This window comes from Mesorhizobium sp. Root554 (genome assembly GCF_001427025.1).
GTDB lineage: Bacteria > Pseudomonadota > Alphaproteobacteria > Rhizobiales > Rhizobiaceae > Mesorhizobium.
Window position 1 is genome coordinate 2773519 of the sequence record NZ_LMGA01000001.1, and the last position, 54196, is coordinate 2827714.

At 64.0% G+C, this 54196-nt stretch carries 60 protein-coding genes (2 of these 60 running past the window's edge); 26 read left to right on the plus strand and 34 right to left on the minus strand.

Features of this window, described 5'->3' with window-relative positions:
- Positions 1-15, plus strand: partial view of a ubiquinone biosynthesis hydroxylase gene (locus ASD44_RS13535; RefSeq protein WP_056112870.1) — the 3' end only. 1236 nt of this gene lie to the left of the window's left edge; the window shows 15 of its 1251 coding nt (coding positions 1237-1251); its start codon lies off the left edge, out of view; its stop codon occupies positions 13-15.
- 26 nt (positions 16-41) lie between these two features.
- Here ASD44_RS13535 and ASD44_RS13540 read toward each other — a convergent pair whose 3' ends face one another.
- A complete protein-coding gene (locus ASD44_RS13540) occupies positions 42-395 on the minus strand; it encodes a YciI family protein (RefSeq protein ID WP_056112873.1) in 354 nt (117 codons plus the stop codon).
- Positions 392-586, minus strand: a complete 195-nt coding sequence (locus ASD44_RS13545; RefSeq protein WP_056206823.1) for a hypothetical protein — start codon at positions 584-586, stop codon at positions 392-394. Before ASD44_RS13545 ends, ASD44_RS13540 begins: the two co-directional genes overlap by 4 nt.
- A gap of 218 nt (positions 587-804) precedes the next feature.
- Between ASD44_RS13545 and ASD44_RS13550 the strand changes: the two genes are divergently transcribed.
- Positions 805-1230: an OsmC family protein gene (locus ASD44_RS13550; protein ID WP_056112879.1), complete on the plus strand. Its 426-nt coding sequence runs from the start codon at positions 805-807 to the stop codon at positions 1228-1230.
- 91 nt (positions 1231-1321) lie between these two features.
- Here the strand turns inward: ASD44_RS13550 and ASD44_RS13555 are convergent, their stop codons facing one another.
- Together ASD44_RS13555 and ASD44_RS13560 are read right to left on the minus strand one after the other, a co-directional pair.
- A complete protein-coding gene (locus tag ASD44_RS13555) occupies positions 1322-1927 on the minus strand; it encodes a DUF1236 domain-containing protein (protein WP_056112882.1) in 606 nt (201 codons plus the stop codon).
- Positions 1928-2023: 96 nt separating this feature from the next.
- Positions 2024-3100: a putative zinc-binding metallopeptidase gene (locus ASD44_RS13560; protein WP_056112885.1), complete on the minus strand. Its 1077-nt coding sequence runs from the start codon at positions 3098-3100 to the stop codon at positions 2024-2026.
- Between the two features lie 261 nt (positions 3101-3361).
- Between ASD44_RS13560 and ASD44_RS13565 the strand changes: the two genes are divergently transcribed.
- Positions 3362-4159, plus strand: coding sequence for a lytic transglycosylase domain-containing protein (locus ASD44_RS13565; protein ID WP_056112887.1), 798 nt, complete (start codon positions 3362-3364; stop codon positions 4157-4159).
- Between the two features lie 50 nt (positions 4160-4209).
- On the opposite strand, the gene ASD44_RS13570 is transcribed toward ASD44_RS13565, so the two are convergent.
- Both ASD44_RS13570 and ASD44_RS13575 read right to left on the minus strand, forming a co-directional pair.
- The gene (locus tag ASD44_RS13570) at positions 4210-4740 is read right to left on the minus strand and encodes a hypothetical protein (RefSeq protein ID WP_244480486.1); all 531 of its coding nucleotides are present in this window, start codon (positions 4738-4740) and stop codon (positions 4210-4212) included.
- A gap of 1 nt (position 4741) precedes the next feature.
- Positions 4742-5965 carry an argininosuccinate synthase gene (locus ASD44_RS13575; RefSeq protein ID WP_056112891.1) on the minus strand — a complete coding sequence of 408 codons (1224 nt, stop codon included), beginning with the start codon at positions 5963-5965 and terminating at the stop codon, positions 4742-4744.
- A gap of 166 nt (positions 5966-6131) precedes the next feature.
- On the opposite strand from ASD44_RS13575, the gene ASD44_RS13580 reads away from it, so the two are divergent.
- Complete coding sequence (locus tag ASD44_RS13580; RefSeq protein WP_200946420.1) at positions 6132-6779, plus strand: LysE family translocator; 648 nt, start codon at positions 6132-6134, stop codon at positions 6777-6779.
- On the opposite strand, the gene ASD44_RS13585 is transcribed toward ASD44_RS13580, so the two are convergent.
- The 5 genes from ASD44_RS13585 to ASD44_RS13605 form a co-directional block, all read right to left on the minus strand.
- On the minus strand, positions 6751-7239 hold the full coding sequence (locus ASD44_RS13585) for a hypothetical protein (protein ID WP_056116183.1): 489 nt from the start codon (positions 7237-7239) through the stop codon (positions 6751-6753). The genes ASD44_RS13580 and ASD44_RS13585 overlap by 29 nt on opposite strands.
- Before the next feature lie 79 nt (positions 7240-7318).
- Positions 7319-8551 (minus strand): 23S rRNA (adenine(2503)-C(2))-methyltransferase RlmN, encoded by a 1233-nt coding sequence (gene rlmN, locus ASD44_RS13590; RefSeq protein ID WP_056116186.1) that lies wholly within the window; start codon positions 8549-8551, stop codon positions 7319-7321.
- A gap of 148 nt (positions 8552-8699) precedes the next feature.
- Positions 8700-9203, minus strand: coding sequence for an invasion associated locus B family protein (locus ASD44_RS13595; RefSeq protein WP_056112894.1), 504 nt, complete (start codon positions 9201-9203; stop codon positions 8700-8702).
- A gap of 268 nt (positions 9204-9471) precedes the next feature.
- On the minus strand, positions 9472-9849 hold the full coding sequence (locus tag ASD44_RS13600; RefSeq protein WP_056112897.1) for a YkvA family protein: 378 nt from the start codon (positions 9847-9849) through the stop codon (positions 9472-9474).
- 85 nt (positions 9850-9934) lie between these two features.
- Positions 9935-10231, minus strand: a complete 297-nt coding sequence (locus ASD44_RS13605) for a 4a-hydroxytetrahydrobiopterin dehydratase (RefSeq protein ID WP_056112900.1) — start codon at positions 10229-10231, stop codon at positions 9935-9937.
- A gap of 50 nt (positions 10232-10281) precedes the next feature.
- Between ASD44_RS13605 and ASD44_RS13610 the strand changes: the two genes are divergently transcribed.
- Positions 10282-10818 carry a low molecular weight protein-tyrosine-phosphatase gene (locus ASD44_RS13610; protein WP_056112903.1) on the plus strand — a complete coding sequence of 179 codons (537 nt, stop codon included), beginning with the start codon at positions 10282-10284 and terminating at the stop codon, positions 10816-10818.
- Here the strand turns inward: ASD44_RS13610 and thpR are convergent.
- Both thpR and ASD44_RS13620 read right to left on the minus strand, forming a co-directional pair.
- Complete coding sequence (gene thpR / locus ASD44_RS13615) at positions 10722-11318, minus strand: RNA 2',3'-cyclic phosphodiesterase (protein ID WP_056112908.1); 597 nt, start codon at positions 11316-11318, stop codon at positions 10722-10724. The genes ASD44_RS13610 and thpR overlap by 97 nt on opposite strands.
- Before the next feature lie 121 nt (positions 11319-11439).
- Positions 11440-12093, minus strand: a complete 654-nt coding sequence (locus ASD44_RS13620) for an arylesterase (protein ID WP_056112911.1) — start codon at positions 12091-12093, stop codon at positions 11440-11442.
- 66 nt (positions 12094-12159) lie between these two features.
- Between ASD44_RS13620 and ASD44_RS13625 the strand changes: the two genes are divergently transcribed.
- The 4 genes from ASD44_RS13625 to ASD44_RS13640 all read left to right on the plus strand — a co-directional run bounded on the left by ASD44_RS13625 (position 12160) and on the right by ASD44_RS13640 (position 17148).
- Positions 12160-12858 carry an ABC transporter ATP-binding protein gene (locus ASD44_RS13625; RefSeq protein WP_056112914.1) on the plus strand — a complete coding sequence of 233 codons (699 nt, stop codon included), beginning with the start codon at positions 12160-12162 and terminating at the stop codon, positions 12856-12858.
- 16 nt (positions 12859-12874) lie between these two features.
- Positions 12875-15415: an ABC transporter permease gene (locus ASD44_RS13630; protein WP_056112917.1), complete on the plus strand. Its 2541-nt coding sequence runs from the start codon at positions 12875-12877 to the stop codon at positions 15413-15415.
- 236 nt (positions 15416-15651) lie between these two features.
- Entirely contained in the window at positions 15652-16431 is a 780-nt protein-coding gene (locus ASD44_RS13635; protein WP_056112920.1) for a Bax inhibitor-1/YccA family protein, read from the plus strand.
- Between the two features lie 144 nt (positions 16432-16575).
- Positions 16576-17148: a GNAT family N-acetyltransferase gene (locus ASD44_RS13640; RefSeq protein ID WP_056112923.1), complete on the plus strand. Its 573-nt coding sequence runs from the start codon at positions 16576-16578 to the stop codon at positions 17146-17148.
- 105 nt (positions 17149-17253) lie between these two features.
- On the opposite strand, the gene ASD44_RS13645 is transcribed toward ASD44_RS13640, so the two are convergent.
- Together ASD44_RS13645 and ASD44_RS13650 are read right to left on the minus strand one after the other, a co-directional pair.
- The gene (locus ASD44_RS13645; protein WP_056112925.1) at positions 17254-17637 is read right to left on the minus strand and encodes a DUF2794 domain-containing protein; all 384 of its coding nucleotides are present in this window, start codon (positions 17635-17637) and stop codon (positions 17254-17256) included.
- A gap of 391 nt (positions 17638-18028) precedes the next feature.
- On the minus strand, positions 18029-18832 hold the full coding sequence (locus tag ASD44_RS13650; RefSeq protein WP_056112929.1) for a thioredoxin family protein: 804 nt from the start codon (positions 18830-18832) through the stop codon (positions 18029-18031).
- Positions 18833-19004: 172 nt separating this feature from the next.
- On the opposite strand from ASD44_RS13650, the gene ASD44_RS13655 reads away from it, so the two are divergent.
- Positions 19005-19676: a ceramidase domain-containing protein gene (locus ASD44_RS13655; RefSeq protein ID WP_056112932.1), complete on the plus strand. Its 672-nt coding sequence runs from the start codon at positions 19005-19007 to the stop codon at positions 19674-19676.
- Positions 19677-19842: 166 nt separating this feature from the next.
- On the opposite strand, the gene acnA is transcribed toward ASD44_RS13655, so the two are convergent.
- A complete protein-coding gene (acnA, locus tag ASD44_RS13660; protein ID WP_056112935.1) occupies positions 19843-22533 on the minus strand; it encodes an aconitate hydratase AcnA in 2691 nt (896 codons plus the stop codon).
- Between the two features lie 278 nt (positions 22534-22811).
- On the opposite strand from acnA, the gene ccmA reads away from it, so the two are divergent.
- From ccmA to ASD44_RS13685, 5 genes are all read left to right on the plus strand, one after another.
- Complete coding sequence (gene ccmA / locus ASD44_RS13665) at positions 22812-23468, plus strand: heme ABC exporter ATP-binding protein CcmA (protein WP_056112938.1); 657 nt, start codon at positions 22812-22814, stop codon at positions 23466-23468.
- A complete protein-coding gene (gene ccmB, locus ASD44_RS13670) occupies positions 23468-24133 on the plus strand; it encodes a heme exporter protein CcmB (protein ID WP_056112941.1) in 666 nt (221 codons plus the stop codon). The genes ccmA and ccmB overlap by 1 nt, the downstream gene beginning before the upstream one ends.
- A 103-nt stretch (positions 24134-24236) precedes the next feature.
- Positions 24237-24416, plus strand: a complete 180-nt coding sequence (ccmD, locus tag ASD44_RS13675; RefSeq protein WP_056112943.1) for a heme exporter protein CcmD — start codon at positions 24237-24239, stop codon at positions 24414-24416.
- Positions 24417-24454: 38 nt separating this feature from the next.
- Entirely contained in the window at positions 24455-25024 is a 570-nt protein-coding gene (locus ASD44_RS13680; protein WP_056116189.1) for a DsbE family thiol:disulfide interchange protein, read from the plus strand.
- Positions 25021-26079, plus strand: coding sequence for a DUF2332 family protein (locus ASD44_RS13685; RefSeq protein ID WP_056112946.1), 1059 nt, complete (start codon positions 25021-25023; stop codon positions 26077-26079). Before ASD44_RS13680 ends, ASD44_RS13685 begins: the two co-directional genes overlap by 4 nt.
- Positions 26080-26085: 6 nt before the next feature.
- Here the strand turns inward: ASD44_RS13685 and ASD44_RS18605 are convergent, their stop codons facing one another.
- The 7 genes from ASD44_RS18605 to ASD44_RS13715 all read right to left on the minus strand — a co-directional run bounded on the left by ASD44_RS18605 (position 26086) and on the right by ASD44_RS13715 (position 31961).
- A complete protein-coding gene (locus ASD44_RS18605; protein ID WP_156459851.1) occupies positions 26086-26250 on the minus strand; it encodes a DUF1127 domain-containing protein in 165 nt (54 codons plus the stop codon).
- Positions 26251-26381: 131 nt separating this feature from the next.
- The gene (locus ASD44_RS13690; RefSeq protein ID WP_056112949.1) at positions 26382-26912 is read right to left on the minus strand and encodes an NADPH-dependent FMN reductase; all 531 of its coding nucleotides are present in this window, start codon (positions 26910-26912) and stop codon (positions 26382-26384) included.
- 67 nt (positions 26913-26979) lie between these two features.
- The gene (locus tag ASD44_RS13695; protein WP_056112953.1) at positions 26980-27636 is read right to left on the minus strand and encodes a septation protein A; all 657 of its coding nucleotides are present in this window, start codon (positions 27634-27636) and stop codon (positions 26980-26982) included.
- Positions 27637-27694: 58 nt separating this feature from the next.
- Positions 27695-29515 carry a signal recognition particle-docking protein FtsY gene (ftsY, locus tag ASD44_RS13700; protein WP_056112957.1) on the minus strand — a complete coding sequence of 607 codons (1821 nt, stop codon included), beginning with the start codon at positions 29513-29515 and terminating at the stop codon, positions 27695-27697.
- A 13-nt stretch (positions 29516-29528) separates the two neighbouring features.
- Entirely contained in the window at positions 29529-30827 is a 1299-nt protein-coding gene (gene mtaB / locus ASD44_RS13705; protein WP_056112959.1) for a tRNA (N(6)-L-threonylcarbamoyladenosine(37)-C(2))-methylthiotransferase MtaB, read from the minus strand.
- Positions 30827-31708, minus strand: coding sequence for a diaminopimelate epimerase (gene dapF, locus ASD44_RS13710; RefSeq protein WP_056112962.1), 882 nt, complete (start codon positions 31706-31708; stop codon positions 30827-30829). The genes mtaB and dapF overlap by 1 nt, the downstream gene beginning before the upstream one ends.
- Before the next feature lie 91 nt (positions 31709-31799).
- Positions 31800-31961 (minus strand): DUF1328 family protein, encoded by a 162-nt coding sequence (locus ASD44_RS13715; RefSeq protein WP_082542571.1) that lies wholly within the window; start codon positions 31959-31961, stop codon positions 31800-31802.
- 274 nt (positions 31962-32235) lie between these two features.
- Here ASD44_RS13715 and ASD44_RS13720 point away from each other — a divergent pair, with 274 nt between their 5' ends.
- Both ASD44_RS13720 and zapE read left to right on the plus strand, forming a co-directional pair.
- Positions 32236-32769: a protease inhibitor Inh/omp19 family protein gene (locus ASD44_RS13720; RefSeq protein WP_056112968.1), complete on the plus strand. Its 534-nt coding sequence runs from the start codon at positions 32236-32238 to the stop codon at positions 32767-32769.
- A 30-nt stretch (positions 32770-32799) separates the two neighbouring features.
- Positions 32800-34017, plus strand: coding sequence for a cell division protein ZapE (gene zapE, locus ASD44_RS13725; RefSeq protein ID WP_056112971.1), 1218 nt, complete (start codon positions 32800-32802; stop codon positions 34015-34017).
- Between the two features lie 88 nt (positions 34018-34105).
- Here zapE and rpsP read toward each other — a convergent pair whose 3' ends face one another.
- The 5 genes from rpsP to ASD44_RS13750 all read right to left on the minus strand — a co-directional run bounded on the left by rpsP (position 34106) and on the right by ASD44_RS13750 (position 39475).
- Entirely contained in the window at positions 34106-34519 is a 414-nt protein-coding gene (rpsP, locus tag ASD44_RS13730; RefSeq protein WP_056112975.1) for a 30S ribosomal protein S16, read from the minus strand.
- Positions 34520-34565: 46 nt separating this feature from the next.
- Positions 34566-34922, minus strand: coding sequence for a chorismate mutase (locus tag ASD44_RS13735; protein ID WP_056116192.1), 357 nt, complete (start codon positions 34920-34922; stop codon positions 34566-34568).
- 5 nt (positions 34923-34927) lie between these two features.
- A complete protein-coding gene (gene ffh, locus ASD44_RS13740; protein WP_056112977.1) occupies positions 34928-36514 on the minus strand; it encodes a signal recognition particle protein in 1587 nt (528 codons plus the stop codon).
- 868 nt (positions 36515-37382) lie between these two features.
- Entirely contained in the window at positions 37383-38450 is a 1068-nt protein-coding gene (locus ASD44_RS13745) for a TraB/GumN family protein (RefSeq protein WP_056112982.1), read from the minus strand.
- 86 nt (positions 38451-38536) lie between these two features.
- The gene (locus ASD44_RS13750; RefSeq protein ID WP_056116195.1) at positions 38537-39475 is read right to left on the minus strand and encodes a tyrosine recombinase XerC; all 939 of its coding nucleotides are present in this window, start codon (positions 39473-39475) and stop codon (positions 38537-38539) included.
- 117 nt (positions 39476-39592) lie between these two features.
- Here ASD44_RS13750 and rimM point away from each other — a divergent pair, with 117 nt between their 5' ends.
- Together rimM and trmD are read left to right on the plus strand one after the other, a co-directional pair.
- Positions 39593-40204: a ribosome maturation factor RimM gene (gene rimM, locus ASD44_RS13755; protein WP_056112984.1), complete on the plus strand. Its 612-nt coding sequence runs from the start codon at positions 39593-39595 to the stop codon at positions 40202-40204.
- Complete coding sequence (gene trmD / locus ASD44_RS13760; RefSeq protein ID WP_056112987.1) at positions 40201-40893, plus strand: tRNA (guanosine(37)-N1)-methyltransferase TrmD; 693 nt, start codon at positions 40201-40203, stop codon at positions 40891-40893. Before rimM ends, trmD begins: the two co-directional genes overlap by 4 nt.
- Here trmD and ASD44_RS13765 read toward each other — a convergent pair.
- Positions 40883-41635 carry a sulfite exporter TauE/SafE family protein gene (locus ASD44_RS13765; RefSeq protein WP_056112991.1) on the minus strand — a complete coding sequence of 251 codons (753 nt, stop codon included), beginning with the start codon at positions 41633-41635 and terminating at the stop codon, positions 40883-40885. The genes trmD and ASD44_RS13765 overlap by 11 nt on opposite strands.
- A 365-nt stretch (positions 41636-42000) precedes the next feature.
- Here ASD44_RS13765 and rplS point away from each other — a divergent pair, with 365 nt between their 5' ends.
- The 6 genes from rplS (at position 42001) to leuC (ending at position 48461) form a co-directional block, all read left to right on the plus strand.
- Positions 42001-42561: a 50S ribosomal protein L19 gene (rplS, locus tag ASD44_RS13770; RefSeq protein ID WP_056112992.1), complete on the plus strand. Its 561-nt coding sequence runs from the start codon at positions 42001-42003 to the stop codon at positions 42559-42561.
- A gap of 282 nt (positions 42562-42843) precedes the next feature.
- The gene (locus tag ASD44_RS13775) at positions 42844-44220 is read left to right on the plus strand and encodes a dicarboxylate/amino acid:cation symporter (RefSeq protein WP_056112996.1); all 1377 of its coding nucleotides are present in this window, start codon (positions 42844-42846) and stop codon (positions 44218-44220) included.
- A gap of 178 nt (positions 44221-44398) precedes the next feature.
- Positions 44399-45163: a basic amino acid ABC transporter substrate-binding protein gene (locus ASD44_RS13780; protein ID WP_162246444.1), complete on the plus strand. Its 765-nt coding sequence runs from the start codon at positions 44399-44401 to the stop codon at positions 45161-45163.
- A 169-nt stretch (positions 45164-45332) separates the two neighbouring features.
- Positions 45333-46154 (plus strand): amino acid ABC transporter permease, encoded by an 822-nt coding sequence (locus tag ASD44_RS13785; RefSeq protein WP_056112999.1) that lies wholly within the window; start codon positions 45333-45335, stop codon positions 46152-46154.
- A gap of 73 nt (positions 46155-46227) precedes the next feature.
- Positions 46228-46809: an MgtC/SapB family protein gene (locus ASD44_RS13790; protein ID WP_056113002.1), complete on the plus strand. Its 582-nt coding sequence runs from the start codon at positions 46228-46230 to the stop codon at positions 46807-46809.
- A 239-nt stretch (positions 46810-47048) separates the two neighbouring features.
- Positions 47049-48461, plus strand: a complete 1413-nt coding sequence (gene leuC / locus ASD44_RS13795) for a 3-isopropylmalate dehydratase large subunit (RefSeq protein ID WP_056113004.1) — start codon at positions 47049-47051, stop codon at positions 48459-48461.
- Between the two features lie 69 nt (positions 48462-48530).
- Here leuC and ASD44_RS13800 read toward each other — a convergent pair whose 3' ends face one another.
- From ASD44_RS13800 to ASD44_RS13820, 5 genes are all read right to left on the minus strand, one after another.
- Positions 48531-49268, minus strand: a complete 738-nt coding sequence (locus tag ASD44_RS13800) for an amino acid ABC transporter ATP-binding protein (RefSeq protein WP_056113007.1) — start codon at positions 49266-49268, stop codon at positions 48531-48533.
- Positions 49246-49905: an amino acid ABC transporter permease gene (locus ASD44_RS13805; RefSeq protein WP_056113010.1), complete on the minus strand. Its 660-nt coding sequence runs from the start codon at positions 49903-49905 to the stop codon at positions 49246-49248. The genes ASD44_RS13800 and ASD44_RS13805 overlap by 23 nt, the downstream gene beginning before the upstream one ends.
- Entirely contained in the window at positions 49902-50573 is a 672-nt protein-coding gene (locus ASD44_RS13810) for an amino acid ABC transporter permease (protein ID WP_056113013.1), read from the minus strand. Before ASD44_RS13810 ends, ASD44_RS13805 begins: the two co-directional genes overlap by 4 nt.
- A gap of 72 nt (positions 50574-50645) precedes the next feature.
- Positions 50646-51437 carry a transporter substrate-binding domain-containing protein gene (locus ASD44_RS13815; RefSeq protein ID WP_056113016.1) on the minus strand — a complete coding sequence of 264 codons (792 nt, stop codon included), beginning with the start codon at positions 51435-51437 and terminating at the stop codon, positions 50646-50648.
- Between the two features lie 624 nt (positions 51438-52061).
- Positions 52062-52364 carry a DUF982 domain-containing protein gene (locus ASD44_RS13820; RefSeq protein ID WP_056113019.1) on the minus strand — a complete coding sequence of 101 codons (303 nt, stop codon included), beginning with the start codon at positions 52362-52364 and terminating at the stop codon, positions 52062-52064.
- A 305-nt stretch (positions 52365-52669) separates the two neighbouring features.
- On the opposite strand from ASD44_RS13820, the gene ASD44_RS13825 reads away from it, so the two are divergent.
- Positions 52670-54196 carry the 5' portion of a TonB-dependent receptor gene (locus tag ASD44_RS13825; RefSeq protein WP_056116200.1) on the plus strand. The gene runs 723 nt beyond the window's last position, so 1527 of the gene's 2250 nt are visible here — the first part of the coding sequence; its start codon is at positions 52670-52672; the stop codon falls past the right edge of the window.

The window sequence follows — 54196 nt, forward strand, 5'->3', positions numbered from 1 at the left end:
GGCGAGGCTATCTAGAGCGTTTCAGTCCAACCACGAACGCTCTAGGCGAACGGATCGAAGGCAGGCCGCACCTCGACCGTGCCGGTCTTCGCCAGCGGAATCTCCTTGGCGAGCTGCATGGCTTCGTCCGCGTCCTGCGCCTCGATCAGGATGAAGCCGATGAGCTGCTCCTTGCTTTCGGCGAAGGGGCCGTCGGTGATCATGGTTTTCTTCCCACGCATCCTGACGGTCCGCGCTGTGCGTGCTGGCCGCAGCGCATGGGCGAAGATCATGTGGCCAGCCTGTTCCAGCGTCCGGTCATAAGCTTCCGAATCGTGATCCAGCACCTTCATCTGCGCCGCCGTGAACGCGGCCAGCTCGGCTTCGTCATGATAGATCAGGCAGAGGAATTTCATTGGATGATCCTTCCATTGGTGCTGGCGCGTTGGATAGTGGAATGGGCCCGGTCAGCGGAATGATCTAGCAGAACGACCATAGCGGCAATCAGCATCAAAGCCGCGATCACCTTTTTCAATCTGGCCGGCCCGCTGACGTATACGGGCTGCCTTTGCCGCGCATCCAGGGCGGCGACACTTCTGTAATCCATGAAGAGTTTCCTTCCGATATTGCACATACCGGTCGAAGGACGCGCGCACCGGCCGACAGCCGACATTTTTTGCAGCGAAAATTTAACAGCACTTCGGATGGTCAGATCGCGCCGACCCGGCCATGCCGATTTCCCGCCCCTGCCCATGGCGCGCCTGCTGCGCCGCGCTATATTCGCTCCACCGCAGCTTAACCCACCCAACCACGGAGAAACACCTCATGGATCGTACTGCAACCGCCGTCTGGAAAGGCAATCTGAAGGAAGGCACCGGCATACTTGATAGCCAGAGCGGTGCCCTGAAGGCCGCGCCCTATTCGTTCAAGATGCGATTCGAGGACGAGAGCGGAAAATCCGGCACCAACCCGGAGGAACTGATCGCCGCCGCCCATGCCGGCTGTTACGCCATGCAGCTTTCGCACTTCCTGGCAGAGAACGGCACACCGGCTGAAAAGCTCGAGGCCAAGGCTGCCGTCAAGCTCATCCCCGGCACCGGCATCACCGAAAGCAATCTGACGCTGGTGGGCACCGTCCCCGGCATCGACGCCGCGAAGTTCAAGGAACTGGCGGAAAAGGCAAAGGCCGAATGCCCGGTTTCCAAGGCGCTCGGCGCCATCAAGGTCTCCCTCGACGCACGGCTCGCCTGAGGATTACGAGCGCCACGAATGAAAAAGGCCGCCGGAGTGACCGGCGGCCTTGTCATTTGATGCCTGGGCCGAACCCAGCTTATTTGTGTGGCTACTGCCTCACCACATAGACGACGCGGCGGGTTTCCGGATCGATGAGAGCCGGCTGGCCGTTTACATAAACGTAGCGGTAATTGTAGTCCGGGATTTCCCGCAGCTCGACGCTTTCGGGCAGAACCGCGCCCGATACGACCTCGCCGTCCAGATAAACAGGCTCCGGCTGGTTCGACCTGATATAGGTACGCACTTCAGTGGAAGGCTGCTCGAAGCCGGTTACCGGTTCGCCAGGAAGAAGCTCGCCGCTCGAGGCGCCTGAAAAATTGCCGACATCGGCCGGCGGATCGACGACAGCGATGCCGGCATCAACCGGACGTTGCGTCAGAACGACCCTGTTGCCGCTGAAATCGGCCATCACATAGTCGGAATAGACCCAGCCCTGGTCGCCGGCTTCATCGATGGCGCACCATTTGGAGTTCGGCAGGCAGCCTTTCAGCATGGCCTGCTCGCCAGTGTTGAGAACGCCGACGACAGGAAATTGTGGCCCCGGGCCAGCGCGGACGTTAAGATCGGTTACAGCCGAGATCGAGGTGTCTGCAAAGGCTGCGCCGGACAGAGCGACAAATGCTCCCGTCACGACGGGCAACAAAAATTTTCTCATCGTACTCTCCGTTTTCGTGGCCCCCAATTAAGTGGCCTCCCGACGCCGAAAACGGGTTTCGGGCTGTTGCGTTCCGCTTTGCCGGCCCGGCAGCGGTCACGATTTATTCCAGGCCTGTCGCTGTTCGCACAGCAGATCATGCACGAAGGCGAGCTTTTCGGCCGCTGTTTCGGAGATGACGAAGGGATAGAGATCGGGCAGGCCCATACATCGGTTTATCGAATTCGAGGCTTCCGAGAGCACCAGCCAGCGGGCCAGCACCTTGCCGAACGGCTCGGCTCGCGGAGCAAAGTCAATAGGCGCCGGCTGCAGGTCGCCACCGGTGTCGCCCTGCTTCAGCGCGTTGTCTTCCACCGTCGCCAGCCGGCCGAGCGAAAAATTCAGCGCATGCACCATCTCCAGCGTGTCGGTGATGTGCAGATGGTGCGCGAACGTCTCGGCCCAGTCCTCCCAGGGATGGCTGGCGGCATAGGCCGAAATATGCCCCTGCTGCCAGCCGGGCGGCGCTCCACTGACGTAATAGGTAGCGAGCGCCTGCTCGTAGTCCGGCCTCTCGTCGCCGAAAAGCGCGCGGAATGCGTCCAGCCTGTGCGGGTCGTCGCGGATCAGCCGGTCCCAGTAATAATGGCCAAGCTCGTGGCGGAAATGACCGAGCAGCGTGCGATAATTCTCGCCCATCTCAACACGACGACGTTCCCGCTCGGCTGAATCGGCTTCCGCGACGTTGAGCGTGATCAACCCGTTGTCGTGCCCGGTCAAGATATGCTCGCCCCCTGGTCCGGCGCCGATCGGGTCCGCCAGGAAATCGAAGGCGAGGCCGATCCCGTCGCCGGGGGCTTGCTTCGGCGCCATCGGCAGGCCGAAGCCCAACAGCGAATAGATCGCGCGTTTCTTCGCCGCCTCCACCCTGATCCAGCGCTCGCGGTTTCCGTCGATGGCAAGGTCGGGAATCGTCTTGTTCAGCCCACACGCGCGGCAAAAGGCCTGGCCGGGTTCCGCCACCCAGTTGCAGGTGCATTCCGTCCCGTTCAGGCACTGGAATACGCCCTCGGCCTCAGCCTTGACGAAATCAGCCTGCTGGGGATCGTAAAGCACGCGTCCGGAACAGTTCAGGCACTGGACGTTCTCGAAATAGAGGCGGTGGCGGCAATGCGGGCAATCGAAGAGTTTCATAATCAACCGTAGCGATCTTGAATATATCCGGGAAATGCGATGCCAACGCCCCCGTCAAAGGGCAGTTCCGTTCCGTATCGTGCAATTTTTGGCTGAACCAGGCCGTTTTCCCGGGCAGTGAGCTTCTTGGCCGCGTCTTTGCCATAATAAAACGGCATTCGGCGTCGGGACGACGCAGGATCTGTCAGGTACGGTGACAAACCCCCGTTTCGCTGGCAAGTTCAATGTCCGGGACAGGAATCAGGCAACCAGGAGAGAAGCATGGCAGTTTTTGCCAAGGGAAAGATTTTCGCGGCGGCGGCCCTAGCGGCGCTCGGTCTGCTGACAGGCGCCGCGCAGGCGGCGTCTTGCGGCAAGACCGCTGCCGGGTTCGAGGAGTGGAAGGCGGACTTCGCCAACGAGGCAAAGGCCGCCGGCGTCAAGAGCGCGGGCCTTTCAGCACTGGCCGGCGCGACTTACGCGACGGGGACCATCAGGGTCGACCGCGCCGTCAAAAAGGCCTTCAGCGGCTCGGTGGACTCCTTCATGAAGCGCCGTGGCGCCGCCACGATCATTTCCAGGGGCCGCTCGCTGAAGAAGTCGAACGCTGCGCTGTTCAACAAGATCGAAAGCAACTACGGCGTTTCGCCCGGCGTCTTGCTGGCCATCTGGGGCATGGAAACCGGCTTTGGCGCAGCCATGGGCAAGCAGAACACCGTCTCCGCCATCGTCACGCTCGCCTATGATTGCCGCCGTCCGGAGTTCTTCACGCCCCATGCCATCGCGGCGCTCAAGCTTGTCGATCGTGGCGCGCTCAGCGCCAGTTCGGTCGGCGCCGCGCATGGCGAGATTGGCCACACCCAGTTCCTACCGGGAAATGTCCTGAAATATGGCGTCGGGGGCGGAAACCTGCGCGACAAGAACACCGCTCTCATGTCCACCGCCAACTACCTGAAGGGCCATGGCTGGCGCGCAGGCGTCGGCGCCGAAGGCAATATGGGCGCGATCGCCGGCTGGAATTCCGCCAGCGTCTATCAGCAGGCCATCGCCCGCATCGCAACAGCGATCGACGGCGGCTGAACGACAATTCCATCTCTCAAAAAGAAAAAGCCCGGCCATGAGCCGGGCTTTTATTTCACCTCGATGGCGTAGGAGCAGCCCGCCAGCACCTTGCCCGGATGCGAATCGACGGTGGATACGTTGAGACTGATACGGGTCGCGTAGGTGATGCCGTCGACGATCTCGCTGTCATCGACCAACACCTTCTCGCCCAGGAATTTATCCCGGGTGGCGATCAGTGGCACGATGCCGCGCTCTGTCGCCAGTTCCGGCGCGGACACGCCGTCAAGGACCGCCATCAGTCCCGTTGAGGTGAAGGCAACCGTCTCCGTCGTGTGACCGAAGACATTTACCGGAGCGGACATCTCATACTGCTGGAGAAGAAAGTTCCCGGCATCGACCGGCCGCCAGCCGAGCTTGTCGGCCGCGTCCGGCTCACCGGAAAACCACAGGGCGAAGCCATTATAGGCCGGTGCGTTTGCGCGGCACTCGATCAGCGTAGCAAGATCGAGCGCGGTCGGATCGAAGTCCTGAGCGGCAGCGGGCGCAGCCATTGCGACCGCCAGGGCCGGCAGCACGCGCCATGCGCCGCCGTATGTCACGTCAGCCTCTGCGGTTGCGCGCCGCCAGCGTACGCAGCCGCAACGCATTCAGCCGGATGAAGCCTTCGGCGTCCTTCTGGTCGTAGGCGCCGCGGTCGTCCTCGAAGGTCACCAGCGCGTCCGAATAGAGCGTCTTCTTCGACTTGCGGCCGGTGACGATGACATTGCCCTTGTAGAGCTTGAGCCGCACCGTGCCTTCCACGTCCTCCTGGCTCTTGTCGATCATCGCCTGCAACATGATGCGCTCCGGCGAGAACCAGAAACCGTTGTAGATCAGCTCGGCATAGCGCGGCATGAACTCGTCCTTGAGATGCGCAGCACCCCGGTCGAGCGTGATCGATTCGATGGCGCGGTGCGCCGCCAGCAGGATGGTACCGCCCGGCGTCTCATAGACGCCCCGGCTTTTCATGCCGACGAAGCGGTTCTCGACCAGGTCGAGCCGACCTATGCCGTTATCACGGCCCAGATCGTTCAGCGCCGCCAGCAGCGTCGCCGGCGACAATGTCTTGCCGTCGAGCGCGATCGGATCGCCCTTCAGGAACTCGATCTCGATTTCGGTCACCTCGTCGGGCGCATCCATCGGCGAAACGCTGCGCTGGTGCACGAATTCCGGCGGCTCGCTCCACGGATCCTCCAGCACCTTGCCCTCCGAGGACGAGTGCAGGAGATTGGCGTCAACCGAGAATGGCGCCTCGCCCTGCTTGTCCTTCGGCACCGGGATCTGGTGGTCGCGGGCGAAATTCAAAAGGTCCGTGCGCGACTTGAACGACCAGTCGCGCCACGGCGCGATGACCTTGATGTCGGGGTTCAGCGCATAGGCGGACAGCTCGAAACGAACCTGGTCGTTGCCCTTGCCGGTGGCGCCATGGGCAATCGCGTCGGCTCCGGTCTCTTTGGCGATCTCGACGAGATGCTTGGAGATGAGCGGCCGGGCGATCGAGGTGCCGAGCAGATAGACGCCTTCATACTGCGCGTTGGCGCGGAACATCGGAAAAACGAAGTCGGAGACAAACTCCTCGCGCACATCCATGACGCGGATATCCTTGATCCCCATCAGCTCGGCTTTCTGCCGCGCCGGCTCCAGCTCGCCGCCCTGCCCGAGATCGGCGGTGAAGGTCACCACTTCGGCGCCGAGTTCTGTCTGTAGCCATTTGAGGATGATGGAGGTGTCGAGACCGCCCGAATAGGCCAGCACGACTTTCTTGACGTCTTTTATATTGGACATATCAACGATCCCGGTTTCGCGGGCGAGGTATCACGCCGCTTCCGCAAAGCGCAAGACCGGGCGGCAAGAACCCCCACGCCGGGCCGGGCGCTGGCATCAGCGATCCGCTTTGCTGTGGCTAGCGCGGATTGGCGGCATTCGCTAAGGAAAGCGATCTTCGCGGGAAATGCCCATGCCCTTCATTCCGGACGCCAGCACCCTACTCCAGTTCGCCATCGCCACCTTCATCATCGCCATCACTCCGGGGCCGGACATGACATTGTTCGTCGGCAGGGCGCTGTCGGAGGGCCGCACCGCCGGTTTCGCCTGCATGGCCGGCGCCATGAGCGGCATTGTCGTCCACACCACGCTGGTCGCCGTCGGCCTGTCGGCGTTGATCGTCGCCTCGCCGCAGGCGTTCCTGGCGCTCAAGATTGGCGGCGCCGGCTATCTCGTCTGGCTGGCCTGGCAGGCGATCTGGAAGGGATCCGCCTTTTCGCCCGACACGACCAAGCGCGCGCCGCGTTCGCTGTTCAAGAACTGGGCGACCGGGCTCGGCATCAATCTGATGAACCCTAAGATTATCCTGTTCTTCATGACCTTCCTGCCGCAGTTCGTCTCCGCCCACGACCCGAACGCGCCCGGCAAGCTGTTCTTCCTCGGCCTGTCCTTTATCGTTTTGTCGCTGCCGGTCACCGCACCGATGGTCATCGCCGCCGACAAGTTCGCCGGCCTCTTGCGCAAAAGCCCACGCATCACGCGGATCGTGGACTACGTGTTTGCCGGGGTTTTCTCGGCTTTCGCGGTCAAGATCCTGACGGCCCAGGCGCGCTAGGCGCCCCTGCCGGGCGTCGCCGCTTCCAGCTGCCGGCCCATTGCCCGGCGGCGAGCCAGTAGAAAATGCCGCCGATCATGCCCGCCCCGACAAGGGACAACATCATATTCGTATCGGTGATCGCGAAATCCGGATCGACCTCGCGATAGAGATAGCCGATGAAGACCGCTGCGACGGCGCCGCCGGCAAGCGCGTAATAGAGCCAGTCGCGCCGGCTGAGCAGCTCAGCCAGCAGGATCGCCAGCGCCGATGGCATGAAGCCGAAATACGCGACGAACAGCGCCACGAACGGAACCGAGAACACGAACGAGCCAGTGGCTACCCACGGAGCATCCTGCGGCTGTACGCCGGCCCAGGCGAAGAAGATGACGTGGATGAAGGCGCTGGCCGCAAGCGAACCGACGGCATAGCCGAAAAAGATCACCGCGAAACGGACGAAATAGGCGACGAACCGGTTCATCGGACCGGTCGCCATGCGCGGCAATGACCTAAGTCCGGGCCGGATCGGGCCGGCTTGGTTTTCAACCGGGCTGGAAAGGTCACGCTTCGCCGTGCCCCGCGATCATCATCGCCTCCAGCGCCAGCCGGTCCACCCGGCGCATACGCTCCGAGTCCGACTTGAGCTGGCCGCAGGCCGCCAATATATCGCGGCCGCGCGGCGTGCGGATCGGCGACGCGTAGCCGGCATTGTTGATGAAATCGGCGAATTTCTCGATCGTGTCCCAATCCGAGCACTGGTAGTTGGTGCCCGGCCAGGGGTTGAACGGGATCAGGTTGATCTTGGCCGGTACGCCCTTCAAGAGCTTGATCAGCCCCTTGGCGTCCTCGATCGAATCGTTGACGTCCTTCAGCATCACATACTCAAAGGTGATCCGTTTGGCGTTGGAAAGCCCAGGATAGGCGCGGCACGCTTCGATCAGATCCTTCAGCGGATACTTCTTGTTGATCGGCACCAGCAGGTCGCGCAGATCGTCGTTGGTGGCGTGCAGCGAGATCGCCAGCATGACGCCAATCTCTTCGCCGGTGCGATAGATTTCCGGCACCACGCCCGATGTCGATAGCGTGATCCGGCGTTTCGACAGCGCCAGCCCGTCGCCGTCCGAGGCGATAAGCAACGCCGTTTTCACCGCTTCGAAATTGTAGAGCGGCTCGCCCATGCCCATCATGACGATGTTGGAGATCTTGCGGCCTTCGGCGGGCACGATGGCGCCGGCCGGCGTGTCGCGGTCGGGGAAATCACCCAGCCGGTCGCGCGCCGTCAGAAGCTGGGCAAGGATTTCCTCTGCCGTCAGATTGCGCACCAGCTTCTGCGTGCCGGTGTGGCAGAATGAGCAGGTTAGCGTGCAGCCGACCTGGCTGGAGATACACAGCGTGCCGCGGCCTTCCTCGGGAATATAGACTGTTTCAATCTCGACGGGACGCCCTGCTCCGCGCGGCGGAAACCGGAACAGCCATTTGCGCGTGCCGTCGGTGGAGATCTGCTCTTCGACGATCTCGGGGCGTGCAATCGCGAAATGCTCAGCCAGCGCCGCCCTCAGATCCTTCGAGATGTTGAACATCTGGCTGAATTCGGAAACGCCGCGCACATAGAGCCAGTGCCACAGCTGCTGCACGCGCATCTTCGCCTGCCGCTCGGGCACGACGCCGGCGGCGATCAGCGCCTCGGCCATCTCGGCACGCGACAGACCGATCAGCGAAGGCTTTTCCTCCGCGGCAAGGCTGTGCGGCATGGCGCGCGCGCCGTTGGCAGTGAGATCGAGCGATAAGGTCATGACCGGCACAATATAGAGGGGTTTGAGGCCGATTTCAGCCTCTGCCTTCACAAGACAGGCGCAATAACACAGCTTCCTGCGCGAGTCATGTCCTTGCCTGCAGGCGAGGCTGCCCGGCAGGACCTGTCAGCCGGCTATCCAACCGCGCTTACTTGCAGTTGGCGATGGACGACAGCGCCGCCGAAATGCCCTTCAGCGAAAAGACGTAGCTGGTGTCGTTGCCGCGGCCGGACTTGGCCTTCACCTTCATCTCGGTGCCGCCTTTCATGGCGGCGATCAGCACCGGTTCTTCCGCCGCGTTCTCCACCCAGGCCGACCGGCCCCGCGTGAACAGCGAGAAGCTCTTGGAATCGACCGTGACGGTGACCTTGGAATTCGCCTGGAAATCGTATCCGGAGATGAACTGCGGTTCATAGGAAACCTGCTGGCCCGGGCGCTGACTGACGAAGAAGAACATGTCGCCATGGTCGAGGGTTGGCGGCTGCTTGTCCGTCGGCACCGTCAGCACGTAGCACACCTTGCCGTTCGCCGCCTGGTAGCTGTAGGTGCCCCAGGCGTTGTGCTGGCCGATCTTGGTCGCCTGCTGGGCGAGCGCCGGACCCGCCACGGCAACCAGAGCCAGGCTCGAAACAAGTGCTATCAATCCGCGCATCGCTTTTCCCGTATTCCCAAATGGTGCGGAGGCAGGCCGGCTCGCGTCCTGCCTGTTCGCTTCATTTTGATTTAATCTGGGTTACCAAAGGGTGAACCTCCGCGAGAAAAGAAGCGCACCAAGGGAACCCGCCGCCATTTCGCGCCGCAACCCTGAGCAGGCAGCACCGCGATGTCCCTTGGCGGCGACTTGGAAAGCAGGAAAAAGGCGAGAATTTGACTGCGGCCTGAACTCGGTGGTCAGGACGCCCGGTCGGCGCTTGCGGACGTCAGGCGTCGTCGGCCATCGCTTCCCGGGCCGCCAGCCGGTGCGCGGGTCTTATATGCGCACGGACGGTCGTGATCGCCGCGGTCAGCACCGCGATGTCGTCGGTGAAGCCGAGGCCAAGGATGATGTCGGGAATGGCGTCCGTCGGCAACACGAAGTAGCCGAGGGCGCCGAGCAGGATGGCCTTGGCCTTCAGCGGCGTCTTCTTGTCGAGCGCGCAGTAATATGCGGCCACGACATCTTCCATAAAGGGAACCTGCCGCGCGGCCTTCTTGGCCGTGCGCCAGAACTTCGCCCGCACTTCCTTCTCGTCGCCCGGCTTGCCCTGAAAATCCTTGCCGCCGAAGCCGAAGAAGTCGAACCCGGTCTTGTCAGCCATGCTGTTCCTCCTGGGACGACGCCTCATGGCGCCAGCCTCGATCAAAATGTGGTGAAAGCAACACCCCGCTGCAAGATGGGCGCCGTCAGCTTTTGGAAAAACGGTCCATCTTGCCCGCCAGTTCGAAATCGAGCCCGGTCAGGCCACCCGCGTCATGCGTGTTCAGTGTCACGTTGACGGTCTTGTAGACGTTCGACCAGTCTGGATGATGGTCCATTGTCTCCGCCGCCAGCGCCACCCGCGTCATGAAAGCGAAAGCCTCGGAAAAATCCTTGAAGATGAAGGTCCGGGAAATCGACCCGTTGTCGGCGGCAAGGCGCCAACCCTCGAGTTTGGCAAGCGCCTCGCGGATCGCTGCGTCATCCAGTTTTTCTCGCGCCATGTGCCGGCTCCATGCTATTCAACCACTGAAAGCAACATAGCGCGGTATCGATGGACGCGAAGCCCATAGGATCGATCCTTTTCGTCTGCCTCGGCAATATCTGCCGGTCGCCGCTGGCCGAAGGCGTGTTCCGCGACGTGCTGACCGAACGGGGTCTGGCCCACCGTTTTCTGGTCGATTCCGCCGGCACCGGCGGTTGGCACTCGGGATCGGCGCCCGACCCGCGCTCGGTCGCCATCGCCGCCAGCCATGGCGTCGATATTTCCGACCGTCAGGCGCGCAAGGTGGTGCCGAATGATTTCGCCCGCTTCGACCTTATCCTCGGCATGGACCGCTCCAACGTCGAGTCGCTGCGTGCCGTTGCTCCGGAAGACGCACACGACAGGATACGGCTGTTCACCGATTTCGCCGCCCCGGACGAAACGGTCCGGTTGCCCGCAAACGACGTTCCCGATCCGTATTATGGAGGCGCGGACGGCTTTGCCGTCGTCTACCGCATGATTCGCGAAGCGTCGGAGAGGCTGGTGGAGAAACTCGCCGCACGGGCATCGTTGCCCGAAAGCGGCCAGGTCTCCTCGACGATGTAGGGTCCGCCGCCCACAGAATCGCGCGACGACATCAGCACGAAACGGCCGACCCGGAACGGCGGGACAGCGAAATTACCACGCGCCGAAAGATACGCCGCGACATCGAGCGGGCTCGAACTGCGCAGCCGCGCCAGCGTCACATGCGGCGTGAAGCGGCGCGGATCGGCCGCGATGCCCAACCGCTGGCAGATGCGTTCGATCTCGGCCTGCAGCGCGTTGAGGTCCGGTGAAGGCGAAACCCCGGCCCAGACAGCATGCGGTTTCTTCTGGCCGAAGGCGCCAACCCCTGAAAGCGTCAGCGCAAACGAGGATCGCCGCACCCGGTCCAGCGCGTTGGCGATCTCGTCGGCGACATGGCCTTCGACGTCGCCGATGAAGCGGAGGGTGATGTGATAATTTTCGACGTCGATCCAGCGGGCTCCCGGCAATCCGCCCCGAAGCAGGGACAACGACATTGCGGCATCACGCGGAATTTCGAGGGCGGTGAAAAGACGCGGCATGCAGAAGCCTCCTGTCCTCGAATCGAACTCACATTTGCAGCGAATCACCGATGCCTGTGCTGGGCAAGGGATTTATTCGCCCCATATGACAATTAGGCTGCGGTTTAAAAACGCCACCTTCCTATGGTTTCTCCTGCCTTGGCGGCAGCTTCGCGATCGTGTCCTGCACCGTCGGCAAAATTCGCTCGACGATGCGGTCGATGCCGCCGGCGCTGGGATGCATGCCATCTTCCAGCAGCAACGCCTTGTCGGCCGCTACCCCGTCTAGGAAGAACGGATAGAGCGTCGCGCCGTATTTCTCCGCCAGCTTGGGATAGATCGAGCCGAACGCCTCGCCATAGGCATGGCCGAGATTGGGCGCTGCGAGCATGCCGGCAAGCAGTACCGGGATGTTGCGTGCCTTCAGCCGCGCCAGCATCTTGTCGAGATTTTGCTCGACCAGTTCCGGGTCGATGCCGCGCAGCATGTCGTTGGCGCCGATCTCAAGGATGACCAACTGAGTGCCGTCGGGGACTGACCAGTCGAGGCGCGACAGCGCGCCGCTCGACGTGTCGCCGGAAACCCCGGCGTTCGCGATCACCACATCGTGACCTTTCGCCCGTAGCGCCGCCTGCAGTTTTTCGGGAAAAGCTTCGCCGGGGTTCAGCCCGTAGCCGGCCATCAGGCTGTCGCCGAAGCCGACGATTTGCAGGGACTCGGCCCGGGCGCCGATAGCCGGCGCAAACGCAAGGGCGGCAAAGACAAGAGCGGCGGCGGCGAAACGTTTGAAAGCCATGCGGCAGGCCCCATATGAGCGGGGCCAGTCCCCGCCAGTTCCCATTGCATATAGGATTCCCACCCCGTGACGGAAACCGTGATCGAGCTGAAAGACGTTTCGCTGACGCTCGGCGAAGGCCCGTCATCCGTGCATGTGCTGAAGGGCGTCGACCTCAAGGTCGCTTCCGGCGAGGCGACCGGCATCGTCGGCCCTTCCGGCTCCGGCAAGTCGACGCTGCTGATGGTGCTGGCCGGCCTCGAACGGGTGGATGGCGGCACAGTCCGCATCGCAGGCGAACTTCTCAACGGCAAAAGTGAAGACCGCATTGCCTCATTTCGGGGCCGGAACGTTGGCATCGTCTTCCAGTCCTTCCATCTGATCCCCAATATGACGGCGCTGGAAAACGTCGCCGTGCCGCTGGAGCTCGCCGGCCACCCGGACCCCTTCGGGGTCGCCGAACGCGAGCTCGTAGCGGTCGGTCTTGGCGATCGCCTTACCCATCATCCGGGCGAACTTTCGGGCGGCGAACAGCAGCGCGTCGCCATCGCCCGCGCCCTGGCGCCGTCGCCACGCATCCTCATCGCCGACGAACCGACCGGCAATCTCGACCAGGCGACCGGCCGGCAGGTCGCCGACCTTCTGTTTTCCAAGGCCGCCGAACGCGGCATGACCTTGGTGCTGGTGACGCATGATCCGGCGCTCGCCGCCCGCTGCGACCGCCAGGTTTCGATGCGCTCGGGCCGCATCGAAACGGCGCCTGCCGCAGTGAAAGCATCGGCATGAGCGGTCGGGCACGGCCATGATCCGTATGCTTTCCCTCGCTTTGCGGTTCTCGTTGCGCGAAATGCGCGGCGGCCTCTCGGGCTTCTTCATCTTCATCGCCTGCATCGCCATCGGCGTCGCGGCCATCGGCGGCGTCAATTCGGTGGCGCGCTCGATCTCCGCCGGCGTGTCCAATCAGGGGCAGACGCTTTTGGGCGGCGACATCCGCTTTGAACTCAACCAGCGCGAGGCGACCGACGCCGAACGCGATTTCTTCACCGGTCTTGGCGCGGTTGCCGAAAGCGCCAACATGCGCTCCATGGCCCGCCGTGAAGATGGTTCGGACCAGGCGCTGGTGGAAGCCAAGGCCGTCGATGCCGCCTATCCGCTCTATGGCGCGCTGAACACCGAACCAGCCGAAACGCTGCCCGACCTGCTCGGCGAACGCGATGGCGTCTTCGGCGCCGCCGCGCCCGACATCCTGTTCGAGCGTCTCGGCCTCAAGCTCGGCGATCGCCTCAAGCTCGGCGATTCCAGCTTCGAGTTGCGCGCTCGTATCCTGGAAGAGCCCGACGCGGTTTCCGATGGTTTTGGTTTCGCGCCGCGACTTCTCTTGTCTGACGAAGGCCTGGCGGCGTCTGGTCTCGTGCGGCCGGGCAGCCTGGTCGAGCACGTTTATAAGATCCGCATTCCCGGCGCGACCGAAGCCGACATCGCGGCCATCCAGAGCCGGGCGACCGCTGACTTTCCGCAGGCTGGCTGGTCGGTGCGGACCCGCGACAACGCCGCTCCGTCGCTATCGTCCAACATCGAACGCTTCTCGCAATTTCTCACCCTTGTCGGCCTGACAGCGCTGGTCGTCGGCGGCGTTGGCGTCGCCAATGCGGTGCGCGCCTATCTCGACAGCAAGCGCGGCGTCATCGCCACCTTCAAGAGCCTCGGCGCTTCGGGCGGGTTCGTCTTCACCGTCTATCTGGTGCAGATCCTGATGATCGCCGCCATGGGCATCGTCGCCGGCCTGGTGCTCGGAGCGCTGATGCCGTTTGCCGCGGCGTGGGCGTTGCAATCGCTCATCCCGGTGCCGGCCGAGGGCGGCTTCTATCCCGGCGCGCTGGCGATGGCGGCGCTTTTCGGCTTGCTGGTGACACTGGTGTTTGCCCTGCTGCCACTCGGGCGCGCCCGCGACGTGCCGGCGACCGCGCTGTTCCGCGAAATGGGCTTCGAAAGCCGCGGCGCGCCGCGCTGGCCCTACGTCGCCGCCGCGATCGCGATCGCACTGGCGCTGGCGGCCCTGGCCATCCTGTTCTCCGACGACCGCCGCATCGCCGCGATCTTTACCGGCGCGACGCTGTTTTCTTTCCTGGTGCTGCGCCTCGTCGCAAGCCTGGTACAATGGCTTGCCCGCAAGGCGCCTCGCGTGCGCTCCACCGCGCTGCGCCTCGCCATCGGCAACATCCACCGTCCCGGCGCGCTGACGCCCTCGGTGGTGCTGTCGCTGGGGCTCGGCCTGACGCTTTTGGTAACGCTGGCGCTGATCGACGGCAATCTGCGGCAGCAGATCGGCGGCAGCCTGCCCGAACGGGCGCCGAACTTCTTCTTCGTCGATATCCAGAGCACCGAAATCGAGCCGTTCTCGGCGCTGCTGGCGAAGGAATCCCCTAGGGGCGAACTGGCCCGCGTGCCGATGCTGCGCGGCCGCGTCATGGCGCTGAACGGCGTGCCCGTCGATAAGGTCGAAGTTCCGCCGGAAGGCGCCTGGGTGCTGCGCGGCGACCGGGGCCTGACCTATGAGGCGGAAAAGCCGGGCAACGCCACCCTGACGCAAGGCCGCTGGTGGCCGAAAGACTATGCCGGCGAACCGCTGGTCTCGTTCGCCGCCGAGGAAGCCGCCCAGATCGGCCTCAAGCTCGGCGACACGGTCACCGTCAATGTGCTCGGCCGCAACGTGACGGCGAAGATCGCCAATCTGCGCAAGGTCGAGTGGCAGAACATGGGGATCAATTTCGTCATGGTATTCTCGCCCAACACCTTCGCCGGCGCGCCGCATTCCTGGCTGGCGACGTTAACGGACAAACAGGCCGACGCCGCCAGCGACGCGAAACTGCTCAACGCCGTGACCCGCGCCTTCCCGACCGTGACGGCCGTCCGCGTCAAGGATGCGCTCGACATCGTCAACCGCCTGATCGGCCAGATCGGCACCGCGATCCGCGCCGCGGCGGGCGTTGCTTTGATCGCCTCCGTTCTGGTGCTGGCCGGCGCGCTCGCCGCCGGCAACAGGGCGCGCGTCCATGATGCGGTCGTGCTGAAGACGCTCGGCGCCACACGCCGCACGCTGATCGCGGCGTTCTCCTTGGAATACGTGCTGATTGGACTGGCCACCGCCATCTTCGCGCTTGCCGCAGGCGGCGCGGCGGCATGGTTCGTCGTCGCCCGCGTCATGTCGCTGCCGTCGCATTTCATGCCGGAGGTCGCGGTGGGAACCATCATCTTCGCGCTGGTGGTGACGGTCGGTATAGGCCTTGCCGGCACTTGGCGCGTGCTGGGCCATAAGGCCGCACCCGTGCTGCGCGAGCTGTGATTCGACGTGAAAACCCGGTCGTTAAGCGGCGGATTCGATGAAATTTTCGTAATCTGGTCGCACGGGGATCGCGCAAATGGAGCCTTTCGGCCCCTCACGCCCTGTTTCGCCTGGTTACGGGCCTTGTTCTTGACGAAAAGAATCATCATATTTCGCCACAGGCATGCTGGAGCCCCGCCAGCGGCGCCTGGGTTCTCGAACCTGACACCGGACGGGGCAGAGCAAAGAGGAATCCCATGTCTGAATTCCGCAATTACCAAACGCGCGCCGCGCCTGTCGGCACCCAGGCCGATGCTGCCATCGACCAGGGCCTGCGCGCCTACATGATCCGTGTCTACAACCTGATGGGCATGGGCCTGGTCATCACCGGCCTCGCCGCGCTCGGCACAGTCATGCTGGCAACCACCAACGATCCGGCGTCCGCCGTCGCCACCATGGCCAATGGCCAGATGCTGACCTCCTTCGGTTACGCCATCTTCGCCTCGCCGCTGAAGTGGCTGGTGATCCTGGCCCCGCTCGGCGCGGTCATGTTCCTGTCGTTCCGCGTCCAGTCCATGAGCGTCTCGGCCGCGCAGACCACCTTCTGGATCTATGCCGGTCTGGTCGGCCTGTCGCTGTCGTCGATCTTCCTGATCTACACGACCGCGTCGATCGCGCAGACCTTCTTCGCCACCGCTGCCGGTTTCGGTGCGCTGTCGCTGTATGGCTACACCACCAAGCGTGACCTGACCGGCGTCGGCTCGTTCCTGATCATGGGCGTGTTCGGCCTGATCATCGCCATGATCATCAACATCTTCCTGCAGTCTTCGGCGCTGGGTTTCGCCATCTCGGCGATCGGCGTGCTGATCTTCGCCGGCCTCACCGCCTACGACACGCAGAAGATCAAGGAGATGTATTTCGAAGGCGACGACCAGTTGGTCGCAGGCCGCAAGTCGATCATGGGCGCGCTGACGCTCTACCTCGACTTCATCAACCTGTTCATGTTCATGCTGCAGTTCATGGGCGATCGCCGCTGATCTGCACGCTTCGCGAGCAATCATTGAAAAGAAAGGGCGGCGCGAGCCGCCCTTTCTTTTTGACCATGTCCGTATGGAGATGGCCCTTTTCTTTTGGGCCGGCCTTTGCTTCATAGGCAACGCAGACCAACCAAGTCCCATGCCATGAACCTCGGTACCATCCGGGCGGCCACCGCCGCCGACCTCGACCGCATCACCGAAATCTACGCCGACGCCGTGCTGAACGGCACCGCCACCTATGAACTGGAACCGCCGAGCCGCACCGAAATGGCAGCGCGCTTCGAAGCGCTGGCGGATGGCGGCTTTCCCTATCTCGTCGCCGAAGACGGCGAAGGGGGCGCGTTGCTCGGCTACGCCTATGCCGGACCGTTCCGGCCGCGCCCGGCCTACCGCTTCATCGTCGAGGATTCCGTCTATGTCGCTCCGGAGGCCAAGGGCCAAGGCATCGGCCGGCTGCTGATGGAGCGGTTGATAGAGGCTTCGCGGACGCTCGGCTTTCGCCAGATCGTCGCCGTCATCGGCGACGGCCACGCCGCCAGCGCCTCGGTGAGACTGCATGAGAAGCTCAGCTTCGTCCATTCGGGCAGACTGACCGGTTCCGGCTACAAGCATGGCCGCTGGCTGGACACCGTCTTCATGCAGTTGGAGATGAATGGCGGGGCGTCAGTCCCGCCGGATCCCGACTCGCTGCCGGAGCGGAATTTCAGGGGAGGCTAGCTTCCTTTTTCCCGTTCACGGCGGGACTATGGGATATGGCACGGCCTACCCCCACTCCGTCGCATGGCATATGCGATTGCCCATATCTAACAGGAGAACAGAAGCTCAGGCTTCGACCAGCTTCAGCCTGCTGTCGAAGACGCCCAGCACCCGCGCCAGCTCGTGTCCGCGTTTGAGGATGCGCCCGCCGGCGGCGACAACGGAAAACGCCCCCTGGCGCCTGGCAAGCTTCGGATCCTTGACGATCTGGAACAGCGGAACCTCGCTGGTGCGGCGGAAAACCGAGAATACCGCCCTGTCGGTCAGATGATCGATGGCGTAGTCACGCCATTCGTTTGCGGCGACCATGCGACCATAGAGCCTCAGGATCAGGTCCAGTTCGCGCCGCTCGAACGCGACAGGCATGTCGAGGCGTTCGCGCCTGGCTTCATGCAACGGGATCAGTATTGCGGATCCTTCCCCATCCTCCATCCCGCCGCCTTCCGTCATGCGCTGATCCCTCAGTGTTTCTGATCAAGGTTAGCTGACGTAAAAGTTGGCGCGTTCAGGGTACAATTGCAAGGCCGGAAGCGCACGGCCGGACAATTCTCCCCTTCCCGAAAGGTCCACTCACATTTGTGAAACATCTGTTGGAATTGGTGATGGCTCGCCACATTCCCGCCATTTTTTATCCGCGCTCCCGCCCCAATGTCCGAAGAATTTACCCCCGTTGCCTGAGACGGTTCGGTCCGGCACCGGCTCGTAAACCCCAAGCCCCCCGCCCACGGGTCAGAGTCGGATCGAACCAACCTCGGCTTTTCGTCTTGAAAAGTCAGGTGCGACGATCCCAAAATTAACCGGTGTCAGTTCACTTTGACGCCGGTTTTTTGTTGTCCGGATTTTATGGTTTCGCCACCGGATGTGTCGGCTCGCCAGGCTTGTAGGCTGCCGGCTTGCGGATAAAGGCGGCGCCGAGGATAGGCCCCGGTAACCCATCCTTGCCGACGGACTGCAAAAGCACGGCACAGCCCGCCTTCTTCGAGATTTCGCTGATCGGCAGTTCGTAGCGCTGCGCCTTGCCGTGCCACATGCCTGCGGTCTGGATACCGGTGACCGCGTTCCAGTAGGTCAGCTTTCTTCCGTCATTCTCGCCATGGGCGATGGTGACAGTCTGCGGTGGATCGAAAAACACGATGACGACATGGGCGCTGGCCGAAGACCCCGCCACCGCGTCGCCCGCGTCGATCATGACGCCGTCGCCGTCGCGACTGACCTTGATGCGGACCCGCATCCCTTCGCCCGCCTTCTCCAGCGCGGCAAGCGTCCCGCCAACGGCGCCGCGGTTGGCGCCGTTCACATGGGCGCGGCCGTTCACGACAGCCTGCGGCGTATAGACGGAGCGGCTGCGGAACGCGCGCATATACTCGTACTGCCGCTCGGTGTTCTCCTTGCGGCTCAGCGTGTCACGCCAGCCGAGATAGTCCCAGTAATCGACATGATAGGCCAGCGCGACGATGTCCTGCCGCGCCGCCAGTTCGCCGAACAGTTCGTCCGCAGGCGGACAGGAATTGCAGCCCTGGCTGGTGAACAGCTCGACCACGCCCAGCGGCTTGTCGCCTTCCTCGGCGCGGCTGCCGCCGGCAAGGGCAGCAATGGCGAACGCCAACGCCGCCGGCCGCAGGGACTTTCGAAGCGTCATAACCATTCCCGCTCGCCGGTGACGCCGGCTTCTTCCTTCTGATTGCCGAAATGTTTGGCAGAAGCCGGCCTCAACGGGAAGTCACGTTGCGGTGAAATTTTTTCCTTGCCCGACATGGACCGTACGATTGCAATCGGGCAGGCTGCATGCGGGGGCTGCAAGCTGGGCATTTCGCGCTATGTGGCAGATTTTCATGACGCCGGTCGATCTCTATTGCGAGCGGACCGGACCCGACCTTTGGTCGGAGCCGCTGAACGCGCTGACCAACCTCGCCTTCATCGCCGCCGGTCTGTGGGGCGTGCGCGAGGTGCGCAGGCGCGACACAGGCGCCTTCGCGGAAGTCCTGGCGTGGTGGGTGGTTGCGATCGGCATCGGCTCGGCGGTCTTCCATACCGTTGCCACCAACGGGACGGTCTGGGTCGATGTGCTGCCGATCGCCGGCTTCACTCTCGCCTACACGCTGTTCAACCTGCGCCGCTTTCTCGACATGAGCTGGCAGCGGTCGCTTGCCGTTTTCGTGCTGTTCTACGTGGCCGTTGGGCTTTTGACATGGGCCGTTCCGGACTGGCTTCGGCAGGCCTCGAACGGCACCACAGGTTATCTGCCACCGTTCCTCGCGCTGGCCTTCTTCGGCGTCTGGGTGACGGCGACCGGAAATCGCGCCGGCTGGTACAATCTCGCCGGCTCCTGCATCTTCGTCGTCTCGGTCATCTGCCGCATGATCGATCCGCTGGTCTGCACCAGCTTTCCGTTGGGAACACACTTTCTCTGGCACATGCTGAACGGACTGATGCTCGGCGTGCTCCTGGCGGCAGCGGCGCGATACGGGGCGGCGCGAAAAGCCAGATAAGGGTGGCTCGAAATCGACGCTGCCTGCATCTCCCCGTCACTATACGGGGAGACGATGCCGGCACGCAGATGAGGGGCGGCGCGAAGCTTTGAAAGCTGGGTGCTATCCCTCATCCGGCCCGACGGGCCACCTTCTCCCCGTTCACGGGGAGAAGGAAAGCGCAATGTCACGCCGCCAGATCACGCAGCACATATTGCAGGATGCCGCCATTCTTGAAGTAGTCGAGTTCGTCCAGCGTATCGATGCGGCACAGGATCGGAACCTGCTTCACCGTGCCGTCGCCATAGGTGATTTTGGCGGTCATCTTCTGCCGCGGCTTGATTGCCTCCAGACCATCGATCTCGACCAGTTCGTCGCCCTTGAGATTGAGCGTCGCCCACGACGTGCCGTCCTCGAACACGAACGGGATGACGCCCATGCCGACCAGGTTCGAGCGATGGATGCGCTCGAACGACTGGGCGATGACGGCCCGGACGCCGAGCAGATTGGTGCCCTTGGCCGCCCAGTCGCGCGACGAGCCGTTGCCGTATTCGACGCCGGCGAAGATGACCAGCGGCACGCCTTCCTTGCGGTACTCCATCGCCGCATCGTAGATCGGCATCTCCTCCTTGGACGGATAGTGGATCGTGTAACCACCCTCCCTGCCGTTTTCCCCCAGCATGTGGTTGCGGATACGGATGTTGGCGAAGGTGCCGCGCATCATCACCTCATGGTTGCCGCGGCGCGTGCCGTACTGGTTGAAGTCGGCGACGCCGACGCCATGGTCCATGAGATACTTGCCCGCCGGTGAAGCCGCCTTGATCGAGCCAGCCGGCGAGATGTGGTCGGTGGTGATCTTGTCGCCGAACAGGCCGAGCACGCGGGCGCCCCTGATGTCGCCGATCTTGCCGAAACCCTTGGTCATGCCGGCGAAATAGGGCGGGTTCTGCACATAGGTCGAATCGTCGTCCCAGGTGTAGGTCTGTCCGGTCGGCGCTTTCACCGCCTGCCAGTTCTCGTCGCCCTTGAAGACGTCGGCATATTTGCGGGCGAACAGCTCGCGCGTCACGTTCTTCTCGATGAACTCCTGGATTTCCGCGCTGGTCGGCCAGATGTCCTTGAGCATCACCGGCTTGCCGTTGCGGTCCTCGCCAATCGGCTCGGTGGTCAGGTCCTTGGTGACCGTACCGGCAAGCGCGTGCGCCACCACCAGCGGCGGCGAGGCGAGATAGTTCGCCTGCACGTCAGGCGAGACCCGGCCCTCGAAATTGCGGTTGCCCGAAAGCACGGCGGCGGCGATCAGGCCCTTCTCGTTGATGGTCCTCGAGATCGGTTCCGGCAGCGGGCCAGAATTGCCGATGCAGGTCGTGCAGCCGAAGCCGACCAGGTTGAAGCCGATCTGGTCGAGTTCCTTTTGCAGGCCTGACTTTTCAAGGTACTCGGCCACAACCTGCGAGCCGGGAGCCAGCGACGTCTTGACCCACGGCTTCTGCTTGAGGCCAAGACGGTTGGCGTTGCGGGCCAGCAGCCCGGCGCCAATCAGCACCGAGGGGTTGGACGTGTTGGTGCAGGAGGTGATGGCGGCGATGACGACATCGCCATGGCCGAGATCGTGGCCGGTGCCTTCCACCGCATAGCGCTTGTGGAGTTCGGCAGCCTTCTTGTACTCCGTCTCCATCGCCGCGGCGAAGCCAGCCGGAATGCCTTCCAGCGCGACGCGGCCTTCCGGACGCTTCGGGCCGGCCATCGACGGCACGACGCTGCCGAGATCCAGTTCCAGCATGTCGGTGAAGATAGGATCGGCGGAGGAATTGTCGCGCCACATCCCTTGCGCCTTGGAATAGGCTTCGACCAGCGCGATGCGGTTTTCCGAGCGGCCGGACATGTTGAGATAGCGGATTGTTTCGGCATCGACCGGGAAGAAGCCGCAGGTAGCGCCATATTCCGGCGCCATGTTGCCGATGGTGGCGCGGTCGGCCAGCGTCATGTTCGACAGGCCCGGGCCGAAGAACTCGACGAACTTGCCGACGACGCCCTTCTTGCGCAGCATCTGGGTGACGGTCAGCACCAGATCGGTGGCGGTGACGCCTTCCTTGAGCTTGCCGGTCAGGCGGAAGCCGATGACTTCGGGAAGAAGCATGGAGACGGGCTGGCCAAGCATGGCCGCTTCCGCCTCGATGCCGCCGACGCCCCAGCCGAGAACGCCGAGGCCGTTGATCATCGTCGTGTGCGAATCGGTGCCGACGCAGGTGTCCGGATAGGCGGTCGTTTCGCCATCCTCATTGTTGGTCCACACCACCTGGCCGAGATATTCAAGGTTGACCTGGTGGCAGATTCCGGTGCCGGGCGGCACGACGCGGAAGTTGCGGAACGCCTGCTGGCCCCATTTGAGGAACTTGTAGCGCTCTTCGTTGCGCTCATATTCCAGTTCGACATTGCGGGCGAAGGCCATCGGCGTGCCGAACTCGTCGACGATGACGGAGTGGTCGATGACCAGATCGACCGGCACCAGCGGGTTGATCTTCTGCGGATCGCCGCCGAGCGACGCGAGGCCGTCGCGCATGGCGGCAAGATCGACCACCGCCGGAACGCCGGTGAAGTCCTGCATCAGCACCCGGGCCGGGCGATAGGCGATCTCGACGCCAGCGGTGCCCTTGTCAGTCAGCCAGCCAGCCACCGCCTGGATCGATTCCTTGGTGACGGAACGGCCATCTTCGTTGCGCAGGAGATTTTCCAGCAGAACCTTCATTGAATAAGGCAGCTGGGCGATGCCGGTGAGGCCGTTCTTCTCGGCCTCGGTCAGGTCGTAATAGACATAATCCGCCCCGCCCGCGGTCAGGGTACGGCGGCAATTGAAACTATCGAGAGATTTGGACACGGAATGACCCCATCTGGTCTGTTGCCTTCGAGGGAACGGACTCCGATGGGCATGCGATCACGCGCAAAGGTGCGGGTACGGCCATTTCCGCTGTCCGCTCCCGGACGCCCGGCCATTTCTGGTCGTGCGCCGGTCCGGCACAATAAAGGTTGCCTTCCCCGACCGCTGGGGTTGGTATGCCGCATATAGAGAAATTTCTGGAATAGTTCTAGACGGGTTTTGGCAAAATTGCTGCGTCGGGCAAATGCGGCGCCTGGACTTTCGGCGAAAGGGTGGAAATGCGGCTTGTCGCCGAAGATCTCAGCGGGGAACGCGGCGGCGAACCGGTCTTTTCCGAGATCGGGTTCGCGCTAGAAAGCGGCCAGGCCCTGGCCGTCACAGGCCCTAACGGATCCGGCAAGTCGACGTTGCTGCGCGTCCTGTGTGGGCTTCTGCCCGCTTCAAACGGAAACGTCCGGGTGGAAGGCGGCGGCGATGCCTTTACGACGCCGGCGGCCGCTTGCCACTATCTCGGCCATCATAACGCGATGAAGCCGGCCCTGATCGTGCGGGAAAATCTGGACTTCTGGCAGCGATTCGCCGGAGAGAGTGACGGGGTTCTTTCCGGACAGGCCGCCGCGCTTTCGGTGATGGAGGCGCTGGCGGCTGTCGGCCTTGACGCGATCCCGCATCTGCCCTTCGGCTACCTCTCCACCGGCCAGCGCCGCCGCGTCGCCATCGCCAGGCTGCTGGTGTCGTTTCGCCCGATCTGGCTGCTCGACGAACCGACCGCCGGGCTCGACAAGGCATCCGAGGCGCGCTTCGCCGGCCTGATGAAAGCGCATTGCTCGGCCGGCGGCATCGTTGTCGCGGCGACGCATTCGCCGCTGGGACTGGAAGAAGCGGGCGAGCTGAGGATGGGAGCGTCCTCGCCTTTTCCCCAAGGGGCAGGGTAATGCTGGCCCTCTTCCGCCGCGACCTTCGGCTGGGTTTCCGCGCTGGCGGCGGGGCGCTCACCGGCGTCATCTTCTTCCTCGCCGTCATCGTCACCATTCCGTTCGGCGTCGGCCCGGACCTGAATCTGCTCGCCCGCATCGGCCCGGCGATCCTGTGGATCGGCGCACTGCTTGCCTCGCTGCTCGGCCTCGACCGGCTGTTCCAGGCCGACCGCGAGGACGGCTCGCTCGATCTTCTGGTGCTGGAAAGCGACCGCCACATGCTGGCGCTGACCGTGCTGGTGAAATGCCTGGCGCACTGGACGGCGACAGCCCTGCCGCTGGTGATCGCCGCCCCCCTGCTCGGCCTGTTCATGAACATGACGCCGGCCGGGATCGGCGCCACGGCCCTCACCCTGCTGGTCGGCACCCCGGCCATAGCCTTCATCGGCGCGGCGGGGGCGGCGGTCGCGGTGGCGCTGCCGCGCGGCGGCCTGCTGATCTCGGTGCTGGTGCTGCCGCTGACCATCCCGGTGCTGATCTTCGGCGTCTTGGCCAGCTATGGCGCAGTAAACGATCCGGACCCCTTCCTGCAGCCTTTCCTCATTCTTGCCGCGCTGACGCTGTTTCTTGCGGTCATCGGCCCGGTCGCAGCCGCGGTCGCGCTCAAACATGGAGCGGATTGATTGATCACGATCGGTTCAGGCCGCAGCCATGCGCGCCCATACCCGATTGCACGGCTTCTGAGGCGCCGCTAAGGAAAAGCATGTTTCTGGAGAAGAACCGGCCATGAGCACGCACGCGCTCTACGTCACCGCCGCTTATGCTATCACCGCCGTGGTGCTGGCAGGGCTGATCGGCTGGATTCTGCTCGACCAACGGGCACGCAAGCGCGAGCTGGCGGAGTTGGAAGCGGCCGGCATCCGACGCCGTTCGGACAAGCCGTCGAAGCAGCCGTCGAAGTCATGACCGGCCAGCCAGCCGAAGGCCGGGAAGCGCCGGCAACCATGGAAACCGGCGCGTCGCATCGGCCGCGCTTGATCCTGCTGCTGCCGCTGGCGATTTTCCTGGGGTTGGCCGGCCTGTTCCTGGCGCAGCTCCTGTCCGGGCGCGACATCGCCGAAGTGCCCTCGGCGCTCATCGGCCAGTCAGCGCCTGAGACCAGCCTGCCGGCGTTGGCGGGAACCGATCTGCCGGGCCTCGACTCCAAGGCCTTTGCCGGCAAGGTGACGCTGGTGAATGTTTTCGGCTCGTGGTGCGTGCCGTGCCGCGACGAGCATCCCGTCCTGCTCGCCCTGTCACGGGACAAGCGCTACGTCATGGCCGCGCTGAACTACAAGGACAGGCCGGAAAACGCCCGCCGCTTCCTCGGCGAGCTCGGCAATCCTTTTGCAATGATCGGGGTGGATGAGGCCGGACGGGCGGCGATCGACTGGGGTGTCTATGGCGTGCCGGAAACCTTCGTCATCGGCAAGGATGGAAAGATCGCCTACAAGCATGTCGGGCCGCTGACGCCGGAATCGGCGCGGACCCTGCTGCTGCCCGAGGTGGAAAAGGCTCTGGCCGGGTCGCAATGACACCACAAGCCATCCGCGCGCAGCAGATTCGCAACCATTTTGTCCGTCAGGCGCAAGGGTGCGACGCGCTGGGTTCTCCTTTCACGGCCACGCTTTGCCGCGCCTTCGCCGCTACGCTCGATCTGACGACGCGGACGGGCACGGCGGTGCTGTCCTGGCCAACTGACGCCGCCGCCGATGCATTGTCGCTCCGCCTGTGCGGGGCGCTTCATGCCTTGATGCTGAGCGAAGCCGAGGACGCATTGGCCAGGCTCTATCCGCCGCATCGGCTAGAGGAAGCAGAGATGATCACGCGGTTGCCGGCTATCGTCGAGCGCTTCGACGAAAGGCTCCTCGCTGGACTCGACCATGCGCCGCAGACGAACGAGGTGGCCCGCTCGGCCATGCTGCTGCCCGGCTTCACCGCCATTGCGCGCGAAACAGGATTGCCCATCGACCTGCATGAGATTGGCGCCAGCGCTGGCCTGAACCTTTTGTTCGACCGCTTTTGCTACCGTTATGCCGACACCGCGTGGGGCGATGACAGTGCGACGGTACGGCTGGCGCCGGAGGTCAGAGGCTTGGCGCCGCCGTTGGATGGGGAAATCCGGATCGTTGGCCGGCAGGGCTGCGACATCGCACCGATCGACATCGCCGATCCCGCCGCCCGGTTGCGGCTGCGGTCCTATATCTGGGCCGATCAGGCGCAGCGACTCGCACGGCTCGATGCCGCGCTGGCGATCGCCGATGCCTCGCCACCGCGCGTGGCGCGGCAAGATGCTGCATTGTTTTTGGAGAAAGGCGTGGCCGGCGCACGATCAGGTTCGGTCTTCGCGCTCTATCACTCGATCATGTGGCAGTATCTGCCTGGAGCCACGAAAACTGCTGTGGAAAAGATTATCGAAGCATTCGGCCGTACGGCAACGCCGCAAAGGCCCGTCGCCTGGCTCCGCATGGAACCGCTGACAGTCAGCGATCCTTTCGCGACCTTGTCTATGACGCTCTGGCCCGAGGGCCGCACCCGCCATCTGGCGCGGTGCGACTACCACGGACGCTGGATTGAATGGCTGGCCTGAACAGGCTCAGCCGTAGATTTGACGGCGGATCTGGTAGATCATCTCGGAACGGCTGGCGCGCATATCGGCCAGGTCGCGGTCGGTCAGGCCGGAAATCTCGTTGATGAGCTGGTTGTAGCGACGGCGCTTGGCGATTGAATCGCGGGCGCGGGACACGATGGTGTCGAACATTGTGGAACTCCTTCAGTATGCCGCACGAGGCAGCGAATTTGTTCCTCCCTCTCGGCTTCCACCATGACATAGGAATTGTGCAGCGCAATAAAAGATGCCGCAACGCAGCATTGCGCTATGCGCATGGCCGGTTAACGCGCCGTTACGAAGTCCGCGAACCGCGTCAGCGCCGACCGTATCGCCTGCCTGTGCTCCATCTCGGCCAACACCGCTTCCATCTCCGGCGGTTCCTTGCCGAGCAGGGGCACCTCAAGTTCCGGGCCGTCATAAAGATCAAACGACATGGTGCGCATGATCTCCGCCAGCGCCGCACGGGCAAAGTGCGAACGCTGCGAGGCGTGCACCAGCATTGCGGGCTTCCCGACCGCGGCTTCATGGGAGACCAGCCAGTCCAGCGCATTCTTCAGGCCACCCGGCACGCCGTGGGCATATTCCGGACAGGAGACGATGACGCCGTCGGCGTGCGCCACTGCTTCAACCAGCGCTGCCACCGCGAGGGGAAGCCGCTGCTCCTCGTCTGGATTGAAGATCGGCAAAAGGCCGAGATCGCCGTAAATCGTCACCCCGAAGCCCTTCGGCGCATCGCGCGCCAAGGCCCGGACAAGCGCCGAATTGGTCGAGACGGCCCTGAGGCTTCCCGAAATGGCAAGAAAATCCGGCATGGTGCGGCTCGCGGCGAATCCTTGCCCGCGAGCCTAACATGGAGCGCATCGCCCCTTGGCCCAAATGCTACGTCTTCTTCTGGTCCTCGACGGAATGGCGCATGATCAGCGGCATCTGGCTCAGCGTGAAAAGCACCGTCATCGGAATGGTCGCCCAGACCTTGAAGGCGACCCAGAAATCGGTGGAGAAGGAGCGCCACACCACCTCGTTGATGACGGCCAGGACCAGGAAGAACACGCCCCAGCGCAACGTCAGCTTGCGCCAGCCCTCCGCGTCTAGATGGAAGGCTTCGTCGAAGACGTAGCCGAGCAGCGACTTGCCGAAGAAAAGCCCGCCGAGCAGCGTCGCGCCGAACAGCGTGTTGACGATGGTCGGCTTCATCTTGATGAAGATGTCGTCCTGCAGGTAGAGCGTCAGTGCGCCGAAGATCAGCACGACGATGCCCGAAACCAACGGCATGATCGGCAGCCTCCGCATCAGCGCCCAGGAAACTGCCAGCGCAATCGCTGTCGCCGCCATGAACAGGCCGGTGGCGATGAAGATCGGGCCGCCGAAATCGGTCAGCACCGGGAATTTCTCGGCCAGCCACGCGCCGCGCGTGTTGGCGAAGAAGAAGACCATCAGCGGTCCCAGCTCCAGCACCATCTTCAGCACCGGGTTGACGGTCTCCTTCCGCGCTTTCTGCGGGTCGGAGGGGTCGCGTTCGAGGATGGGAGCGTTCATGATTTCCCTCTGGTGGAGAACCGCCACATTCCTTCGACGTCGGGCGAATGCATAGTCATCACGCCACCCCCGCGATCGCCCTGGCGAACTCGCCGGCTGAAAACGGCTCCAGATCGTCGACCTGTTCGCCGACGCCGATGAAATACACCGGCAGCTTATGCTTGGCGGCGATGGCGACAAGAATGCCGCCGCGGGCCGTGCCGTCCAGCTTGGTCATCACCAGTCCGTTGACCCCGGCGACGTTGCGGAAAATCTCGACCTGGTTGAGCGCGTTCTGGCCTGTCGTTGCATCGACCGTTTGCAGCACCGTGTGAGGCGCTTCCGGATCGAGCTTGCCGAGCACGCGCACGATCTTTTCCAGCTCGGCCATCAGTTCGGTCTTGTTCTGCAGCCGCCCTGCCGTGTCGATGATCAGCACGTCGGAGCCGGCCTCTTTCGCCTTCTCGAACGCATCATAGGCAAGCCCGGCCGCGTCGGCCCCGAGCTTGCTCGCAATCACCGGAGAATTGGTCCGCTCGCCCCAGATCTTCAACTGTTCGATCGCCGCGGCGCGGAACGTGTCGCCCGCCGCCAGCATCACCGAAAGCCCGCCATCGGTCAGTTTCGCCGCCAGCTTGCCGATCGTGGTGGTCTTGCCGGTGCCATTGACGCCGACGACAAGGATGACATGCGGCTTGTGGCTGAGATCGAGTTCCAGCGGCAATGCCACCGGCGCCAGCACCTTCTCCACCTCCGCCGCCATCACCGCGCGCACCTCGGCGTCCGAAACATCCTTGCCGTAGCGGCTGACGGCGAGCGAATCCGTCACCCGCAGCGCTGTCTCGACGCCGAGGTCGGCGCGGATCAGTACGTCCTCCAGATCCTGCAGCGTCTCTTCATCGAGCTTGCGCTTGGTGAAGACGCCGGCGATGTTGCCGGTCAGTTCCCGCGACGACCGCGCCAGCCCCTCGCGCATGCGCTGGAACCATGACGGGCGCGGCACGGATGTTGGCGCCGCCGCCAGGGGCTCGGCCTTCTGCTCGACCTTTTTGGCGACCGTGACCTTGCCGGGCGCCGGCTTCTCAACAAGGGTCTTGGCGACAGTCGGGGACGGTTCAGCCGCCAGCTCTGGCGCTATGTCGGAAAGAACCGGCTGCGCCTCGACAGGCGGCGGCTCGCGCCAGGGCGGCAGGATTTCAGCCGGAGGTGGAACGGCCTCTGCGGCTTCGCGCTGATCCTCGTCGCGCAAGGGCCGCGACGTTGCGTCGGCCTCAGGCGCGATCTCCTCCGACACAGGCTGGCTCGCGACCAATGATGGCCGGGGCGGGATGTCCGCAGGTGCCGGCTGCGACTCGACCGGAATTTCAACTGGCCTCGCCGGAGGCTTTTCCCCGGGCAAGACAGGAGGAATTTCGACCGGCTGCTCCGGTATTTCAGGAACGACCGGTACCTCGGCCGGAATCTCCGGCTTTTCAGGTGCCGGTTCCGGCGCTGGCGGCGGCGGAACCTCTGGCGGTGGCTCTGGCACTTCCGGCCTGGACGGCTTGACTTCGGGCGTTGCGGGCTCGGCAGGAGCCTCCTGCGGCGCCGGAACAGGCGTTTCGCGTACTGGCGCAACCGGTGGCGCGGCCTCTGGCTGCGGCGCGGGAGCCGGTGGGACTTCTGAGGGCGGCAGGACCGGTTCTTCCGGTGCGGATGGCGGTCCTTCCGCCGGCTCGGACGGCACGTCTGGCGTCCGCGCGTCGCGTTTCAGGAATTCCGGAACCGGTTGTTCGGCTGCCGGCTTCAGCGCCTGCAGCGCATCGAAATTGATCGGCGGCAGAGGCGCATCCTCGGCCGGCCTTTCCTCGACGACCTCCTTCTTGCCGAAGGAGAAGATTTTCTTGAAGAAACCCGCCATGCGCTCCGCTCTGTCAGGCCGCGCGCGCGGCAAGCGGCGCAGCAGTCAGGCGCGCGCCATCATGGCCGGTGACCATGGCCGCGACGATGTCGCCCGGCCCGCCGGTACGAATCGCGGCCAGCGTGAAGCCCTCGGTGCGGCCCAGCCCGTCGCGCTCGATCAGGATCGATTGCGATGTGCCGGCCAGCGAATCGAGATGTCGGCGATAGGCGGCCTCGCCAGCCTCGCGCAGCCGAGCCGCACGGCGCTTGACCGTCTCGCGCCGTACCTGCGGCATCCGCGCCGCCGGCGTCCCCTCGCGCGGTGAAAAAGGGAAGACATGCAGATGCGTCAGCCCGCATTCCTCGACGATGCCAAGCGAGTTCTCGAACATCGCCTCGGTTTCGGTCGGGAAGCCGGCAATGATATCGGCCCCGAACACGATGCCTGGACGCAACTTGCGCACATCCTCGCAGAAACGGATCGACTGATCGCGCAGATGCCGCCGCTTCATCCGCTTCAGGATCATGTCGTCGCCCGACTGCAGCGACAGGTGCAGATGCGGCATCAGCCGCTTTTCCGTTGCGATGGCGTCGAGCAGATCGTCGTCGGCCTCGATGGAATCGATGGAGGACAGCCGTAGCCGCTTCACGTCCGCCACCTCGCGCAGGATCGTCTTGACTAGACGCCCAAGCTTCGGCGCGCCGGGCAGGTCGGCGCCGTAGCTGGTCATGTCGACGCCTGACAGTACGATTTCGGCGTAGCCGTTGCCGGCCAGCCGCTTGATCTGCTCCACCACCGCGCCCATCGGCACCGAGCGCGAATTGCCGCGCCCGTAGGGGATGATGCAGAAGGTGCAGCGGTGGTCGCAACCATTCTGGACCTGGACGAAGGCGCGCGCGCGGCCCTCGATGGCGTCGACCATGTGGCCCGCCGTCTCGCGCACCGAGAAAATATCGTTGACCCGCGCCTTTTCGGCATCGTTGACGCCGAAATCGGGCAGCGCCCGGTAGGAATGCGCCTTCAGCTTCTCCTCATTGCCCAGTACGAGGTCGACCTCGTCCATGGCGGTGAAGCTGCCGGGCTCGGTCTGCGCCGCGCAGCCGGTGACGATGATGCGCGCCTGCGGATTCTCGCGCCGCGCCTTGCGGATAGCCTGCCTGGCCTGCCGTATCGCCTCGCCGGTGACGGCGCAGGTGTTGAAGATGACCGCGCCGCCCTTCAGCGCGCCGAGGCCCGCCGTTTCAGCCTCGCGCCGCATCACTTCCGACTCGTAGGTGTTGAGCCGGCAGCCGAAGGTGACGATGTCGATTCCCTTGGCAATATCTGACATCAGGCCGCGCTCTCGGTGTCGCGCTGCCAGTTCCCGGTCGTCGGATCGAACGTGCCGGAAAATTCCCATTCCGCCGCGCCGGTCAGAACGACATGGTCGTCTTCGCGCCACTCGACCTGCAATTGCCCGCCCGGCGCCTGCAGGGTGACGCTGCGGCCCGTCCGCCTGGTGCGCGCGGCGGCGACCGCGGCCGCGCAGGCGGCGGAGCCGCAGGCCTTGGTGAGACCGGCGCCCCGCTCCCAGGTGCGGATGATCATCGTTTCCGGCGAAGTGACCTGCGCGATGGTGATGTTGGCGCGCTCGGGAAAGATCGGATGGTTTTCGAGCAGCGGTCCGAACCGGTCGAGATCGTAGGACCAGACGTCGCGGTCGACCCAGAATATGGCGTGCGGATTGCCCATCGAAACCGCCGACGGCGAATGCAGCACCGGCGCATCGATCGGGCCGATCTGCAGTTCGATCATGCGCGTGTCGCGAAATTCCTCGGCCAGTGGGATCTCCTGCCAGCCGAAGCGCGGCGTACCCATATCGACCGAGATGAGGCCGCCTTCATGCTGCGTCGCGTTGAGGATGCCGGCCACCGTCTCGAAGGTGAACACGCTCTGCCCGGTTTCAGCCGCCAGCGCCTGCACGACGCAGCGCATGCCGTTGCCGCAGGCCTGCGCGCTGGAGCCGTCGGAATTCAATATATCGACGAAATAGGCGGTTCCCGGCGTCCGCGCGTCATGGATGGCCATGATCTGGTCGAAGCGCGTGGCGGGGTCGGCGTTCAGCGCGATGGCGGCGGCCGGCGTGACGCGGTCCGCGCGGCCACGCATATCGGCAACGATGATCTCGTTGCCGATGCCGTTCATCTTGGCGAAGGGGGCCGTGGCTGCCATTGCTGCGGTCGCCATTTGCAAGTCATTCAGGTCCGTTTGGCGCTATATGGCGGAAACGGCCCGCAATTACCAGTGCGACGGCAGCCCGGCCTCAGGTGATCGCGAATACGCCAAGCACGATGAGCAGGAACACGACCAGCGCGATGCCGATCAGGATGCGCGCTCCGGTAGCGGCGGCACCGGCAAGCGCCGGCATGCCGAGCAGGCTGGCGGCGGCGGCGACGATGAGAAGAATGATGATCCATTTGATCATGGCTATGCCCTCGATAATCGAAGCTTTCGGAAACGTGTCCATAACGCGCCGAGCGTTTCCGGGTTCCGGCAGACGATGCACGATTCCGGCGGACCGGCGCGGGCCAAAGCAGCCGCTTTTCCTGCATCGGCCCGCAGCAGCTGCGGCAAAACTGCAACATTTCCGGGCGCACACCCTATTTTAACCATATGCGGTTGAAATTCTGCCATCTTCGCCAATTTGGTGGAGATGCATTTTTCAGACGGCGCCCTTTTTCGGGGCAGCGGAGGTTGCCATGACATTTTCAAGATTCGGACTGCTGGCCTTGTCCGTGGCCGCGCTTGCCGCGAGCGGTTGCTCGAGCACGCGGTTCTCGTCGATGGATTCGGCCCAGCCCGCACCGCTGGAAGCGGCCCCTGCCGGCACCGTATCGAGCAACCAGTTGCCGCCGCCCGCTGCGCCCAATCCGTCGCAGTTCCCCACGGCACCCGCCAACACCCAGGTAGCATCCCTGCCGCCGGACGGCGGCGCAGCCGGTGCCAACGCGCCCGACATCACCGCCTCGAACGTCGCCGGCGTGTGGAACGCCAGCGTTTCAGGCCAGACCTGCCGTGTGGCGACGCCGCAGACCAAGTTCGGCGCCGGCTACCGCGCCGGTCCGCTCCACTGCCCGGCGCCCATCGACGGCATCAAATCGTGGAACGTCGCCGGCAAGCAGCTCACCCTCTACGATCAGAATGGCGGCACGCTGGCCCGCCTCTATTCTTCGGGTCCGGAAAAATTCGACGGGCAGACTTCCAGCGGACAGCCGATCTCGCTTACAAGATAGGCAGCCTCGAACCATCCCGTGAAGTGACGAATGCATCTGCGTGACGGCCTTGAAACCCATGCGACCGTCAGGCAGCGCTACGACCATCTCGTCCAGGCAGGACAGATAGAGCGCGACGCCGCGCAGGAACGCGTCGCCGCCCGCCTCGACAGGCTGATCAACGAGATTTGCGAGAAGCGGCTGGCGCACAAATCCAGCGCGCTCGGCTGGCTGTTCGCCAGGAAGCGGCCGGTGCGTGAGCCCGTCAAGGGACTCTATATTCATGGCGGCGTCGGCCGCGGCAAGACCATGCTGATGGATATGTTTCATGAGCTGGTGCCGGTTCGGCGCAAGCGCCGGGTGCATTTCAACGACTTCATGGCCGATGCCCACGACCGCATCCAGAAGCACCGGCAGGCGCGCAAGGATGGAACCGTCAAGGAGGACGATCCGATACCTCCCGTAGCGCGAGCGCTGGCCGAAGAGGCGTGGGTGCTGTGCTTCGACGAATTCAGCGTCACCGATATCGCCGACGCGATGATCCTGTCACGTCTGTTCTCGGCGCTTTTCGCCGCTGGCGTGGTGCTGGTCGCCACCTCGAACGTAGCGCCGGAGAACCTCTACCGCGATGGCCTCAACCGCCAGCTCTTCCTGCCGTTCATCAAGCTGCTGGAGCGCAACGCGGAGGTCCTGACGCTGGAGTCCGACAAGGACTACCGAATGGAAAAGCTGAACCGCATGCCAGTCTATGTCGTGCCGGCCGACTCGGACGCCGACGAGGCGCTGGATCGCGCCTGGGAAGCCGCCACGGACGGCGCGCCGGTGCAAGAAGCGGTGTTGACGGTGAAGGGCCGGCAGGTCGTCGTGCCCCGCGCCGCCGGTGAGTCCGCCCGCTTCAGCTTCGCCGATCTGTGCGAAAAGCCGCTCGGCGCGCGCGATTACCTCGCCATCGCCCAGCGTTTCTCGACCATCTTCATCGACCATGTGCCGGTGCTCGACCCGACGCTGCGCAATCCGACCAAGCGCTTCATCCTGCTGATCGACACGCTCTACGATACCCGTAAACGCCTTGTGGTTAGCGCCGATGCGCCGCCTGCCGGACTCTATGCCGGGCGGCCGGGCATCACCGAGGCCTTCGAATTCGACCGCACCGCCTCGCGGCTGATCGAGATGCAGAGCAGGGAATGGCTCGAGGAATGGACGCGCCGGCACCAGCCGTCCGCCAAACCGGCTCCTGCGCAGGCACAGCTTCCGCAAGCCGCAAAATAAAAGGCGCCCCGAAAGAGGCGCCTCAATGAATCGCGGAAGGACAGGATTGAAGCGGAGAAAATCCCCGCTTCCGTCCCATATCCTGCTCTTACTCGGCGGTGGCTGCGGCCGGCTCTTCAGCCGGTGCTTCCGCCGGGGCGGCTGCGGCGGCGGCAGCGGCTGCGGCATCGTCCTGTGCCTTCTTGAGCAGCGCAGCGCGCTCCTGCGCCTTCTTGCCCGGCTCGGCCTTGTTCGGGTTCGAGCGAGCTTCGCGCTTGGAAATGCCGGCTTCGTCGAGGAAGCGGAGCACGCGGTCGGTCGGCAGCGCGCCGTGGCTCAGCCAATGCTTGACGCGGTCGGCGTCGATCTTGACGCGTTCGCCGTCCTTGGGCAGCAGCGGGTTCCAGGCGCCGATCGCTTCGATAAAGCGGCCGTCGCGCGGCGAGCGCACGTCGGCGACGACGATGTGGTAGTAGGGACGCTTCTTCGAGCCCGCACGGGCCAGTCTGATCTTCAGTGCCATTTTTTCTCCTAAAGCTCTGATCGGTTGATTGCGTTGCGGCTGAAACTCAGCCGGTGTGGGTGGCGCCGTTTTCCGCGGCGTCATCGTTCGCGCCGCTGCTGGAAGCGGCGATCTGTTCGTGATGGCGGATGACTTCGCGGACGACGAAGTTCAGGAACTTCTCGGCGAAATCCGGATCGAGTTGCGCATCCTTGGCAAGCCGGCGCAGGCGTTCGATCTGTTGCCCCTCCCGGCTGGGATCGGCCGGCGGCAGGCCGTGCTCGGCCTTGAGCACGCCGACCGCCTTGGTGCAGCGGAACCGCTCGGCCAGCATATGGATCAGCGCCGCATCGATATTGTCGATCGAGGCGCGATAGTCGGCCAGTATCTTGCGCGCCTGTGCGGTATCGTCTTCTTCGTTCATGACGCTCACTTCTTCTTGCCCAGCCCCGGCAGCCCGCCCAAGCCAGGAAGTCCACCCGGAAGCTTCATGCCGCCCGGCAGGCCCGGCAATCCGCCGCCGCCCATTCCAGGCAGGCCTTTCGGCAAGCCGCCGCCGAGACCGGCGGCTTGCGCCTGCTTCTGCAAGGCTTCGATCTGCTTGGGGTCCATCTTCGACAGATCGGGCATTCCGCCCATTCCGGGCATCATGCCGCCCAGCCCCATTTTCGAGGCCAGCCCGCCCATCATGCCGCGCATGAGGCCGCCGCCTTTGCCCTTGCCGCCCATCGCCTTCATCATGTCGGCCATGCCGCGATGCATCTTGAGCAGCTTGTTGATCTCGGCCGCATCGGTGCCGGAGCCGGCGGCGATGCGCTTCTTGCGGCTGTGCTTGAGGAGGTCGGGGTTGGCCCGTTCCTTCTTGGTCATCGACGAGATGATGGCGAGCTGACGGCCGAACATCTTGTCGTCGAGACCGGCTGCCGCCATCTGGTCCTTCATTTTGCCCATGCCGGGCATCATGCCCATGATGCCGCCCATGCCGCCCATCTTCGACATCTGCTGAAGCTGCGCAGCAAGGTCGTTCAGATCGAACTTGCCCGACTGCATCTTCTTGGCCATCGCCGCCGCTTGCTCGGCGTCGATGTTTTCTGCGGCCTTCTCGACCAGCGAGACGATGTCGCCCATGCCGAGGATGCGATCGGCGATGCGCTTGGGGTGGAACTCCTCCAGCGCATCCATCTTTTCGCCGGTGCCGATCAGCTTGATCGGCTTGCCGGTGACGGCGCGCATCGACAGCGCCGCGCCGCCGCGGCCGTCGCCGTCCATGCGGGTCAGCACCAGACCGGTGATGCCGACGCGGTCGTCGAAGCTCTTGGCGAGGTTCACGGCGTCCTGACCGGTCAGCGAATCCGCGACCAGCAGGATCTCGTGCGGCGCGGAGACCTTGCGGATATCCGCCATCTCCGCCATCAGCGGCTCGTCGATATGGGTGCGGCCGGCGGTATCAAGGATGACGACGTCGTGGCCGCCGAGCTTCGCCGCCTGCACCGCGCGCCGGGCGATATCGACCGGCGTCTGGCCGGTGACGATCGGCAGCGTCGCGACCTTCACCTGTTCGCCGAGCTGGCGCAGCTGCTCCTGCGCGGCGGGACGCCGCGTGTCGAGCGAGGCCATCAGCACCTTCTTGCCCTGGCGCTCTGTCAGCCGCCTGGCGATCTTGGCCGCCGTCGTCGTCTTGCCGGAGCCCTGCAGGCCGACCATCATCACGACGACCGGCGCCGGTGCGTTCAAATCGATGGCGACGCCCTCGGCGCCGAGCATGTCGATCAGCTCGTCATGGACGATCTTGACGACCATCTGGCCGGGCTTGATCGATTTCAGCACCGCCGCGCCGACGGCCTTCTCGCGCACCTTGTCGGTGAACGAGCGCACCACTTCCAGCGCCACGTCGGCTTCCAGCAGAGCGCGCCGAACTTCGCGCAGCGCTGCCGAGACATCCGCCTCGTTGAGCGCGCCGCGGCCGGTCAGGCCGTTCAGGATGGAGCCAAGGCGCTCCTGAAGCGATTCAAACATTCTTTTCCCTTTTCTCGAGCATCCGCATGATGCCGAGAGGTAGTGCATGCGCGCCGCTCGTCCAAGCCAAGCCGCCGGGCAATAGCCCAAAACCAGAAAGCACCCGGGGGCGCACAGCGCTGCCGGGTGTTGGCCTCCGGGATCGATCTGCAGCCGCTTCTCAGGGAAGGGCCGTTCGTCCCGGTCGGTTTCGCGAAAGATCGTCGTCGCGGAATTCGCGCGTGTAGACAGGAAAAGCGCCCGAGAGTCAAGGCGCGGGCTCGATGCCTGACCGACCCTGTCACCCTTCCAAGCTTCCTTGCAAATGAAAAGGCCCGCCGAAGCGGGCCTTTCCGATTGCCGTGTAGCGCTTTTTTACTGCGCAGGTGCCGGCTGGGCAGGCGGCGTCTGCGGCTGCATTGCCGGAGGCTCTGCCGGAGCGGGCGCCGGGGCTGGTTCAGCAGGTGCCGGCGCGGGCGCCGGGGCCGGTTCAGCAGGTGCCGGAGCAGGCGTTGCCGGAGCGGCAGGTGCGGGAGCCGGAGTGGACTCGCTTGCTGCCGGCGGTTCAGCCGGAGGCGCCTCGGGTCCGGTGCGGCCGAACACGTAATACGCAATGATGGCAAGAACGATCACGACCAGTGCGATCAGCCATCCACTACCGCCGCCGCGCGGCGCGGGTGGATCGATACGGGGATCGGTCGATCCCGGTGTCGGATTCAGCGGATCGGTGGGGGGGATGTTGGCCATGTGCAGTCCTCCTTGGATGAAAAAGGCATCAATCAACAGCGATCAACGCACGAAGCGCGATCAGGTTTCAATTTGGGTACGGAAAACGCCTAAACAACGACAAATGCGACATCAAAGGCTGCCGAATCACATCAGGTGCAGCCTATTGCACGGAAATAACGCTAAACCCGGCCTTCCGGAAGTCTTCTACCAGACCTTCCGGCCCAGGCAAATGTAGCGCGCCGACCGCCATGAAGACATTCCCCTTGGCCAGTATCGGTTCCGCCCGCTCGGCCATGACCTTGTTGCGGCTGGTGACCATCGTCTCCTCGAAGGCGGCATAACCGGCCGAGTCCTTCGCCTCGTCGGGCAGTACGGCGCGGAACAGCGGCCATATCATGCCGATCTCGCCGCGCTGGTAGAGCGCGATCATGGTTTCCGAGAGATCGTCGGACTTGTCGCCCAGCTTGAGCGTATCGACCAGGCCCTTCATGTGCAGATCCATCGGCAGCGACGCCATCGCCCGCAGCTGGTCGGCCACGGTTTCCAGCCCTTCGAGGTCCTTGCCGGCGGCCTTGGCGTCATTGGCCAGCTTGATGTCCAGCACCGGCGCGCCGCCGGACTTGCGCGCCATTTCGCAGGCCGGCAGTGCCACCATGGCCGTGAGCATCCACGGCTTCATCTTGGCGACGCTCGCTGGCGGAATGCCGCGCGCATCCAGCGCCTTGTTCATCGCTTCGGCGTCCTGCGGCGACAAAAGCGAGGCAAGCGTCGTCGAATCCGTGAACATCATCAGGCCCGGCTCCTTGGTGATGGCAGCCATCATCTTGCTCTGGTCGAGCACGTCCGTCGTCTCGATCACCACCGTATCGGCGGCATCAAAGGCCTGCTTCGCCGCCGGGGTCAGGGTGACGACGCGCGGATCGGTCATATGCATGGTGCCGAACAGCCAGGACGGTTTCTGGCCGGGCTTCTCCAGCTTCCACAGCAGGCCCGTGCCGTTCGGCGTCTTCGCCGCCTCGGCTTCGATTCGCGCATAGGCGTCCGGATCATCCTTTCGCAGGGCCACGGTCATGTCCTTGCCGCTGCAGGTGACGCCCTCGGCCCGCGCCTTGCCGGCGACAAGCAACATCACCGCCAGGAACGACAGGAAGAACAGCAGATTGAGAGCGGCGAGCAGCTTTAGCCCCAGCGGGGCGAGACGGTCTGCGGTAGCGAAAACGCGGGTCATCCGCCGGTTCTAGGCGCAAAAAACGGCGAAACGGTTAATCGGTCCGGCAAAATTGTCGCCACCCGCGAGGACCGCCATCCGGGCTTTCAGGCGCGTGGATGCGCAGCCTCGTAGACTTCCAGCAGTCGGGCAGTGTCGACGCCGGTATAAATCTGCGTCGTCGACAGGCTGGCGTGGCCGAGCAGTTCCTGGATGGTGCGCAGGTCGCCGCCGCGCCCGAGCAGATGCGTGGCGAAAGAGTGGCGCAAAGCATGAGGAGTCGCCGTTTTCGGAAGGTTCAGCGCCGAGCGCAGCCGTACCATTTCCCGCTGCACGATGGCCGGATTGAGCGGGCCGCCCCGCGCACCGCGAAACAGAAGCCCCTGCGGGTCGAGATGATACGGGCAAAGCCGGCGGTATTCGGCCACCGCCTGCATGGCGACCGGCAGCACGGGCACCAGTCGTGTCTTCCCACCTTTGCCGGTGATCCGCAGCACCCTGTCATCCGCCGAAGCCAGTTCGCCGCCGGTCAGGCCGAGCGCCTCGGAGATGCGCAGGCCTGAGCCGTAGAGCAGCATCAGCACCGCCGAGTTGCGGGCGGCGATCCATGGCTCCTCGGCCAGTTGTTCGCCCGCCGACACGACGCGCTTCGCGTCGGCGGCGGTCAGCGGCTTGGGCAACGATTTCGGCTGCTTCGGCGCCCTGAGCGCTGCCGCGCCGGCGGCGTTGGCCAGTCCGCGCCGTTCAAGGAAGCGCAGCAGCGAGCGCACCCCGGCCAGTCCACGCCCCAGCGTCCGCGCGCCGGCGCCGCCACTACGGCGTGCCGCCAGATAGGCGCGCAAATCCGCCGGCCGCAGATTGGCGAGGTCGGCGAGGCCCGGCGAGCCGCCGCAATGGCCGGTCAGGAACTGCAGGAACTGACGCGTATCACGCTCGTAGGCCTCGACGGTAAGCGCCGACAGGCGACGCTCGCGCGCCAGCATCTTCAGCCAGCTTTCGCGCGCAGCCTGGAGGTCCGGCCTCGCTGGGATGAGAAATTCCTGCATCGCCTCGTTCCGCTTGTCGCGCACATGGTGCCGTGCCGAGGTTAGGAACCCGTGAAGAGGCGCGATTGAAATGCCGGCGCTCAAAGTCTAGGACACGGACGGACAGAGGAACGCTCGATGCCCAAGCTGCAAAATCCAATCCAGATGGCCGTGATCGGCGCTGCCCACGGCATCAAGGGCGAGCTCCGCGTGAAGACCTTCACCGCCGATCCGCTGGCGCTGGGCGATTACGGCCCGCTTTATACCAGGGATGGCCGGGCTTTCGAGATCGCCGCGATCCGGCCCGCCAAGGATGTCGTCGTCGTGCGCTTCAGGAATGTTGCGGACCGCAACGCTGCCGAGGCGCTGACCGGCACCGAACTGTTCGTCGACCGTTCTGTGCTGCCGGCGGCGGATGACGACGAGTTCTACCATGCCGACCTGGCCGGCCTCTCGGTGAAAGACGGCGACGGTGCCGTGCTCGGCAAAATCGTCGCGGTGCAGAATTTCGGCGGCGGCGACCTTCTCGAAGTGACCCTTGGCGGCCGCAAGGGCGTGCTGATTCCCTTTTCGAAGGCGGCCGTGCCTGACGTCTCGATTTCCGGTGGTTTCGTCACCATTGATCCGATCGCGGCAGGGCTGGTGGAGGATGGCGACGATGAGCCGGACGGAAACGGCGGACCGGATGGCGAAGACTTCAGCCTCAACCACCGACCCCGCGGCCCGCGCGACGCCGGAGGCAACCGGTGAGCTTTTCCGCCTCGGTGCTGACCCTCTATCCGGAGATGTTTCCCGGCGCGCTTGGCCTGTCGCTTGCCGGGCGGGCGCTGGAGGCTGGCACCTGGCGTCTTGAGGCGATCCAGATTCGCGACTTCGCCCATGACCGTCATCGCACCGTCGACGACACGCCGGCCGGCGGCGGCGCCGGTATGGTGATGCGCGCCGACGTCCTGGCCGAGGCCCTCGACCACACCGCGCCGGACGGCGACCCCCGCCCTCGCCTGCTGATGAGCCCGCGCGGCAGGCCGCTGACGCAGGCAAGGGTGAGAGCGCTTGCCGCCGGTCCCGGCGTCGTCATCCTGTGCGGACGCTTCGAAGGCGTCGACCAGCGCGTCATCGACGCGCGCAATCTGGAGGAAGTCTCTGTCGGCGATTACATCCTGTCCGGCGGCGAGCCGGCGGCGCTTGCGCTGCTCGACGCGGTGGTGAGGCTTTTACCCGGCGTCATGGGCAATGAGAAATCCGGCGACGAGGAGAGTTTCGAGAACGGCCTGCTCGAACACCCGCACTATACGCGGCCGCAGGAATTCGAAGGCCGGCCGATCCCGGACGTGCTGACATCCGGCAACCATGGAAAAATTGCCAAATGGCGCCGCGCCGAGGCGGAGAAACTGACCGCCGAGCGGCGGCCGGATTTGCTGGCGAAGCTCAGCCGGTGACGAAATAATAAACCGCCAGCAGTAGCCCTACGGCGATGACCACGGCCCGCATGGCGCTCTGCGGCACCCGCTTGGCCACCCAAACGCCGCTCCAGCCGCCGATGGCGACGGCGGGGATCATGACGATGGCCTCCGGCCAGGCGACCACGCCCCCCAGGACGAAAATGACGATGGCGACCGCGGCGATCACCATCGCCAGCATGTTCTTGAGCGCATTCAGCCGATGATAGTCGCCGCTCTGCGACAGGCCGAGCGTCGCCAGCATCATCACCCCCATGCCGGCGCCGAAAAAGCCGCCATAGATGGCGGTGAAGAACTGCATGATCCAGCCGAAAAAAGAACCGACTGGTGCTTCCTGTCCGGGTTTCGGCTTCGGCTTGAGATATGGCCCGGCCGCGAACAGCGCAGTCGCGGCGATCAGCAGCCACGGCACCAGCGCCCGGAAGGAGGGGTTGTCGAGCGCCAGAAGGATGCGCGCGCCGACGAAGGCGCCCACCATGGAGACTGCGCACAGGGCGAGGGCGCCGCGCCAGAAACGCTTGATGTCCGCCCAGTAGGCGAGCGTCGAGGTCACGTAGCCGGGGAACTGGGTGATCGATGACGTCGCGTTGGCTACGACCGGCGGGATGCCGACAAGGGTCAGCGCGCCAAAGGACAGGAAGGTGCCACCGCCGGCGACAGCGTTGATCATGCCGGTCAGCAGGCCTGCGACGAACAAGAGGGCGATTGTCGTGAAGGTCAAGGCAGCGCGTTCCCCATTTCAGTGCCCTGATTAGAAAGGTCGGTACGCAGAGACAAGCCGCAATGGCCAACTTTCACAGGTCCAGCAGCCACGCATTCGAGGCCGAGGTCCTCGGCAAGGCCCATTTCCTGTCCTCATCAAGCGATCAGTTTGGGCGTGACAAGGCCCGGAAATAGATGTATGTGCCCGCCCGAACCGGAAGATAACTTTCCGGGTCCCGTCAACGATGACGGTGTAGTCGCCCCTGCCGGATGTTTGGCCAAAACCTGACAAATGGCATAGCCGAGCGGTCCCCGATCCGGGAAGACTGCAAGGCGAGCGCCGGGCGCTCTGGCTGTCGGAAGAACAAGAAGTGGATTTTTGAGATGGATCTCATCCGTCAGCTCGAGGCCGAACAGGCCGCCAAGATCGAAGCCAAGCGCACGCTGCCCGAATTCCAGCCCGGCGACACGGTTCGCGTCCAGGTGCGCGTCACCGAAGGCTCGCGCACCCGCGTCCAGGCCTATGAGGGCGTGGTCATCGCCCGCTCCGGCGCCGGCTTCCAGGAGAATTTCACCGTCCGCAAGATATCCTACGGCGAAGGCGTCGAGCGCGTTTTCCCGGTCTACTCGCCGATGGTCGAGGGCGTCGAGATCGTGCGTCGCGGCAAGGTTCGCCGCGCCAAGCTCTATTATCTGCGCGACCGCCGCGGCAAGTCGGCCCGCATTTCCGAAAACACCGGCGTGCGCGCCCGCAAGCTGAATGATGGCGAGCGCGAGGCGATGCTCGCCGAGCGCGCCAGGCTCGAGGCCGAAAAGGTCGCTGCCGCCGAGGCTCTGGCCGCCGAGAAGGCCGCGCAGGACGCCGCCGAGAAGAAGGCCGCTGCTGAGGCTGAAAAGGCTGCCGCCGCGGCTGAAAACACCGCCGCCGAGCAGACTGCGGAATAATTTCTTCCTGTCTTTGGAACGCATAAAAGGCGGCTTCGGCCGCCTTTTTCGTTTGCGGCACAGCGGTGCTGGCGTCCGCGGCAAATCGCACACGCCAAAGCGATCCCGACGACTTCGGCGATAATACAGAAATTCATTCCGGTTTCAGCCGGAATTTTGCGACGATGTTTCTGATCCTGTCATCGCGAAAGGCGTAGAGGGAAACGAAATGCCGCTTGCGCGTTTTTGCGGGCAGGCGTCATATTGAGCGCTCAAGCGCCCGTTTCAGACAGAGATCGCATCATGTCCCAGACACCCGCTCATGCCACGCCGGCCCACCCGCGCGCTGCGAAACCCTTCTATTCCTCCTTCGGCTTCCAGGTGCTCGCCGCCATGGTGGCCGGCCTCGTCCTCGGCCTCGTCGCCCGCAATCTTGGACCCGATGCCGCCGGAAATCCGAACTGGCTGGTCCAGACCCTGTCCACCATCGGCTCCATCTTCGTCCAGCTGCTGCGGGCGCTGGTGCCGCCGCTGATCTTCACGGCCATCGTCGCCTCGATCAGCAATCTGCGCCAGCTTACCAACGCCGCAGCGCTGGTCTGGCAAACCCTGCTGTGGTTCGCCATCACCGCCTTGATCGCGGTGCTGATCGGCATCGCGCTCGGCCTGATCATCCAGCCCGGCCTCGGGACCGCCGTGGTCGCCGACGCGGCGAAGGCGCCGGCCACCAACGGCTCCTGGCTCGACTTCCTCAAAGGCCTGATCCCCGCCAACGTCTTCGGCCTCGAAGCGTCCACACGACTGACCGACGGCAAGGCCTCGACGTCGTTGAACTTCAACGTCCTGCAATTGCTGGTCATTTCCATCGTCTTCGGCGTCGCCGCGCTGAAGGTCGGAGACAAGGCCGAACCGTTCTTCACATTCAACCGCGCCGCCCTTGCCATCGTGCGCAAGATCCTGTGGTGGGTGATCAGGCTGACGCCCATCGGCACCATCGGCCTGCTCGGCAACGCGGTGGCGCAATATGGATGGCAGACGCTGGCGCAGCTCGGCTGGTACGCCGGCGCCATCTATATCGGCCTCGCCATCGTGCTCTTGATCGTTTACCCGACGCTTCTCCTGCTGCATGGGCTGTCGCCGGCGCGCTTCTTTGCCGGCGCATGGCCGGCGATCCAGCTCGGCTTTGTGTCGCGGTCCTCGGTCGGCACCATGCCGGTGACGGAAAGCGTGACCGAAAAGAGCCTCGGCGTGCCGCGCGAATATGCCGCCTTTGCCGTGCCGCTCGGCTCCACCACCAAGATGGATGGCTGCGCGGCGATCTATCCGGCCATTTCGGCGATCTTCGTGGCGCAGTTCTACGGCGTGCCGCTCGGCATCCAGGACTATTTCCTGATCGTCTTCGTTTCGGTGATCGGTTCGGCCGCCACCGCCGGCCTGACCGGCGCGACGGTGATGCTGACGCTGACCCTGTCGACGCTCGGCCTGCCGCTCGCCGGCGTCGGCCTGCTGCTCGCCATCGATCCGATCCTCGACATGGGCCGCACCGCGGTCAACGTCGCCGGCCAGGCGCTGGTGCCGACGCTGGTGTCGAAACGGGCCGGCATTCTGGACCAGGCGCAATACGACCGTGCCGGCGGCATCGATGCGCTCGACGCGAGCAGTGAAGCAGTGCCGGCCTGACCTCGCCAGGCTCTTATGTCGCGCAATCATATAACCCGCATCGGCTGTGCCGGTGCGGGTCTTTTCAATCGCCCAAGCCAGCTTTGCAAGGCCACGCTTGGCCGCTAGTCTTGGCAGATCGCAGCCATTCTTACAGGAGCAGATCGTGAAGCCCCGCATCCTACTCCATGCGCTTGCCATGCTCGTCGCTTTGGCCTCCGCCGCCGCGGCGGCGCAGACACTGCCCGACCTGAAAGGTCGCAAGGTGGTTGTGGTGACGGAGAACGCCTATCCGCCGCTGCAATTCGTCGAGCCCAAGACCGGCAAGCCGGTCGGCTGGGAATACGATGCGATGAACGAGATCGCCAAGCGGCTGAATTTTGCTGTCGAATACCAGAACACCTCCTGGGACGCGATGATCCAGGCGGTTTCCGACAACCAGTACAACATCGGCATGACCGGCATCACCATCAATGACGAGCGCAAGGCCAAGGTCGATTTCTCCGATCCCTACATGCGCTCCGAGCAGTTCATGCTGGTGCGCGCCGACGAGTCGCGTTTCAGCGACGCCAAGGGCTTCGCCGCGCTCAAGGACGGGCTGGTCGGTGCGCAGCCGGGCACCACGCCCTTCTATACGGCAGTCTACAGCGTGCTCGACGGCAATGAGCAGAACCCGCGCATCAAGCTGTTCGAGACCTTCGGAGCCACCGTGCAGGCATTGAAGACGGGCGATGTCGATACGGTGTTGACCGACGGCACCGCCGGCATGGGCTATGTCGAGGCTTCCAATGGCGGCCTCAAGCTGGTCGGTGGGCCGCTGGGCAGCGAGGATTTCGGCTTTATCTTCCCGAAAGGCTCAGACCTCGTCCAGCCGGTAAACGCCGCCATTGCCGCGCTGAAGGCGGACGGCACGCTGGATTCTCTGAACAAGAAGTGGTTCCTCGACTACAAGATGGGACAGTGAAGCAGGCGCGGGCACTTCATCATCCTGCTTGTGGGGGTCCGAAGGACGGGCAAGACCCGTGGCTTGCCCTGGCAGGTCGGACCGCAGGTCCGGGTTGGTGGTGCTCTGGCCTCGGTGTTGCCCCCACCCCGCTGCTACGCAGCGACCCTCGCCACAACGGGGAGGGTAAATGGCGCTGCCCCTGAAACCCGACTTCCCGTGGTGGCTGGTGGCCGTCGCCGGTCTTGCCACCATGGCTGCGGTCTTCATCGCCACGAGCGGCCTCTACGCCCAGGTGTTCTCGACTGTCGTCACGGGCATAGGCGTCACCATCTTCGTCACCCTGGTCGCCTTCGCGCTTGCCTCGGCGCTCGGGCTGGCGGTGGCGTTGATGGGTCTTTCCGGTTCAGTGGCGCTGCGGCAGATCGCGCGCTTCTACGTCGAGATCATTCGCAGCGTGCCGATCCTCGTGCTGCTGTTCTGGATCGCCTTCGTTGGCGTCCCGGCCTTCGTCGCCGGCTGGAACTATCTCGCTACGCCATTGCGCGAGGCCGGCTATGTCGGCGACCTCATGGTGCGCGACGTCTCCCTTCTGTGGCGGGCGATCATCGCGCTGACCATCGCCTATTCCTCCTTCATCGCCGAGATCTTCCGCGCCGGCATCCAGTCGGTCGGCATCGGCCAGATCGAGGCGGCCAAGGCGCTGGGCCTCAGCCGCTACCGGCGCTTCCGCCACATCGTCTGGCCGCAGGCCTTCCGCACCATCCTGCCCACCTACGGCAACGACTTCATCGCCATGGTCAAGGACAGTTCGCTGGTATCGGTGCTTGGTGTCGCCGACATCACCCAGATGGCCAAGGTCTATGCCGCAGGCTCGTTCCGCTTCTTCGAGACCTATTCGATCGTCGCCTACATCTACCTGTTCCTGACCATTGGCCTGTCCTTGGCGCTGCGCGCGCTGGAAAAACGCCTGCGCCAGCCCGACAGCCAGTATGGCACGGCGGGCCGTTGACCCATTCCATTGACCGGCTAAGGAACTTCACCGGCTATAAGGCGTTCAGCCCCCGCCAACGGACAGGGATCAAATGGAACAGCTCGTCGAGGAATTCGGCCATCCCACCTACATCGCCTTTCCCGTCATCGCCGCGCGGCTGCTGCTCGCCACCCTGTTCGGCGCGCTGATCGGCTTCGAGCGTGAGTGGCGCGACCGCCCGGCAGGGTTGCGGACACATATACTCGTCTGCGTCGCTTCCGCTACCTTCGCCATCCTCACCATCGAGATCGTGCATGCGCCGATGTTTGCCGCCGGCACGATGAAGGAAGCCGTCAAGGTCGATCCGGTCCGCGTCGTCGAGGCTGTTACAGCCGGCGTGGCGTTCCTAGCCGCTGGCGTCGTGATCTTCACACGCGGCGAGGTCAAGGGCCTGACCACCGGAGCCGGCATGTGGCTCGCGGGCGCCATCGGCGTCGCCTGCGGCCTCGGTCTGTGGCAAGTCGCGCTGTTCGCTACCTTGCTGGCGCTGGTGGTGCTGGGTCTTTTGCAGACGCTGCAGGCGAAGCTGGAGATGAACCGGTCGCCGGAAGAGGAAGCCAAGGCCGAACCGTCAATCAAGGCGAAGCCGGACAAGCCATCGGAAGTCGAACCGGTCAACAAGCGCAGGCGTTAGACCAGGCACAGCCAGCCCCGATTGCCGCCGCCCCAAAACATTGCTATTTAGCCGCGATGGAAGAGCTTTTCGGCGATCCGGCCTACAAGGGCTTTGTGCTGCAGGACAGGAAACGCCTGCCGGCGCGGTTCTTTGCGCGGATTTCAGGCGCGCTGACCAGCCGACTCGGCTGATTTCGTAACCGCTGTCACCGGCCGCTGTGCCGGCTTCTTCCTCAGAAAATCGACGGATTTACGCATATGAGCGCACCGCGCACCCTCTACGACAAGATTTTCGACGACCATCTGGTCGACCGCCAGGATGACGGCACCTGCCTGTTGTGGATCGACCGCCACCTCGTCCACGAAGTGACCAGCCCGCAGGCCTTCGAAGGCCTGCGCATGGCCGGCCGCAAGGTCCGGCACCCGGAAAAGACGCTGGCCGTCGTCGATCACAACGTCCCGACCTCGGCCGACCGCAAGCTCGGCATCAACAACAACGAGGAAAGCCGCATCCAGATCGCGGCGCTGGCCAAGAACGCTGCCGATTTCGGCGTCGAATATTATTCGGAAAACGATATCCGCCAGGGCATCGTCCACATCATCGGCCCGGAGCAGGGCTTCACGCTGCCAGGCATGACCATCGTCTGCGGTGACAGCCACACCTCCACGCACGGCGCCTTCGGCGCGCTGGCGCACGGCATCGGCACCTCGGAGGTCGAGCATGTGCTGGCTACCCAGACGCTGATCCAGCGCAAGGCCAAGAACATGCTGGTGCGCGTCGATGGAAAGCTGCCCGAAGGCGTCACCGCCAAGGACATCATCCTCGCCATCATCGGCGAGATCGGCACCGCCGGCGGCACCGGCTACGTCATCGAATACGCCGGCGAGGCGATCCGCGCGCTGTCGATGGAAGGCCGGATGACCATCTGCAACATGAGTATTGAAGGTGGGGCTCGGGCCGGCCTGATCGCGCCGGACGAGACGACCTTCGCTTACGTCAAGGACAAGCCGCGCGCGCCGAAGGGCGAAGCCTGGGACAAGGCGCTGGAATACTGGAAGACGCTGACGACCGACGAAGGCGCGCATTTCGACAAGATCGTCGTGCTCGACGCCGCCGCTCTGCCGCCCATTGTCACCTGGGGCTCCTCGCCCGAGGATGTCGCCTCGGTGCAGGGCGTCGTGCCGGACCCCGACGAGATTGCCGACGAGACCAAGCGCAATTCCAAGAAGCGCGCGCTCGACTATATGGGCCTGACCGCCGGCACCAAGATCACGGACATAGCCGTCGACCGCGTCTTCATCGGCTCCTGCACCAATGGCCGCATCGAGGACCTCCGCGCCGTCGCCAAGGTGGCCGAGGGCCGCAAGGTGCATCCGAGCGTCAACGCCATGATCGTCCCCGGCTCCGGCCTCGTGAAGGAACAGGCGGAAGCCGAAGGCCTGGACAAGATCCTGATCGCCGCCGGCTTCGACTGGCGCGAGCCGGGCTGCTCCATGTGCCTTGCCATGAACGACGACCGGCTGAAGCCGCAGGAACGCTGCGCCTCGACCTCGAACCGCAATTTCGAGGGCCGCCAGGGTTTCAAGGGCCGCACCCATCTGGTCTCGCCGGCCATGGCCGCCGCCGCCGCGATCGAGGGCCACTTCGTCGACATCCGCGACTGGAAATGATCGGTCTCCAGCAGAAATGAAAAAGGCCCGCATCTTGCGGGCCTTTTTTTGCCTCAGGATTCCGAAGCGTCAGCCGGCTTCACCGACCATGCCGATGAAGCGCTGCAACTCTTCCGTCTTCGGCTTGGTGAACACCTCCTGCGGCGGACCGACTTCGTGCACACGGCCCTCATGCATGAAGACGACGCGCTTGCAGACGTCGCGGGCGAATTTCATTTCATGCGTCACCATCATCAGCGTCATGCCTTCAGACGCCAGTTCGCGCACCACCGCCAGCACCTCGCCGACCAGTTCAGGGTCGAGTGCCGAGGTGATCTCGTCGCACAAAAGCGCCATCGGCTGCATCGCCAGCGCCCGGGCGATGGCGACGCGCTGCTGCTGTCCGCCGGACAGCTCGTCGGGGTAGGCGTCGAACTTCTCGGCCAGACCGACGCGCTCAAGCATCCGCCGCGCCATTGCCTCGGCTTCAGGCTTCGGCGTCTTCTTCACCACGGTTTGCGACAGGATGACGTTGCCGCCCGCCGTCAGATGCGGGAAAAGGTTGAACTGCTGGAAAATCATGCCGACCTTCAGCCGCAGCGCCTTCAGGTGCTTGTCATCCGGCAGCAAGGGCTGGCCTGCGACCGAGATCGATCCGGCGTTGATCTGCTCCAGTCCGTTGATGCAGCGCAGCAGCGTCGATTTGCCGGAGCCGCTGCGGCCGATAACGGCGACGACCTCGCCGGCCTCGACATTGAGGTTGATGCCCTTCAGCACCTCATTGCTGCCGAAGCTCTTGCGCACCTCAGTGATTTCGATGAGCGACATTCAGCTTCCTTTCGAGCATCTGGCTGCTTTTCGAAAGCGGCCAGCAGATGGCGAAATAGATGAGGGCGACGAAGCCGTAGACGGTGAACGGTTCAAACGTCGCATTCGTGACTACGGTGCCCGCCTTCGACAGTTCGACGAAGCCGATGATGGAGGTCAGCGCCGTGCCCTTGATGACCTGCACCGAGAAGCCAACGGTCGGCGGGATGGCGATCTTGAAGGCTTGCGGCAGGATCACCCAGCGCATCTGCTGCAGGTAGCCCATGCCGAGGCTGGCGGACGCCTCCCATTGACCCTTGACGACGGCCTCGACGCAGCCGCGCCAGATTTCTGCAAGGAAGGCGGCCGTCCAAAGGATCAGCGCCGTGCCGGCGGCCAGCCATGGCGGCACGTCGATGCCGAACAGGCCGAGACCGAAGAAGGCGAGGAAGAGCTGCATCAGCAGCGGCGTGCCCTGAAACAACTCGACATAGTATTTGACGAAGATCCGGCCGATGCGGGCGCGCCCGATGCGCAGGAAAAGCAGCAGCACGCCCAACAGCCCGCCGCCGACGAAGGACACCAGCGACAGGACCAGTGTCCAGCGCGTCGCCAGGAGCAGGTTACGCAGGATATCCCAGGTGGTGAACTCGGTCATCGCACCGCCCTCCGCGGGAAGATCAAGCTGCCGATCCCGGCCAGGACGTAGCGCAGCGCGATCGCCAGCAACAGGTAGATGGCGGTCGAGATGAAATAGGCCTCGAAGGCGCGGAAGGTGCGCGACTGGATGTAATTGGCGGCGAAGGTGAGATCCTCGGCGGCGATCTGCGAGACCACCGCCGAGCCGAGCATGACGATGATCGCCTGCGAGGACAGCGCCGGCCAGATGCGCTGCAGCGCCGGCACCAGAACCACATGGCGGAACACCTGCAGGCGGTTCATGCCGAGACTGGAGCCGGCCTCGAACTGGCCGCGCGGCGTCGCCTGGATGCCGGCCCTGACGATCTCGGCGCTGTAGGCGCCCAGATTGACCACCATGGCCAGCAACGCCGCCTCCATCCCGCTCAGGCTGAACCCCAATCCGGGAAGGCCGAAGAAGATGAAGAAGAGCTGGATGATGAACGGCGTATTGCGGATCAGCTCGATATAGGCGATCGGCAGTGGCCGCAGCCAGGCAGGCCCCTGCGTGCGGGCCCAGGCGCAGGCGATGCCGACCAGAACGCCGAGCACCGTAGCGACGAAGGTCAGCTCCAGGGTGATCCAAATGCCTTTCAGGAAGACCGGATAGTAATCCGCGACCCACCCGAAATCGAACTGGTAATGCATCGCCGCTGTCCCCGTTGCGAATTGGCCGGCCCATGCCTGCGCGCATGGGCCGGGCTTTGGGCTAGGTCAATCCTAGAGGTCGGCGGGAAGCTCCTGATGCAGCCATTTGTCGATGAAGCCGGCCAAAGTGCCGTCCTTCTTGGCCTCGCTGATGATGGCGTTGACCTTGTCCTTCAACCCCGCCTCGTTCTTGTTGAGGCCGATATAGCAGGGGCTCTTGTTCATCAGGAATTTCAGTTCCGGCCGCTTCGGCGGATTTTTTTCCAGAATGGCGGCGGCATGGACGTTGCCGGTGACGATCACTTCGGTCTGGCCGGCAAGGAAGGCTGACATGGTACCGTTATTGTCCTCGAAGCGCTTGATGTCAGCGTCCGGCGGTGCAATCTTCGACAGCGCGAAATCCTCGATGGCGCCGCGGGTGACGGCGATCGTCTTGCCCGACAAATCTTCCGGCTTCTCGATCTTGACGTCCTTCGGCGCGAATACGCCGTTGAAGAAAGGCGCATAGGCCTGGGTGAAATCGACCGCCTTCTCGCGCTCGGCATTCTTGCCCAGGCTGGAGATGATGAGATCGACCTTGTTGGTTTGCAGATAGGGGATGCGGTTCGGCAGCGTCACCGGTACGAATTCGACCTTGGCCCCCATCTTCTCGCCGATCATCGTGGCCATGTCGATGTCGAGACCCTTCAGGTTCATGTCTGTTCCGACCGAGCCGAAGGGTGGATAATCCTGCGGCACACCGATGCGGATTGTCCCGCGCGCAGCGATATCGGCAAGCGCGTCGGCCTGCGCCGGAGCACCGGATAGGGAAAAGCCCGCGAGCAACATGCCGGCGACGGCAAACAATGAGCGGCGTTTCATCATGCTGGAAATCCCTGTGTTGAGGCTGGAAGGTTGGGGCGAGGAAAAGGCAAACTGCCGGTGCGGCCGATGCGCAGGCGCGAACCGGTGACCCGTTCGGGCACGCCGGGATCTGACGCAAAACGACAAGGCGGCCCCGAGCGGCGACCGGGCCGGAGGCCGGGCAAGGTGGGGAAGCAGCAGCATACGCCGCAACGGATTTTGATGGGTTCGGCGGGAGAAACCTGAAGTCCTGAACAAAAAACAAGTCATTCGTCCCGGCTGGCTCTTACGCTCTCGCGCAAGTCAGTGGAAATAGTGCCGATCGAAAATGATCGGCGATCCATGCATCGCGTGAATATAGAAACCCCGCCATTCATACGTTCATATGCCTATAGATCAGGCACGCCGCCCACGAATTGAGTTGTTCAGACTCAATCCGGGGAGCAATTCCCCATTATCATTTTTTAGACTCGTATTTCTTCTGGCATTGTTAGTCAGATTAAATCGCCTTGTCACCGAAAATCTGACAGGCGCGCAATCTGGCGCGCGCGCTGCTTTGGCGCGGCGCATTCCGTCAGCCCGGTACGGCGCTCGCGCCGGGCATAGAAAGACTCACCGGCCCCTCGACCGATTCATATTGAAGGATCAGGAGGCGAAGCCGCCGAAGCTGCGGGCAACCGGCTTGACCGATATGATCGGCTGGGCTTCCGGCCACAATATGCCTGCCGTGTTGGCGAAGGTGATGAAGGCGTCCCGCGCCGCGGCAACGGAAATGTCGCCTGCGCGCGCCGCTTCGACGGCCGCGACAGCCCCGCCATAGCTGACGCTGCGTCGGGAGGGTTCCCATTCCGTCAGGAACTCATGCATTTCCGACAGGCAGGCGATCTCACGCTTGACGCCAAGTCCCGCGGAAACAGCAACCGGGGTGAAGAACATCTGATCGCGCATGGGAACTCTTTCGGGAAAGCCGCACGGTCGGGTTTGACGCGGCGGCATTGAAGTTCGGGACGCGCATCAACGCCGGGCCTTTCCTTCGGTTCCCGGCGCAAGGCGCGAACGACGTGACGTTCACGCCAAGGGCGCAACGTGAAAGAACCCCGAACCCCACGTCTCCGCGATTTCAGACCCTCATATAACTTGATTGTCTTTGTCAGCATAAAAATGTTGACTCGATTAGTCATGATATATAGGCGGTCCCTATATGCCCGGATCGTTGTTGGGAACCACCCGGGCGATTGATCATCGGGGGCGACATGCGTAAATTTCTTGCAGTCTTTCTTCTCTCTTCATCGGCGCTTTCCGGCTCGGCCTGGACGCAGGAAACCGCGCAGCCGGTCGCCGGCAACGCCACGGAACTCGACCGCATCGTCGTCACCGGACGCGACGAGCGCTCCATTTCCGGCGTCGCCCAGTCTGTCCAGGTCGTCGACCGGGAAGAGGTCGAACGGGCGGCGCAGGAAAACATCGACGCCGCCACCTTCATGAGCCGGATCGTTCCCGGCTACGCACCGCGCAACCAGACGATCTCCGGCGCATCCGAGACCTTCCGTGGCCGCAGCGTGCTCATCATGGTCGACGGCGTGCCGCGCAACACCCCGCTACGCGACGTCTCGCGCATCCTGGCCATGATCGACATGAATACGGTCGAGCGTGTCGAGGTCGTCAATGGCGCGTCCAGCCTCTACGGCGCCGGCGCCACCGGCGGCACCATCAATTTCATCACCAAGCGTGGCGCCAGCGACAAGCCGAAGGTGACGGTGCGCACCGGCTTCAACGCCTTCACCGAGAACGTCGGCAAATCCATCGCGCCGAACGGCAGCGTCTCGGTCGAAGGCCGCAAGAACAATTTCGATTATTTCTTCTCCGCGTCCGGCGACATGTCGCGCCGCACCTATGACGGCAACGGCAACGAAATGGCGTCGGACGCCATGCTCGGACAGGGCGGCGGCGACCGCACCGGCTCCGGCAACCTGTTCGGCGTCGCCGGTTACGAGGCCGGCTCCAGGCGCTTCGAGGTCAGCGCCGACTGGACCTATGCCAACCAGGAGCCTGACTGGTTCACCGACTACGCCGCCGACCCGGTGGCTCCCGATTTCGGCGATCCCTATTTCGGCAAGCCGCTGAAGGAGGATTCCAAGTACCTGACGGCGAAATACACCGACAGCGACTTCGCCCTCGGCAATCTCGAGATCAAGGCCTTCTACAACGACATCTTCAAGCAGTCGCCCTTCACCAAATTCTCGGCCGTGAATAGCCAGGTCTATCTGCCGTTCAATCCGGCGACCCCCATCCTGATCCCGGTGGGCGTCGATCCGACCGCGCCGTTCAACCAGACGGCGCTGTCATCGCAGCGCACCGGCGTCAACCTCACCGTCAACACGCCGGTCGATTTCATCAAGGAAGGCAGCACCCTGACATGGGGGGCCGATTACACTTTCGACAACACCGAGCAGCACCTGACCAATGGCCAGGACGCCATCGCGCCGACCGCGCAGCATTCGGTCGCCTTTTTCGCCCAAGCCGAGGTGCCGGTCACCGACCGGCTGCGTCTCAGCGGCGGCGCGCGTTTCGACCAGTTCTATTTGAATGTCGACGATTTCACCCGGCCGGCGGCCGGCGTGCTCTTCGGTTCGCGCATTGTCGGCCTGCCGGCCATCGACGTGACCGGCGGCGAGTTCGACTACAACGCCTGGAGTTTCAACGCCGGCGCCGTCTACGATCTGACCGACGAGATGCAGGCCTTCGGCAATTTCTCGCAAGGCTACAGCCTGACCGACATT

Excerpts from the sequence above, each read along its gene's own strand:
- ASD44_RS13560 (WP_056112885.1), bottom strand. The coding sequence starts at position 3,100 with ATGAAACTCTTCGATTGCCCGCATTGCCGCCACCGCCTCTATTTCGAG.
- ASD44_RS13820 (WP_056113019.1), bottom strand. The coding sequence starts at position 52,364 with ATGCGCGATCAGATGTTCTTCACCCCGGTTGCTGTTTCCGCGGGACTT.
- dapF (WP_056112962.1), bottom strand. The coding sequence starts at position 31,708 with ATGGCAGCCACGGCCCCCTTCGCCAAGATGAACGGCATCGGCAACGAG.
- ASD44_RS13680 (WP_056116189.1), top strand. The coding sequence starts at position 24,455 with ATGGAAACCGGCGCGTCGCATCGGCCGCGCTTGATCCTGCTGCTGCCG.
- ASD44_RS13550 (WP_056112879.1), top strand. The coding sequence starts at position 805 with ATGGATCGTACTGCAACCGCCGTCTGGAAAGGCAATCTGAAGGAAGGC.
- ASD44_RS13735 (WP_056116192.1), bottom strand. The coding sequence starts at position 34,922 with ATGAACGAAGAAGACGATACCGCACAGGCGCGCAAGATACTGGCCGAC.
- ASD44_RS13685 (WP_056112946.1), top strand. The coding sequence starts at position 25,021 with ATGACACCACAAGCCATCCGCGCGCAGCAGATTCGCAACCATTTTGTC.
- ASD44_RS13785 (WP_056112999.1), top strand. The coding sequence starts at position 45,333 with ATGGCGCTGCCCCTGAAACCCGACTTCCCGTGGTGGCTGGTGGCCGTC.
- ASD44_RS13715 (WP_082542571.1), bottom strand. The coding sequence starts at position 31,961 with ATGATCAAATGGATCATCATTCTTCTCATCGTCGCCGCCGCCGCCAGC.
- zapE (WP_056112971.1), top strand. The coding sequence starts at position 32,800 with ATGCATCTGCGTGACGGCCTTGAAACCCATGCGACCGTCAGGCAGCGC.
- ccmB (WP_056112941.1), top strand. The coding sequence starts at position 23,468 with ATGCTGGCCCTCTTCCGCCGCGACCTTCGGCTGGGTTTCCGCGCTGGC.
- ASD44_RS13750 (WP_056116195.1), bottom strand. The coding sequence starts at position 39,475 with ATGCAGGAATTTCTCATCCCAGCGAGGCCGGACCTCCAGGCTGCGCGC.
- leuC (WP_056113004.1), top strand. The coding sequence starts at position 47,049 with ATGAGCGCACCGCGCACCCTCTACGACAAGATTTTCGACGACCATCTG.
- mtaB (WP_056112959.1), bottom strand. The coding sequence starts at position 30,827 with ATGTCAGATATTGCCAAGGGAATCGACATCGTCACCTTCGGCTGCCGG.
- rplS (WP_056112992.1), top strand. The coding sequence starts at position 42,001 with ATGGATCTCATCCGTCAGCTCGAGGCCGAACAGGCCGCCAAGATCGAA.
- ASD44_RS13780 (WP_162246444.1), top strand. The coding sequence starts at position 44,399 with ATGCTCGTCGCTTTGGCCTCCGCCGCCGCGGCGGCGCAGACACTGCCC.
- ccmA (WP_056112938.1), top strand. The coding sequence starts at position 22,812 with ATGCGGCTTGTCGCCGAAGATCTCAGCGGGGAACGCGGCGGCGAACCG.
- ccmD (WP_056112943.1), top strand. The coding sequence starts at position 24,237 with ATGAGCACGCACGCGCTCTACGTCACCGCCGCTTATGCTATCACCGCC.
- ftsY (WP_056112957.1), bottom strand. The coding sequence starts at position 29,515 with ATGGCGGGTTTCTTCAAGAAAATCTTCTCCTTCGGCAAGAAGGAGGTC.
- ASD44_RS13555 (WP_056112882.1), bottom strand. The coding sequence starts at position 1,927 with ATGAGAAAATTTTTGTTGCCCGTCGTGACGGGAGCATTTGTCGCTCTG.
- ASD44_RS13580 (WP_200946420.1), top strand. The coding sequence starts at position 6,132 with ATGCCCATGCCCTTCATTCCGGACGCCAGCACCCTACTCCAGTTCGCC.
- rpsP (WP_056112975.1), bottom strand. The coding sequence starts at position 34,519 with ATGGCACTGAAGATCAGACTGGCCCGTGCGGGCTCGAAGAAGCGTCCC.
- ASD44_RS13630 (WP_056112917.1), top strand. The coding sequence starts at position 12,875 with ATGATCCGTATGCTTTCCCTCGCTTTGCGGTTCTCGTTGCGCGAAATG.
- ASD44_RS13640 (WP_056112923.1), top strand. The coding sequence starts at position 16,576 with ATGAACCTCGGTACCATCCGGGCGGCCACCGCCGCCGACCTCGACCGC.
- ASD44_RS13565 (WP_056112887.1), top strand. The coding sequence starts at position 3,362 with ATGGCAGTTTTTGCCAAGGGAAAGATTTTCGCGGCGGCGGCCCTAGCG.
- ASD44_RS13800 (WP_056113007.1), bottom strand. The coding sequence starts at position 49,268 with ATGTCGCTCATCGAAATCACTGAGGTGCGCAAGAGCTTCGGCAGCAAT.
- ASD44_RS13540 (WP_056112873.1), bottom strand. The coding sequence starts at position 395 with ATGAAATTCCTCTGCCTGATCTATCATGACGAAGCCGAGCTGGCCGCG.
- ASD44_RS13720 (WP_056112968.1), top strand. The coding sequence starts at position 32,236 with ATGACATTTTCAAGATTCGGACTGCTGGCCTTGTCCGTGGCCGCGCTT.
- ASD44_RS13605 (WP_056112900.1), bottom strand. The coding sequence starts at position 10,231 with ATGGCGCGAGAAAAACTGGATGACGCAGCGATCCGCGAGGCGCTTGCC.
- thpR (WP_056112908.1), bottom strand. The coding sequence starts at position 11,318 with ATGCCGCGTCTTTTCACCGCCCTCGAAATTCCGCGTGATGCCGCAATG.
- ASD44_RS13595 (WP_056112894.1), bottom strand. The coding sequence starts at position 9,203 with ATGCGCGGATTGATAGCACTTGTTTCGAGCCTGGCTCTGGTTGCCGTG.
- ASD44_RS13545 (WP_056206823.1), bottom strand. The coding sequence starts at position 586 with ATGGATTACAGAAGTGTCGCCGCCCTGGATGCGCGGCAAAGGCAGCCC.
- ASD44_RS13745 (WP_056112982.1), bottom strand. The coding sequence starts at position 38,450 with ATGACCCGCGTTTTCGCTACCGCAGACCGTCTCGCCCCGCTGGGGCTA.
- ASD44_RS13655 (WP_056112932.1), top strand. The coding sequence starts at position 19,005 with ATGTGGCAGATTTTCATGACGCCGGTCGATCTCTATTGCGAGCGGACC.
- ASD44_RS18605 (WP_156459851.1), bottom strand. The coding sequence starts at position 26,250 with ATGTTCGACACCATCGTGTCCCGCGCCCGCGATTCAATCGCCAAGCGC.
- ASD44_RS13805 (WP_056113010.1), bottom strand. The coding sequence starts at position 49,905 with ATGACCGAGTTCACCACCTGGGATATCCTGCGTAACCTGCTCCTGGCG.
- ASD44_RS13650 (WP_056112929.1), bottom strand. The coding sequence starts at position 18,832 with ATGGTTATGACGCTTCGAAAGTCCCTGCGGCCGGCGGCGTTGGCGTTC.
- ASD44_RS13690 (WP_056112949.1), bottom strand. The coding sequence starts at position 26,912 with ATGCCGGATTTTCTTGCCATTTCGGGAAGCCTCAGGGCCGTCTCGACC.
- ASD44_RS13575 (WP_056112891.1), bottom strand. The coding sequence starts at position 5,965 with ATGTCCAATATAAAAGACGTCAAGAAAGTCGTGCTGGCCTATTCGGGC.
- ASD44_RS13620 (WP_056112911.1), bottom strand. The coding sequence starts at position 12,093 with ATGGCTTTCAAACGTTTCGCCGCCGCCGCTCTTGTCTTTGCCGCCCTT.
- rlmN (WP_056116186.1), bottom strand. The coding sequence starts at position 8,551 with ATGACCTTATCGCTCGATCTCACTGCCAACGGCGCGCGCGCCATGCCG.
- rimM (WP_056112984.1), top strand. The coding sequence starts at position 39,593 with ATGCCCAAGCTGCAAAATCCAATCCAGATGGCCGTGATCGGCGCTGCC.
- ASD44_RS13600 (WP_056112897.1), bottom strand. The coding sequence starts at position 9,849 with ATGGCTGACAAGACCGGGTTCGACTTCTTCGGCTTCGGCGGCAAGGAT.
- ASD44_RS13585 (WP_056116183.1), bottom strand. The coding sequence starts at position 7,239 with ATGAACCGGTTCGTCGCCTATTTCGTCCGTTTCGCGGTGATCTTTTTC.
- ASD44_RS13695 (WP_056112953.1), bottom strand. The coding sequence starts at position 27,636 with ATGAACGCTCCCATCCTCGAACGCGACCCCTCCGACCCGCAGAAAGCG.
- ASD44_RS13635 (WP_056112920.1), top strand. The coding sequence starts at position 15,652 with ATGTCTGAATTCCGCAATTACCAAACGCGCGCCGCGCCTGTCGGCACC.
- ASD44_RS13810 (WP_056113013.1), bottom strand. The coding sequence starts at position 50,573 with ATGCATTACCAGTTCGATTTCGGGTGGGTCGCGGATTACTATCCGGTC.
- ASD44_RS13790 (WP_056113002.1), top strand. The coding sequence starts at position 46,228 with ATGGAACAGCTCGTCGAGGAATTCGGCCATCCCACCTACATCGCCTTT.
- ASD44_RS13645 (WP_056112925.1), bottom strand. The coding sequence starts at position 17,637 with ATGACGGAAGGCGGCGGGATGGAGGATGGGGAAGGATCCGCAATACTG.
- ASD44_RS13775 (WP_056112996.1), top strand. The coding sequence starts at position 42,844 with ATGTCCCAGACACCCGCTCATGCCACGCCGGCCCACCCGCGCGCTGCG.
- ffh (WP_056112977.1), bottom strand. The coding sequence starts at position 36,514 with ATGTTTGAATCGCTTCAGGAGCGCCTTGGCTCCATCCTGAACGGCCTG.
- ASD44_RS13815 (WP_056113016.1), bottom strand. The coding sequence starts at position 51,437 with ATGATGAAACGCCGCTCATTGTTTGCCGTCGCCGGCATGTTGCTCGCG.
- ASD44_RS13610 (WP_056112903.1), top strand. The coding sequence starts at position 10,282 with ATGGACGCGAAGCCCATAGGATCGATCCTTTTCGTCTGCCTCGGCAAT.